This is a genomic window from Streptococcus oralis SK304, from assembly GCF_000287715.1.
GTDB lineage: Bacteria > Bacillota > Bacilli > Lactobacillales > Streptococcaceae > Streptococcus > Streptococcus oralis_Y.
The window spans coordinates 1-57,671 of record NZ_ALJN01000021.1; the positions used below are offsets into that span (position 1 = coordinate 1).

Consider the following 57,671-nt stretch of genomic DNA (forward strand, 5'->3'; position numbering starts at 1 on the left):
ATACTTCGCTTCTGTACCATTTGGAAGAGGAGTGTCAGAGTTCCCACTTGTAAGCTCTTGCTTATCTTCCAAAGTGGTATTAGTTGTATCATCAATAACTGTATAAGTCACTTTTTGCTTATCTGCCTTGAATTTAACCGTAACCTTGATGTCAGCCTGATCAGCAGTTACGTTTTCTGCGTCAACTTTAGCCTTATCTGGTGTGTAGCCATCAACAGTTGGAGAAACTACCTCTGGGAAGGTGCCAGTAGATGGTGTCCAAGCCCCCGGTGTAACATCCTTCGTCACTTCATCTGTTTTCACTTCTCTAGTGAAAGTCAAACTAGCTTTCTTCTCTGGAGCTGCAGGTGTATTATCATCCTCGTAGACGTAGTTAATCGTTTGCGTTACAGTCTTGGTTTCTGTAGAAGTTGACACTTTGTGTTTCAAGCGAATCACCACGTTTTGGTCCACGCTGCTGTCAGTGTCAAATTGGGCTGGCAATTCATCCTTAGAAGCCACTTCGTAACCTTGTGTTAAGTAGCCTGCGACTACGGTGTCGTATTTCGTTTGTGCTGCAGCTGGAAGAGCAGCACCAGACTCGCCTGTTGTCAATTCAACTTGATTTTCCAGAGTCTGACCTGTTGTCTCATCTACAACTGTATAAGTAACTTTTTGCGTTTGGATTGTGTAATATACATCCTTAACAATATTCTCTTGAGTAACTGCTTCAGACGGCACCGTCTCGACATCCACGCTATAACCAGGAATCATTGGAGACGGAACAGCATCATAGTTTACTTTGTCGCTTGTCCAAGGTGTTGTTGAAACCTCTGTGCCTGTGATCTTATCTTTTGTTACGGTACGAGTCCAAATCGCTGTTTGCACCTTATCTGCTGGTGTTTGTCCGCCAGCACCATGGTAACGAACAGTCAAGTTTACAGACTTGCTTTCTTGGATATCAGTTGTACCATGCTTCAAGTGAACAACCACATTTTGATCGTGGCTACTGTCAAGGTCAAACTTAGCTGGAAGCTGGTCTTTCGAAACCAATTCATAACCTTGAGCTAGATAAGCATTCACCATTAAATCATATTTTTCTCGAGCACTGTCTGGAAGAGGAGTATCAGAGCCTCCGCTGGTAAGTACTTCCTTATCTTTCAGCGTTTTTTGGGCAGTGTCGTCAATGATGGTATAGGTTACTTTTTGCTTATCTGCTTTATAGGTAACCGTTTCTTCAATATCTGCGCTATCTCCCGTAATCTGTTCAACGGCTGCTACAGTTGCCTTATCTGGTGTATAACCATCAATCTTTGGAGAAACTACCTCTGGGAAGGTTCCGGTAGACAGGATCCAAGGACCCTTATAGACAATCTTATTAGTCACCAGATCCTTGGTGTTAATCCGATAGAACTTCAAAGTCTGAACCTTCGTATCCGCTGCCTGTGTGTTATCTTCATAAACATACTTGATGGTCTCTGTGACTGTCTTTGTTTCTAGAACTGCAGCTCCCTTATGACGTAGATGAACTTCAAAGGTTTGAAGAGTTTCATTGTAAGTCACACCGCTTGCTGGATAATTGTCTGAAACAAGTTCATAATTTTTATCGGTATATTTCTTAATAGTGGCAGCTGTTTGATAAGGGTCAGTCTGACCATAAAGTCCATTCAGATCCTTCGTTTCAAGCGTTTCACCTGTTGTGTCATCAATATAAGTTACCTTTGCACTAGCTGGATTAGCTTTGTAAACAACTGTCTTTTCGATATTGTAACTGTTAGCCGTAATATTGTCAACTGCTGGAACCTCTGCTAAGTCTGGAGTGTAACCTTTGATTGTTGGTGATGTTACGGCTGCAAAACTTGTTCCATTTTCCGCCGTCCAATCACCAGTTGTAATATTTGTAACAAGGTCAGTTGTTGCTGTTCTGGTGAATTTTAAGCTACTAGTGTGGTCTGGAGCTGCTGGTGCACCGCCCTCGTATGTATAATGGATAGTTTCCTTAACCGTCTTTTCTTCTGCTACTGAAGTCTTTTTGTGTTTCAAATGAACTTCAAAGGTTTGAAGATTTTCATTGTAAGTCACACCATTTGCTGGATAATTGTCTGAAACAAGTTCATAATTTTGATCGGTATACGTCTTAATGGTTTCAGCTGTTCGATAAGGATCAGTCTGCCCATAAAAACCATTCAAATCCTTCGTTTCAAGAACTTTTCCTCCATTAGTATCATCGTCAATATACGTAACTTTGGCACTAGATTTTTTAGCTGAATAGACATAATAAAATTCTTGGTCGTTGCTAGTGAATGGAATTTGTTTAGTAGTCTTTAACTGTGTACCATACGACGCGATTGCCGTATCAGCTGTTACAAGTGTATAGCCTGTAATTGTTTTTGGGCTAGCGTTATAATCAGGGGTTGGAGTGGCAGTTCCTCCTGCTGGATAACCATATTTATAGTCCTGAGTTTCAATTTCCTTGCCGTTTGTATCGACATAGTGTATTGTAATCTTCTTCTGACCTTCAGCACGCGCAACGGATGGGGTTGTTGTGGCAGAAATCGTTTCTTCTTTAAGCTTAGTTACATTACCATTGTCATCAACGTTATAACTATAACTTCTTGACTCATTCGTTATAGTATTCTTAATTGAGGAATCTGCAAAAGTAATTCGTGTTGAATGCCCAGTTCCTTGAATGACACTAGCATCCTTTAAAATAGCACTAACTTTTTTATTGACTTCTTCTGTTCTGTTGATTTCCTGATATTGATCGCCCATTTGAGCATAGTCGTCAGTTGGCCAAATATCATGATAGGTAGTAGCACCATTTCCTGTCATTTTTCCTAAATTAATAGCAACTGTGTAGGTCCCATCTCCATTATCAATAACAACCGAAGAGTTTTTACCCGCTTGTTTTAATGCCTTAATAATCTCTTCATCAGTTGAATTTGCTGGCAGTTCAACTAATTTGTTATCTGGGTCTGAATTGATGCTAATAGAAGTTGAAGTATCTCCTTTAACAAGATATTTTCCATCCTCACTAATTGCTAAAGTAGAAGTATATCTTTTAAGGTCTGGTTTGATACTAACAATTTTTGACCCATTACCTGGTTTTATACGATGGACAGAAATGATATCACCATTTGGAATTCCTGTTTGTCCAGGGTTGGTACCATCGCTTGACAATAAATTATTATAATAATTTGCATCTCCAGTTGAAGTGCCTATTTTTATTGAATTCGCTCTATCGCTACTTGCGCTATTATAAACAGCAAAAGGGGCCTGTGCTTTCTCAAATGTCCTTGGTTTTGGTTTAAAAGTAAATTTATTGCCATTTATTTCTAAAATAATATTTTCATAACTTGATTTTGCTGTAAATTTCCCAATAGTCGCTGCCTTTTGAGTAACCGATACCGTCTTTTCAGTATTTTGAGGCATATCTTGGAAGCTTTGGTCTAATGTAATTTCATAGGCCAAATTATTGGGATCTGAATGCACAAATTTAATTGTTCCAACACCCTCGATACGCTCTGCTGTTCCAGAACCAAGATTTGCATAGTAAGCACCGTAGGCATTATTTCCCAATTTGACTGGAATACGGAGAACATCACCTTTTTTCAGCGTCCCATCTTGTATGATTTTAAAGTCCATTTGAACCTTGTCAAAGGGAACTTCTTGAGCAGGCAAAGGTTTTGTATCACCTGAACGCATAACAGTTCCATCTTTAGTCGTAACCGTTACTGAAAAATTCGAGATTTGAGTTGGGTTTTGTTGCAAACTTCTGCGCGTACGTACCGGAGCAGTCGAACGAGGAGTAGCTGTTGTTTGCCCATCAGCAGACTTTTCAACTGGCTTAGACTCAACAGGTGCTGGATTTTCTTTTGCGACTGCCGTCGAGTTTGAAGGCGCTACGGATTTTTTGTCTGCTCCTTCCACTTCAGGGGCAGTTTTTGAAACTGACACTTTCTTTTCTGCTTGTTCAACAGTTGGTGCTGGACTAGCAGCTTTTTCTGTTTCCTTAACTTCTGTGGTTGAAGCTACTTTCTCTGGCTCCACAACTGCTGGCTGAGAATTATTTTTTTCTGATTTTACATTGGTTATCGAGCTAGTCTCTACTAGACTGCTCAGATTGTTGTTTTCATCTGCTTGTACAGTTGGTGTGCCAAGCGCTACTCCATATATCGCCAAGCTAGCGATTGCAATCGAAACAAGTCCAACATTTTTCTTTCGTAGAGAAAATTTTTCATGTCTTCCCTTGTAAATTTTAAAACTTTTCACTTTCTATATTCCTTTCTAAGTTTGACATATGACTATTTTATTAGAAATGGACTTTTACAACCTCTACGCATAGAAAACCTCTATTTTACATTATACATTTTGACTTCTGATAATTCAACTGATACAGTTAAAATCTACCACCTAATTTAATAAAATTCTTGATTCATATAGCTTTTAAGCACATGTATTGCTGAATATGTTATTCTATCAAATATCCCCCACTTCCTATATTTTATCTATTTTTAAATATTATATTTAAGCAAAAACATCTTCTTTTTATAAAGAAGATGTTTGTCAATATTCTACTCCTAAGTCGTATAAATCGTCGAAGCGGTCGCAATGGTGTGCCACTGGTTGGCTGTTGTGGCTGCAAAGTCTTTGTCTCCATAAAAATCGTTGAATGGTAGGATTTCGACTTCTAATTCTTCGATACGGTCAAGCTGACCTGCTAAATAAGCCTCGATGCGACTTTCTGCTCGCTTAATCCTTTGTAAGAGTCCGCCCATACGGATATCGACCGTATCCAAGCCAAAGACCTTATTTTCTTTCAGCCATTGGTGGCTAAAGAGTTTGTGGAAGGTTTCTATCTCACTTCTGAGTTTTGGCAATTCTTGTCTTGCAATTTCTTGTAGACTTTCCTTATCGTTTACTTGGTAGGCCTGACGGATGCGTCGTCCCACATCCACTTTACTGCTTAAAATCTGGTTCAACTGAGCCTGAGTTTCAAAGAGATAGGCGTAGAGGCCTGCTTTATCTTTGATAGAAGCAAGAGTTTCAGCCGCTTGAGCAAAGTGAGGTTTGTCCTGTTCAGGTGTCATGTGTCGGTCAAGAATAGGGCAGAGAACATCCTGATAAAAGACGTAGCGGTTGGGATTGATACCACTGAGATTGCCTGGTAGATCTGGCAAGAGATTGGCTAGGTCAATCTGCATAAAGTCTTCAACCGAAAGACCTGTATTGGTCTTGAAGTGAGCAGACAGACGGTCTAGGTCATTACGGTAGCTGAGTTCTGCCCAGATTTGCAAACTTGGCAGGATAGAAAACTGGGCAGTTTCCCCACCATTGTCCCCCCAACCAGTTACGATGACTTCTTTGATCTGATTAGCACGACAGGCTTTATTGGCCTCGATAGCCACTAGACGGCTGAAATGGTTGTGTGGGGTAAAACCAATCCACTTCCAAGCACCACCTGCAAAGGCGATATCTTGGCTAATCTTGTGGTGATTGCGGAAATTACGGTTGTACTTTTCTTCGCTATCCTGGTAATAATCCCAGTAAACCAAGGTTACACGGTCTTTTAGACGATCTAGGTAGACACGAGTTTCCTCAGGAATTTCCACATCGCGGTCGTACTGGCCATCTGCTGACATGAGTTTGAAGAACATATCGCTCCACATTTGGCAGTGGAAACCATACTTATCAGCAATATCCAGCACGCGCTCCAAGTGTTGGCACATAAGGAGACTACGGTCCACAACACCGTTCAAGATGAGGTAGCGTCCCAAGCCAACCAAGTGGGCTTCGTCCATCCCGATATTGACCTTGCGAGTCTGCAGTTTAGACAGAGTGGCAAACATCCCATCAATCAAATCATAAACCTTTTCTTCGCCGATAAGGAGAATATCCTCCACGTCACGAAGTTCCTGCACTTCTTTAACACCCCATTTGACAAAGGCCGACAAGTGGGCCAAGGTCTGGATACAAGGCACAAAGGTCATATCAAACTGCTGGGCATGGGCTTCGATTTCCTGCAACTCCTCTGCTGAATAGGCTCCACGGAAGTAACCAAAGTATGGTTGCCCCTCAATCTGATAAGTATCTTCCATGTAAAGCTCAAAGGTTGAGTAGCCCATGAGAGCCAAGACCTCAATCATCTGCTTGGCAGAAGCGACATTTAGCACTGCATTTCGCGAACAGTCTGCCATGTAAGCCAAATCTTCATAAGCAGCTTGTTCTTCAAGGTCTACCTTATCACCTTCTGCTAGATCTGTTGCTAACAAAGACAAGGCGCGGTAAAGTTGGTGAGGTTTGCGATAAGTCAGTAGATAGTGGCCTCCCTCACCCTTGATAGAGATAGAGGCTTGGTCAGACTGAGCGACTGCTACCTCTACATCTGCTAGCGAAATATGCTTTTTAAGCAACTCTAATGCTTGCTCTTGTTTGGGACTAAGTCCTGTAAATCTTACCACTGATTTTCCTCCTGTAGCCAGTTGACAAGGGCACCATAGAGATTGGCATCTGCATGATAGGTGCAAGCTTGGATAACTGGTGCGACCGTGTATTCTTCGTAGGTTTCGACAAATGCATCAACAGCTTTTTTGACGCCTTGGATGAAGTCTTGGTTTTGGCTGATAGAGCCTCCCAGGCTAATGACGTCTGGGTCGATGAGATACTGAATATTGAGCAAACCTTGCGACAGATTACGGTTCATACGCTCAATGGCTTCTTGGCAAAGGGCATTGCCAGCTCCAGCTTCTTGGTAAACCTTGCGGCCGTCCCAGTCAGTCTGACCAGATTTTTCAATTACGTATCGAACCATGTTCCCTGTAGATGCTAGTTGCGACCAGTTGTTGAGCTTTTCAGCTGGTTCAATGGTTGTCATATAGCCAAACTCACCACCTAAGCCGTGGCGACCACGGTGAAGTTTGCCATTGATAATCATAGCTCCGCCGATTCCAGTCCCAATCACGACACAGGCTGCATTTTCAAGCTCTGGATGTGCTAGCAGTTCACTAAGTCCAACACAGTTGGCATCATTTTCTAGATGGATAGGCAGCTGATGATGAGCAAGAGCCTCATACCAAGAAAAGTCATGGATGTAGGGTACCGCACTGATTCCCTCAATCACACCTGTTTCTTGATTGACCGCGCCTGGAACGCTCATGGCAATGCCGTTATAATCTCTCTCTGCCAAGCATTTATCTATCCAAGTCAGTAAATCTTCCAAGCTTTCTGGTGTTGGGATACTTGTCTTATCTAGTATTTTTCCATCAGGAGTCAGACTGGCAAACTTAATCCCAGTCCCTCCGATATCAATGGTTGCAATGGTCATATTTTCACCAAAAAAGGGGCGAATCAGTAGTCAATCCTTACTCTTTCGCCCCTCCTTTCTATCTCATAGCATTAGTTATAAAACACTTTAAAACTGTTAGATTTCTTCTTTTTTAATCAATTCTGTACGAATTTCTTGTGGCGCTAAGAGTCCTGAATGAACTGGATATGGTCGCTCAAGTAAGTCCAAAATGGTTTGTTGGTGTTCTGATATACGCACATTTTCTTGACTCATATTGTAGTAACGAAGTACATATCCTTCTTCATTTTCCGCCACTTTAAAGGCTGTTGGGCAAACTTGTGGTAAGTTGAGTGCCGCATGACTCAAGAGGCTACCAGTCGCTGTAACACTTCCTTCTTGTTTAGCAACCTGAAGACTAGTGAATGGCGTTTGGAAGGCTTTGGCACGACGGAAGGCTGAGAAGCGTTCTTGTGCTTGGTGGCATTCAAGAGCATATTCAACTTCAAACTCACGCAAGCACTGAGCCTCTGGTGTCGGGAAGTAACCCCAGTCACCTAGCTCACCTGAGGCACGAAGAATGGTCACAGCAATGGTATCGTCTCCAAGGATTTCATACTCGTGCAATCCTTTATTGGCCACTGTCACTCCTTTTTCATCATCATAAAGGCTGACAAAGGCTTGTTGGTGTTGTGGATTTTCAGGATTTTCCCAAGAAGCAGCTGGTTTGTTTGGTCGTGTCACCACCTCATAGATGCTTTCAGAGTCATTGCTTGGACGCGTGTTATGAGTCTTAACCAAGAGACGGATACGGTGGTCCTTGGCTGTGTTAGTAAAGCGAGTCTTGAAGCGGATTTGTGGATTGTCAACAAAGACGGTCATCTCTGTTTCCAGAGGAAGGGTTGTCAATTCTTCTGAGCGCCCAGCTTCACGCGTCATAAACTCGATGATGCCTCTTTGTTCCGCATCCAGTTTTTCATCTGCACTTACTGGAATTGTCAATTCATGCTTGAGCAAGATTTTAGCAAAACGAGCTGTATTTTCCAAGACCTCATAGCCTTTCAGCTCAGCGTAGATAGGCTCTGTTCCTTTTGGTTGGAAATAGATGTACTCATTTCCAATGTCACCACGGTCTTCAAAGCGAACAACATCTTCATAAGCTTCATGAGTTGTCTTGTCGTAGACTGTGATATTTTCATCCACACTGACCGTTACAAATGGCGTATCAATCACTCCATTTTGGTAAATACCGTCACGGTGTTCCTGTTCTCCTTCGAGCAATTGGAAGGTTGTCCAAGAAAGTGGTGCCAGATGAACAGGCACTGTCACGCGCACTTGTCGAGCGATACGAGCCTGACGGAACTTGTCTTTTGGCAAATCATACTCAAAGTTAGCTCCCAAATCTTCGATTTTCGCTTCTACAGCATGCCCCTCCAAGTCTTCGACACGGTAGCTTGGCAAGGTCAAAGCTGCCATCTTCTTATAGCCTTCTGTTGGGTGCAATTCTTTGAAATCACAAGTCGCCACATCAATCACGGTGCTGACCGTATCAACCTTGTCATGCAAACCTGTGTTAATGACAGTAAAGAGATGGTCGCTTTGCGCTTCGTGGGTTGCAATTTTACCCTTCCACTCATTGAGAAGATTGGTCTTAACGAAGTTTCCAACTTGGTTGACCTTGGCAAAACGTGTTTCCATCTCACGGTGAACCTCGTCCACACTACAGCCACAGATACTGTCATGTGGCGCATTTTGTAGAAGGACTTTCCAAGCATAGGTCAACTGGTCCTTATGGTTGTGCCCACCAGTGATGACAGTCAATGGCTCCACCACTTGTTCTAGGAGGTTGCTATTTTCTTGGAAGGCTTGTTTAAGGTAAATGCGTGATGAAGAAGTGTTGGCAAGTGTGTACCAGCCATCTGTTTCCTGACTTGTCAACTCACCTGTAACCGTTGATAACTGCTCTGGCAAAGCACTTTCTACTGCATGGACATAGTCATCAAAGGAACTATGCACAAAGGTTACATCTGGGAAGAGTTCATTGGCCACACGAATAGCTTCGCTCAGATTTCGCTGTACAGGCTGGTGATCACAGCCGTTCATCATCAACCATTGGTTGGTTGAAGCGTAGTCACGCACGTCTGACAGTTTTTGTTTCCAAAAGGCCAGGGCTTCATCCTTATCAACTGGGATTTCATTCCCATTACTATACCAGTTGGCAAAGAGGATACCGAGGACACGACTTCCGTCTGCACCCTGCCAGTACATTTCTGAAAACTGAGACGTGAACTGCTCATCTTCGAGGACTTGGTTGTCAAATCCAATCGGCTTCACACCACGTCCAAAGGCTGCCACGTGAATACCTGATTTTTGAAGGATTTGAGGCGCTTGTCCCATATTCCCAAAGGTATCTGGGAAGTAACCAATCTGGGTTGATTTGCCCCATTTTGCACATTCTGCTTGACCAATCAAGGTATTACGGACGTTGGCTTCGCTAGAAATCAAGTAATCATCCTGCAAGATGTAAAAGGGACCAATTTTGAGTTTGCCTTGGTCGATGTAACCTTGGACTTTATCGCGATTTTCAGGGCGAATTTCCAAGTAGTCATCAAGGACAATAGTTTGTCCATCCAAGTGGAAACTCTTGAACTCAGGGTCATTTTCAAAGAGATCAAAAAGATTGTCAAACAACTCCACCAACTGCATCCGGTGGCTTTCAAAAGGCAAGTACCACTCACGGTCCCAGTGACTGTGTGAGATAATATGAACTACAACATTTTCCATGAAGTAAAACCTCATTCTAACTTAAATTTTTATTTCTATCTAACTAAAGAACTGATTAGCTAATATCTAGATAATCCAAGACCAACTCACAGAACATCATATTGGCCCAGGAGAACCATTCACGAGAGTAGAGAGTTGGGTCGTCCACGTGGAAGCTTTCGTGCATAACACCTGTGCCTCCATCGCAAGCAACCAGCTGATCCAGCAAGAATTTCTTCTCTGCCTTATCATTTGTTGTCAAGCCTTGGATAGAAAGGGCAATCGGCCAGATATAGCGATAGAAGGTATGAGAACTTCCGAGACCGCTAGCGTATTCTCCTTGGTAGAAATATGGATTTTCAAGGCTCAGAATGGTACGGCGTGTGGCTTGATACACTTCGTCTTCAATATCGCAATAGCCCAGATAAGGCGCCGCCAACAAACTTGGTACATTTGGATCATCCATGATGCTAGCATTTCCTAGACCATCCACTTCAAAGGCGTAAATCTTTTCGCCCTTACTATTGGTGGTGTAGGCATAATTTTCGATGCCTTCTTGAATCTCTGCTTGGAGACGCTTAGCGTATGCAATAATACTCTCGCTATCATCTAGATTCAATTCTGCAAAGATTTCTTGCACATACCCCAAGACAACTACGGCAAACATATTGGACGGAATCAAATAGCTATACTGGGAGCAGTCATCACTCGGACGAAAAGCTGACCAGGTCATACCAGTCACTGCAAAGTCAGGTCCAAAGCCATCATTTACCAGAGTATCTTCCTTGCGGTCCGTATCACGGACAAAACGATAAGGAGAGTTCTTGTGGTCTTGTTCCACTGTCCACAGATGAAGAATTTCCTTGGTCGCTGCGACAAAAGTCTCATCAAACTGACTGGTCTCGCCAGTCTCTTTCCAAAGGAGATAAGCCAGTTGCAAAGGATAGCAAAGCGAGTCCACCTCGTACTTTCGTTCCCAAATCCAGCCATTAAGCTCTGTGTGATCAGTCTCATGGTGCCCCTTCCAGTTCTCCTCAATGTTAAAGGAATTGGCATAAGGATCCTTGAGAATCAAGGTCATCTGACGCTTAACCAAACCTGCAATAGTCTGACGCAGGAGGGCATCTCTTTTAGCCACATGCAAGTAGGGTCTGAGTTGGGCTGTCGAATCCCGAAGCCACATGGCAGGAATATCCCCAGTCAAGACAAAAGTTGAACCATCTTCTAAAATCTCGACCGTGTTGTCCAAGGTGTCTGTATAGCAACGCTCAAAGACATCCACCCACTCCGGATGGTCCTTGGCACGCTCTGCTACTTCATCCAGCCATTCTCTAACAATTTCTTTCGAATAAATCATAGTATTTTTTCCTCTTTCAAACAAGTTTCATGTTCAGTATAAAAAAAAACGCCTCCAAAAGATATACACAAACTAAAGGCGTTTTGAAACAAACTTATGAAAAAATTAAGTAGAGATTCCTATTGTTTCGTTTATTCTAAAAATCATAGTCATCATCTAGCATTGCTTCTGCATTTCCCATTAGATACCCCGCACCCACTTGAGAAAAGAAATCGTGATTAGCAGTTTCAATCGAAATACCATTCATGACAATTGGATTCACATCAGACGCTGTGATATTCGAAAAATAACTTTGAAAACCCATATTTTGTAGCGCTTTATTGGCATTGTATTTAACAAATACCTTTATTTCTTCTGCCAAACCAATAGGTGCATAGACTTCATCTGTATATGCAAACTCATTTTCTAAAAGATCATCTAAAAAACGATACATCCAAGTTGTGAACTCATATTGTTCTGCCTCTGAGAGCTCATCAAAAGTTAAGCGAAACTTATATCCCAGATAAGTCCCATGTACAGATTCGTCCCTAATTACTAATTTGATTAACTCTGCTAGATTAGCCAGTTTATTTTGTCCACGATACCAAAGCGGTATGAAAAAGTTGCTATAGTATAGGATTCCTTCTAAAAACACACTCGCAACCATCACCTGTAGAGGGGTTCCATGCTGATACATCTCATTTATCTTTTGGGCCTTATACTGCATTTTAGGATCCTGATTCATCCAATCATATATTTTCTCAATTTCCTTAAAAGTATTTAACGAAATCAATATGGTACCGTATGTCTTAGCATGAATAGATTCCATAAATGTAAAATCACTCAGAACCGCTCTCTCCTTGCGAGTTCGAACATGCTGTTTAATAGAATACAACCCCTCTTCAGATTGAAGCGTATCAAGCAAAGCCAAGCCCCCTACCGCTTTCTTGACAACCTCTTTTTCCGGATCTGATAATTGCTTCCAATCAAGCAAATCATTTGATACTGGAACACGAGTATCAATCCAAAATTGTGCCGTGGCTTTATCCCAAACATAGTCGTCTAACTCGTCCTCAACTTCTTTCCAATTCAATGTCCGATGTAACATGTAAATCCTCCTCAAAAATTATAATCATCATCACGCGATTCTTCTATCCTATGGATAGACATCTTCCCGAGAAGCTCGTGCTTTCTCAATCTGTTCAACACTCGATCAAGTGTGGAGGGAATCTCTCTATCAACTGGGTATCTCTCTTCAACCCCGATACTCTCTAACAAACGATTGGCTTCTCTTTGTACAAGGCTCCGCGCCAATTTTTGAATGTCAGCATCTACATAAAGTTCACAAATAATCTTCCCCTCTGTTTCTAAGATTCTATCAATCATTTCAATAGCCCAGGTTTGAAATGAGATTTGGTCAGCTCTATCCATTCTTGCCAAAAGAAGATTGACTTTATGTATCAGATAGTCACAATGCAATGACTCATTCAAGAGAATCATTTTCACCATTTCGCCAAGATTAGTAAAGCCCTTTTGAATCCTCAATTTCATCAAAAAAGCAAGTTGACTATAAGTCATAATTCCTTCCACACAAGTAGCCATAAAGCGCTTCTGAATCGCATTTTTACTATGATATACCGTATCGACTCTTTCTAGTCGCTCCACTACCAATTTATGCTGATCTACCCACTCAAATAAGGATGCCACCTCCTGCTCGTCCTCATTAAAGGAGTATAAAATAGTATTATAGGCCTTGGTATTTACCATTTCAGTGAACTGTAGATTGTTTACAATAGCAACCTCCTGTTGCGAGCGTTCACTATGCCGTATAAACTCCTCCGCCTCTAACGACTGATAAGTTGATAAATTTGCAAGAAAGATCAGCGAGCGATTTAATTCCTGCTTCTCCTCTGCCGACAAACGATTAAAAGCAGGTTTGTCATTTTCAATTGGAATTCGATTGTCTAGCCAAAATAACGATGTCGCTCTCTCCCACGTAGCGTTATCTAATTCATCCTCAATCTCATTCCAGTTGATTGCTTTGTAATATAGAAATTTTTTTGACATCTTCTCTCCTTAAATCATACAAGATTCACAGCTATTTACACTGTTAAATTCGTCATCCTCTGTATAGGTTCTGACATAATAAAGTGATTTTATCCCTTTTCGCCATGCGTAATTCCGAAGGCGATTCAAGTCACGTGTCGTTAGCATTGTATTTCCCTTAGTTTTCCATTCATACAGTCCTTCAGGTAATTGAGAACGCATAAAGAGAGTCAAACTCATTCCCTGATCAATATGTTTTTGTGCGACTGCATATACATCAATAATTTTACGCTGATCCATGTTATAAGCAGTCTCATAAAATGGTAAGGTATCATTGGACAGATACGGAGCAGGATAAAAGATCGATCCCACCTTCTTTTCCTGCCGATTTTCTACCAGCTGAGTAATCGGGTGAAGAGAAGCACTCGTTTCGTTGATATAAGAAATAGAACCATTAGGCGCCACTGCTAAACGATTTCGATGGTAGAGGCCATCTTTCATGACCTTCTCCCTTAGTACCTTCCAATCTTCTTTCGTTGGAATAGGAATATCCTTAAAAATGGCTGCTATCTTAGGAAATCTAAATACAAAATCCTGCTCTACATATGGTGAAAAGTAACTTCCATCGGCATAGCGTGAATCCGCAAATTCATAAAATGTCTCATGCCGCTCTCTTGCGATTCTATTGCTGGATACTAAAGAATAATAATTCAATGCCAAGAAGTAAGCTTCTGTAAATTCTAGAGATTCTTTTGAACCATACTTGATTTGGTGCAAAGCAAAAGCTGTGTGTAAACCCATCGCTCCGAGTCCTATCGTATGGTAGAGACGATTTCCCTTATTTACTGTAGGCACCTCTTCAACAGACTCTAGATCCGTAACAGTCGTTAAGGCACGAACCATTGCATCAACAGAGGCAGCGAAATCTTCAGATTTTAGTAAATTAACAATATTAGTTGATCCAAGGTTACAACTAATATCCGTTCCCACCTCATGATAGGACAAATCATCATTCAATACGGATGGAGTCTGTGGTTGCAAAATCTCCGAACAAAGATTACTCATAATGATTTTCCCCTTGACGGGATTCGCACGATTAGCGACATCGATATTTAAAATATAAGGATAGCCAGACTCTTGTTGCAAGCGGGAAATTTCCTGTTCCAATTCTCTCGCTTGAATAACTGTCTTTTCAATAGCTGGATTTGCAACCAATCGGTCGTATTCAGCCGTGATATCTACGTACGAAAAAGGTTTCCCATAGACTTTTTCAACATGATAAGGATTAAACAGATACATGGGTTGATTTGTTTTAATCAGCTCGTAATACTTATCCGGAACGACCAACCCCAGGGAGAGGGTTTTAACACGAATTTTTTCATCTGCATTTTCCTTCTTTGTCGATAAAAAGGCAAGAATATCCTGATGAAAAACGTTTAAGTAAACGACCCCTGCCCCATTTCTCTGTCCTAGTTGATTGCTATAGCTAAAAGAGTCTTCTAGTAGTTTCATTACAGGAAGCACTCCCGAAGAAGCATGTTCAATTCCTTTTATAGGAGAACCACTCGCACGTAGGTTCGATAAATTCACTCCAACCCCACCACCAAGTCTAGAAAGTTGCAAAGCAGAGTTGACCCCACGTCCGATAGATAACATAGAGTCATCGAGATCTATTAGAAAACAAGAAACCATCTCACCACGCCGTTTTTTCCCTGCATTTAAGAATGTGGGGGTCGCTGGTTGGTACCGTTGGGTGATCATTTCCTCTGCAATTTTTGTCGCTAAGTTCTGATCGCCATTTCCTAGATAGAGGGCATTAAGGAACACCCGATCCTCGAACGATTCCAAATAGGTCTTGGAATCATCAGTCTTTAGTGCATATTGATTATAAAATTTATAAGCTCCCATAAAACTCTTAAAGGCAAAACCATGTTCCTTGATCTTTTGATATAAATCCTCTAAAAAATTACTATCAATCTCACCAGACTCCCCACGATACAAGCTCACAACCTCTTCATCCACATAATTCTCTCGAATTAAATACTGGAGACGTTCTTTCAAACTTGAAAAATGCATCGTATGAGGTTCAATTTCATTCTTTAAATAGTCTGTTAAGGCCTCTCTATCATAGTAAAGAGGAATTTCACCATCAATTGGAATGTTCACCATATTGTTCAAAACAAAATAATTCTTAGTAGCTGACATCTATTTTTTCCTCCACTTTCTCAAAACTAGCTAAAATATGTTTGGAGATCCTCTCTACATCTTCATCTGTCCCACGTAATTCAAAAACATCTATAACAGGAAAGCCAAACTGCTCTGCATATTGAAAAGCCGTTAGACAGAATTGCTTATTGAAATTTCGATTACCACTTCCTATAATTCCTAAGCAATAACGAAAATTTCCTTGATACTCCAAAAATTTTCGAAGGTTTCCCGTTAGAATTTCTTGGAATCCAGTATCAATTCCATTTCCCCCCTCTAGATAAGTTGGTAAAAAACTGACAAAGGGACCATCTACCGTAATCGCTTTCCCCTTTAAATCTTTTATATTCAAAGACTCAACTTCTCTATGATGCGTCGTCTTTATATATTGACTGACCCGTTGTACAAAAGAACTTGTATTCCCACTTAAACTAATATAATAAAATCTAATTTTTTGCATGACTCCTCCTTTTTTGGTACAATATATTGTGTTTTTTAAATACACGTACGCTATATATTGTGTTTTTTATTTTACTGCATCTAAATGATAAAAAAATTGATATTCGTCAAGTTTCTATAAATTTATTCAAAATTAGGAGTTCCTATGTCCCAACCATGCTTTTATACAGTCCCTCTTTTTAGCACACTATCATATGATGAACTTCAGGGCATTCATAGTCTGTTTCACCATAAGAAATTTAAAAAGGGCGAGTTGATTTTCTCACCCTTTGACGAAGAAACTTTAATCATTGTTAATAGAGGACAATTTAAGGTCTATCGTCTGACTAATGATGGAATCGAACAATGTATCCGTATCGTTGGAAAAGGAAATTACGAAGGAGAAAACTATCTCTTTGGAGAGAATAATCAGGATCTCTACGGGGAAGCCTTGGTCTCTACAGAAATCTGTGTCATTCATAAAAAGGATTTTCAATACCTTCTCCAGAGCTTTCCACATTTTAGTTGGCAACTTCTACGTCTTAATGCCAGAAAAGCAATCCAGACGGAAGAACAAGTCACCTTATTGGCCCTTGAAAAAATAGAACAACGCCTAGCTTGCTATCTTATTCATCTTACCGAAAAAAGTAACAATCCTAAACTCACCTTCACTTTGCCAATTTCAGAAAAGGAACTTGCTAGTTACCTTGGAACGAGGCCCGAAACTATTTCGCGAAAATTTAAGATTTTTGAAGAACATCACTATATTCGAAAAGTTCGTCGTACCATTCATATCATAGATGATCAAGCTTTAAGAAATTTATATTGATCTGAAGCTTTTTTGTTCATTTCATGTTATACTATATAAAACGTTTACAAAGAGATAGCCATGAAACTACTACTTGAGACCATCGATACCCGCTTTGGCACTGCTAGTAAGCATGCCTTCTCTCGGGGAAATACCTTGCCCTACACGGGCGTGCCTTTTGGGATGAATTACTTTGTGCCTCAGACCAGTGACCAGGAGGGGGCTTGGTTTTTCGATCCGCATCTGCCCATCTTTCAGGGGATTCGCTTAACCCACCAGCCCAGCCCTTGGATCGGGGACTACTCTTGGCTCCTTCTGACACCTGTCACAGGCCAGCTAGTTGGAGACAGCCTCTTTCACCGTCAATCCTCCTATGATATGGATAAGGCCTCTTTCCAACCTCATTATCTGAAGATTTTCTCCCTTCGCTATCAGATTGCAAGCCAACTGACACCGACTTGCTACGGCGCTTCTATTCGTTTGGATCAAAAGCAAGGCAAAGCCCTCTCCCTCTATCTTCACGCAGCAGATGAACTGACAGTCAAGCAAGTAGATAAGCGAACTCTTTCCCTACGACAAGAAGGCAAAACTGAGACTACCAAAAATCCTCTGATACTGTTTACTGCTCTACAAATGAATACGGATATTCTTGCTGTCAGCCAAGAAAGTGGAGACTGGCGAATTGACTTAGCAAGCAGTCATGCTGAGATCCAACTAGCAACTTCTTTCATATCGCCTTCTCAAGCTCTGCTTAATCTACCTCAAGAAGATTTTGACAGCTGTAAAGCTAGTGCCCAAGCAGACTGGGAAAATCTTCTCCACCGTTTTGACGTTATCGAGACAGGAGAGGCTGACCGAACCTTCTTTGACCACTGCCTTTACAGACTCTTCCTCTTCCCGCAGACTTTTTATGAGGTTGATAAATCAGGGCAAGCCATCCACATGGATCTGGCTACTGGTACTGTCAAGCCCGGTGTCCTCTTTAGCAACAATGGTTTCTGGGATACCTTCCGCACCACCTTCCCCCTCTTTGCGCTTGTCATACCGGAACATTATCGTCGCTTTTTAGAAGGCTTTCTCAATAGCTACCGCGATACTGGTTTCCTTCCAAAATGGCTAGCTCCAGATGAACGGGGCATGATGCCTGGTACCCTTTTAGATGGTATTATCGCAGATAGCGCCTGCAAGAATATGGCTCCCGACTTGGAAGAAGAACTCCTCCAAGCCATGCTGGAGACAGCCACTAAGTCCGACCCTCTCGGCATCAATGGTCGTCACGGACTAGCCCAATACCAAGAATTAGGTTATCTCTCTACCGACCACCACGAAAGTGTCAGTCACACCCTTGACTACGCCTATAGCGATTTTTGTATCGCCAGCTGTGCCGAAAAGCTTGGTCAGAATGACATCGCGGAAACTTATAGAACTTCGTCACAAAATTACCGCAATCTATTTGACACTGCGATGGGCTACATGCGTGCGCGAGATAGTCAAGGAAACTTCCGCCCTGACTTCTCTCTGTATAGTTGGGGACGAGACTACGCTGAATGCTCTGCCATTCAAGCGACTTTAGGCGTTCTCCACGACATCCCAGGCTTAATCCAGCTTATGGGCGGAAAAGAAGCCTTCAGCCACTATCTTTTGAAAGCCTGTCAGGGTGCTCCCCTCTTTGAAACCACCGGCTATGGTTACGAGATTCACGAGATGAGCGAGATGGCTACCGCTCCTTTTGGGCAAATCGCCATTTCCAACCAACCGAGCTTCCACATCCCTTATCTCTTCCGCTACAGTGACTACCCTGACTACACTGCTCTACTCATCAAGACCTTGCGTCAAAAAGCCTTTCACCCAAGCTGGGAAGCTTATCCTGGCGATGAGGACAATGGTAGTCTCTCTGCTTGGTACATCTGGTCAGCTCTTGGATTCTACCCGACCTGTCCGGGCAAATCAAGTTACGATCTCGGAATTCCTCTCTTTAACCATCTCCGTATCTACCTGGCTAAGGAAAATGAATGGCTGGATATCCATGCTGAGCAAAACCACAGCCATTTCAACTTTGTCAAAGAATGCCGATTGGACCAGACCCCAGTATCTAGCATCCAACACCAAGACCTCTTGAAAGCTGAGCAACTGACCTTCACCCTCAGCTGGCTACCAAATCACTCCTAACCAAAAGAACCTTTGCATCGCGCAAAGGTTCTTCTTTTATGAAACTTGGACCTGAAGCTGGTCAACCAGCTGCCCCTCTACCGTCAGATTCAGATAAAAGTCCAAGGTTTTATCTCCTGCAAAATACAAGGTTGGTAGCGTTAGCTTTTTTTCAGTCTCGCCAACTTGAAAAGCAAGGACTTGAATCTCGTCCCGATAAGCGACACCATGCACACCCGTCCCTGGTTGAATCGAAATCTTAGCTTCTAAAGGACTGCTAGATTCTCTTCGCTTCACTGTAAAGCGGACATTTTCTCCCTTGGTCACAGCTAGACTTTTTTCTGAGAACTCTAGTTGCTGAACAGCTTCTTTTTTCGACAAGGTGGGTGTTTTATAGAGTGAAATCTTGGTTAACAAAGGCAAAGCCTGTGCCTCTGTAATGGTCACACGTATCTTCTGCGCCTCAACGACTGATCCTCGTAAGAGACGTTTGTAGCCAACAGTATAACCAGATCCAAACTCCTGCCAGACACCATTCAACTCTACCTGAACATGAAAAGCAGCGATGCGTTGCCCCAACTTCAAATCTTCTCTTAACTCAATCACATCAAAAGTTTTAGGTGATCCTAAATCGAGCTCTAATTGGATTGGCAACTCTGCATCACTTGCCCAAGAACTAGCCTCCAGTCCATCTGTCAGATGATGACAAGCAAAGTCTGGTGATAGAGCAGGGCCAGATACCTTGGCTCCCAGAGCTAAATCTTCCCTATAGAGTGTGTCACGGTAGGCAGCAAATTCATACAGTCGCCGGATATCCTTTTCGTCAAAGAGTCCTTCTTGGTTTGGCGGAATATTGAGCAAGAGAGGGGTTCCCCGCCCCACTGAGTGAAAGTAGATTTCGACCAATTCCTCAAGAGACTTGGGATCCTGATCCTCATGGTAAAACCAACCCGGCCGAAGGGAAACATCTGCCTCACCGATTGAAAACAACGTACCCGAGGGGTCTCCGTGCTGTAGATAATCTAATTCCGTCTCTGTTCCTAACTGGTCTGGTTTGACTTTTTGCCACAAGGGATCCCCTGCATAACCTCGTTCATTTCCAATCCAGCGAATACTAGTTCCCTCAGTTGAGAAAATCAAACAATCGCCCTGCAAGTCACGAATGATTTCAAACCAGGTCTTAAACTCATAGTTGACTTTCTGGGCCCCTTCGCCTCGAGCACCATCCATCCACACCTCAGAGAACTTACCGGCATTCCCATAGGCAGGGTTTGACAAAATTTCCTTCAATTGAGCCAGATAATAGGCATTGTAGTCCGCTTCTCGGTCTACGTGATAGAGGGGACTGTGAGCATCCCAAGGAGACAAATACACTCCCATGTCCATGTCAAACTCAGTCGCAGCTTGGGAAACCTCAAGGAGCAAGTCCCCCTTTCCATCCCTCCAAGGGCTAGCCTTGACCGAATAATCTGTGTAAGCTGACGGATAGAGGACAAAACCATCGTGGTGCTTCACCACCAAAATCAGCTTTTTAAAACCTGTTTCTTTGAGTACCCGAACCCATTCACACGCATCTAACTTGGTCGGGTTAAAACACTTGGGATCCTCTTGCCCACTTCCCCATTCTTGGTCATAAAAGGTATTGGGGCCAAAATGGATAAAGGCAGCTAGTTCATCCTCTAAATAAGCTAGCTGGGCCTGACTTGGTAATGGTCCATGCGGTTTTATTTTCGTCATCATCTCACATCTCTTTCTCTTGTTCACAAAGTTATCCACAGATTGTGGATAAGAAAATATTCCTAAAAACTAGTTTCTCCAGAATCCAGCTCTTAGACTTGGAAGCTTTCACCCTAAACAGACCTTTGTCAAATAGCTCTGTACTAGGGTTCTGATAGCTCTCTAGCAAGTCACTAATATACGGAACTATTCTTAGGATGCTTCATCGCCCTGGATTATATATCATTTCCCCCTAGACTTATCCACAGACTGTGAATAAACTATTGTTCCAGACTGCTCTCTCCTTGACTATAACAAAAAGCGATAGCAACGTCAAGATGACTAAGATCCCTTCCTAAATCCCCTGAAAAGATTCTATAATTTGTACAATCGTAGCTTTTACATTCTTCAGCTAGTGAGAATCAGCCAATAGATAATGACTTCTTTATCACATTGTGAACAGTACATCTGTGATACTATAACGCCCATAGCCTACTCAGATAATCGTTTCTAGCAAAAAATCCCGCAGATTTGCGGGATTCTCTCTTGCATCAATGCGCCAACATTTCTTGGGCGATTTCTTGACCAGATAGGTTATCTGGGTAGTAGGTTGGCCAGTTATCCATCTCTTCAAAGAGGGCTTCTTGGCTGGTACCTCCAAAGAAGATATGGAAATGTTCTGCTTTAACTGGGGCGATATTGTGGTCACTAAACTGAACATACTTGAACTGTCCAGCATCCGCATCTGTCGCTTCAAAGAGGAAGCGCACGCCACGATTGCCTTTCTTATAAGTCAAGATTTTCTTGCCGACATACTTATAGGTGAATTTCTTGCTTTGGCCACCTTGAACAAATTCCATAGTGTTATCCGTGATGTTGATTTTGGTCACATCTGTCTGATAGCCTTTTCTATAGTAGGACTTATACTCCTCCTTGGTCATCTTACCAGTCAACTTAGCCTTGTAGTCAAAGACTTGATCAAAGGTTCCATCCTCAAGGAAAGGATAAACTGACTGCCAGTTGCCTACATAGTCACTCAAGGTACGGTCTTTGACATCTGCATCCTCAAAGTAACCATTGTGAACTGTCTTGGTATTTTCTTCCTTCTCTGGCTCGATTTCTGGTCCTTCTTGGTCCGTTGTCTGTTTCAAAGCCTTGAGGTTTTTCTCCATCACGGAGATATAGTCCTCACCAGCCTTGGTTGCTTCTTCTGTCAGACTTTCTAGCGGATTGAGCACGTCTAGTTTGACACCTGTTTCTTTTGAGAGTGTATTAGCTAGGGCTTGTGAGGCATTTTCTTCAAAGTAGATATAAGAAATCTTGTTTTTCTTGATATACTCTGTCAATTCTGCCAAACGTGCTGCTGATGGCTCTGCATCTGGTGAGAGACCTGAGATGGATACTTGCTTGAGACCGTAGTCCAAGGCAAGGTAGTTAAAGGCAGCGTGCTGGGTCACAAAGCTCTTTTGTTTGGCTTGAGAGAGACCATCTGTGTAGGCCTTATCCAAGACTTGCAATTTTTCGATATAGGCAGCCGCATTCTTCTCAAAAGTCTCTTTTTTATCAGGATAATCTGCTGACAAGCTGTCACGGATATGTTCTACTAGTTTAATGGCGCGTGCTGGTGAAAGCCAAACGTGGGGATCGTAGTCGTGATGGTGACCTTCACCACCATGATCATGCCCTTCCTCTTCTTCTTCACCACCTGGCAAGAGGAGCATATCACCTGTCGCCTTGATGGTTTTCACTTTTTTCTTATCCAAAGTATCTAGCAATTTAGGAACCCAAGTTTCCATATTTTCATTTTCATAGACAAAGGTATCTGCGTCTTGGATTTTGGCAACTGCCTTGGCAGACGGTTCATACTCATGGGGTTCTGTACCAGCACCGATTAGAAGTTCTACATTAGCAGTATCTCCTGCGACTTGTTTGGTAAATTCGTAGACAGGGTAAAAGGTTGTCACGATATTTAGCTTCCCATCTGCCTGTTTTTGATTGGAACAAGCCACTAAAAACAGGGCACATAGACTAGCCAGTAGTAAGCTAATTTTTTTCATTTGATTCTCCTATTTGATAAAACGTTTCAGTAGACTGACTAACAAAAAGACAGCTACAAAGATAATGGTGATACTAGCGCTAGCAGGGGTTTCTGCATAGTAGGAAATATAAAGTCCTGCCACCATTCCCAAAAAGCCAATAGCACTGGCTAGCAACATAACAGATTTAAAGTTTTTCCCCAAACGAAGGGCAATACTAGCTGGCAAGACCATAATAGTCGACACCAAAAGAGCTCCTGCTGCTGGAATCATAAGGGCAATGGCCACCCCTGTCACCATGTTAAAGAGGATGGACATAGTACGAACGGGCAAGCCATCCACAAAGGCCGTGTCCTCATCAAAGGTCAGGATATACATTGGTCGCAAGAATAAGAAAGTCAAGAGTAAAACGACCGCAGCAATGGAAAAGAGGAAAATCACCTGCTCCTGGCTAATGGTCACAATCGAACCAAAGAGATATTGGTCCAAACTCATAGAACTAGAACTTTTACCCTTACTCATGACGATAAGAGACACTGCAAGTCCTGTTGACATGAGGATGGCAGTTCCAATTTCCATAAAGTTCTTATAGACTGTCCGGAGATATTCTAGAAAGACTGCAGCGATTAAGACAATAGCAATGGTTGAAATGGTTGGAGAAATTCCCAAAACCAGACCAAAGGCTACTCCTGATAGAGAAACGTGACTGAGGGTATCACTCATCAAACTCTGACGACGTAAGATAAGGAAAGTCCCAAGAACTGGAGAAAAGAGACTCATGGCAATGACAGCCAAGAAGGCACGCTGCATAAAGTCATAGGATAACAAACTAAGCATGTTCCACCTCCTGGTCGCTTTCGTGAACGTTGAAACAACGCCATGGCGAGTCTTGGTTACGAACTAGATGAATATTGCGATCCGCATAGTCCTTGACCTCCTCAGGGTCATGGGTAATCATCAAAACAGCCTTGCCATGATGGTGAGCACTATGGTGCATGAGTTCGTAAAATTCATTTTTGCTTCCAGCATCCATCCCCGTCGTCGGCTCATCCAAGACAAAGATATCTGGGTCAGAAGCAAACATCCGGGCAATCACTGCTCGTTGCTTTTGCCCTCCCGAAAGGGAACCAATTCGTTTGTCACGGTGTTCCCACATACCAACTGAGTCTAGACTGGCCTTGATATGCTCCTCATCGTGAGCATTCAAGCGACGGAACCAGCCCTTTCGCGGATAGCGACCCGACTTGACAAATTCATAAACCGTACTTGGAAAGCCAGCATTAAAACTGGCTATCTGCTGGGGAAGATAAGCTAGCCTAAGCTTTTTCCCATGAGTATTTGTCTTTGAGATGGTTACCTTGCCAAATCTTGGCTGCAAGATGCCTAGACTCGCCTTGATAAGCGTTGTCTTAGCAGCTCCATTTTCACCAGTCAGGGTGACAAACTCCCCACTATCAACACTGTAGTTGATGTGCTCGAGGACAGGTTCCTTGTCATAATAGAAAGACAAGTCCTCTACTGTAATATACCGCATTATTTGATTTCTCCTACTAAAGCAGTTAAAAACCGCTGGATGACTTCTTGTTCATTTGGAGTAAACTGATTTGCTACTTGTTCATAGGCTGAGAGCGTGTGCTCATGGTGGTGGTGGTGTTCCGCCGCTACTGGTCGAGCCAAATCAGTCAACTGATAAAAAATCACGCGCGCATCCTTTGGATCTCTGGATGTCTCTAACATCCCCTCTTTTACCAAAGACTTGATAGCCTTGGTCACTGCCGCCTGACTGACATTGAGGCGACGGGCCAACTCCGAGTTGGTTAGGGATTCTTCTGATAAGAGCATGAGGATGTGTTCCTGAGTATTGGTCAAGGCAACGTCACTCGTGCAATGCCCGATCAGAATTTCATGCTGGTTCTCAGATCTCAAGATCACCTCGTTTAAAAAGTTATCGATTTCCTGTGCAAGCTGTCTCATGTGTTACTCCTTCCCTAGCTATCTTTTTTGTAAAAAGCATAGATAGCCACCGATTCTTTACTGGTTAATTATATCATAAACCAAAAAAGAGTCAAGGGAAAAAGGCGTAAAAACGTTTCCCTAGACTCTTCTAGATGTGAAATTTAACCTATTTTAGCTTTGGTTTTCGGCTCGATAAGATACCTGCCAAACCAGCTACCATTCCCATCAAGAGCAAGAAGATGGATTGTTCACTTCCTGTATTTGGGAGAACTTTTTCTGAGACAACTGCCTTCTTGCTAAATTGACCTGCCACCTCATAAGTAAGTGGTACATTTGTAGTCGCATCGCTAGCAGCTGCATTCGTTTGAGGCGTTTCTACTGGTAGACTAAAGTTTTTAGAATCCACAGAAATCGTCCGTGAGTTCGGATTGATCTTTTCATACTGGGTCAAATCAGCGGTTTTCAGATACTCTTCAAAGGCAGCATCCATAGAAGGACCTTCTTCTCGCGCACCACCTAACATCGTGTAGCCATCACCACCTGCAGCTAAGAAATCATTAGTTGCAAGGTAGTAAGTTTTTGCGAGGTCCAGAAGATCATAACGACCAGTCGCACGGTTTTTGACCTGGATGGCCAAGACACGTTTTCCTGATGGTAGGTTGGTATCATAGTAGACCTTCACACCCGAAACTTGCAAGAAGCCACCACTTGGTTCTAGCAATGGTTGTCCGTTCTCATCCAAGACCTTCTTGCCATCCTTATCGACCTGCAAGATAGATCCGAGTGATTTTTCAAACATATCCAATACTTGTTGCCCAGTCACTTGGATTTGTGAGATGGTATTTCCAAATGGAAGAACGGCAATGACATTTCCTTTCGTGATCGGTTTGCCTTTTGCAATAGTTTCACGCAAGCCACCACCATTTGTCACAGCGATGTCAGTAGGATGGCTAAATCCTGTTTGACCATACTGATAGAGGGAGTCCGCTACGACGTCTCCGAGGTTGGTTTCACGAACCCGAACATTTTCACGATCTCCGTTGAGTTCTACAGGGCTGTTTGAAACGACTTCAACAGCATTTTCAGCATCGTATTTTTGTTTAATGTCTTTGACTAGTTTTTCAACTGTTGGATTGGCTGGTAATTTTTTAGCATCAGCAGCCGCAATCTGAGTTGGATTTCCCAAAAGCTGACGTGATTTGTAGGTGATTTTCCCTACATTATGAAGGTAGCTTCCTGTCTGGTTATAGGTAACATTGTCTCCATAAGTCGTTGATTCTACTGTATGAGAGTGACCGTCGATTACTGTTACGCGTTTCCCTTTCAAACGAGGATTTTTAGACAAGGCTTCTGCCAAAGTTGAACCACGCCATTCTACTGGGGTTGTGGTATCCACGCCCAAGTGAGCCAGCACAACATAGTGTTTGTAGTCCTTACCTTCTGCACGAGCCTTGGCTTGGACTTCTTCTATAACCTTATTCACCTCGGAGATTGGATCTGTAAAGGTTACCCCTTTGACATTTTTAGGGTGAGTTTTGGTAGCTGTTTCAGGTGTTGTCACGCCGATTACAACAAACTCATCACCTTCCACAGTCTTATCTTTATCAACGATTGTAGAAGCTTCAAAGAGACGAGCACCATTGACGTAGGTATTTGAACTAAGTAATGGGAATTTCAGAATTTCCTTGTATTTTTTAACTTCATCAAGGCCAAAGTCAAACTCATGGTTTCCTACTGCCATGGCATCATACTGCATCTGATTGAGAATTTCAGCACGCGCTTCACCCTTCGTAGAGTTGGAAATCGGCAAACCTTGGAAGGCGTCTCCCGCATCTACGACGAGAGTCGTTTGATTTGATTTCGCACGTTCCTGCTCGATGACAGTCGCTAACTTGGCATCTCCAATTACTCCTTTTTCCTCTACGATACGACCATGGACATCATTGGTGTGTAAGATAACGGTGTCCTTTTCTTCGCTTTTAGTAGATTCAGCAGGAGCTGACGGAGCTTCTGCAGGTGCAACCGCTTCTGAAGTTGCTGAAGTTTCCGGTACCGCAGGGCTCTCAACAGGAGCTGGAGTCGCCGACGTGGCGGGAGTTGCTACAACAGCCGAACTTTCTGCAGGAGTTGTTGCTTCCTCAGCGTAGACTTGTCCAGCTAAAAAGGCTGGGGCTAATAGAGCTGTCGACAAGACAGGTAACAAAGAACGTCTATTCATTTTGAAATCCTTTTCTTTTCTTTTTTCCTTTATATTATACGATATTTCTAGAAAATTTGAAACCTTTGACTTATTTTCATCTAAAACATTCGCCATTTAAACAAAAAAGTTTGGGTTCAAATCCCAAACTTTTAGCTCATTTTATTGGAAATCTTTGATCTTCCCATCATAGGTCGCCCAGTCCTTGCTAAAGAAGCGGTCATTCATCTTGTAGTCTGGAGCTGGTTTCGGATCCGTCAAGAAAGGATTGACAACCTTATCAAAAGCCAGCCAACCCAACCATCCTAGATGAATGGTATCCTTAACAAAATATGGATCCCCTCCATTTTTTGAAAAATCTGCAATATTAGTAAAACCCTGACTTTCTAATTGGTAACGAATTTTCTCCACTGCATGCTGGTACATCTCTTCGCTGAGCCCTGTGTACTCCATCCACTTCTTATTAACCGGCTGAATGACAAAGAGCACATTGACATTCGACTTAGCAAATTGATTGAGGACCAGCTGCAAATCATTGTATTCAGAGGACTTGAGGAAGTTGTAATTTTTTTGATACCCTTCCCATTTTTTTAAATCCTTTTTAACCTCTCTCGTATAGAAATGATTTTCCATCCCCATATCGTTATTGGTCGTATTTGCCTCTGCGTCCTTACGAACAATTTTTTCTAACTCATCATAAGAAAATTGATCTGGAAGATCTTTTAAATAGTTCTCCACGTGTTCCTTGTACTTGAGTTTTCCTCGAATGGAGAATTGTCCAAAGAGAGCGGATTGCTTTTCATTGAATCGCGCAAAAATATCAATAGCAACTTGATCAACCTCTGATAATTCTTCACCCTTTGACAGTTTTTGAACAATGCCTTTTAATGCAACATTAGGATTCTGCTTTAACAATCGAATAGCCGCATGCTTTGCAGCAATGTCACCAGATTGATTTCCCAAAAAAGCTGTCAATTGGTCACTGTTAAAAAATCTCTGAAACGCTGCGGGTTCATAATCTGTCTCCGTAAACCACTGAGGCGAAATCACAAATACCGCCTGCTTATTCTCTATTTCTGGCAAAATTTGCTGTAGACCAAAATATTGATTTAGAGAGGCTGCTCCTGCTTGACCTAAAAAGTAAGGACGATAGGGACGATGGTATTTTTCTGCTAAAACAGCTGGATGGACACTATCAAATCGAATCCATTCACTGGACCCTAGAAAAGGAATAAAACGCATATTTGGATCCGTAAGAGCCCTCACTTTTTGACTTCTCTCCTTAAAGCTCTCTGTACTAATAGAAGCCGCGGAGTATTTCTCCTCCGTCAGATTATGGCTTGTTGTACTTGGATAAAAAAAGATGAGTAGAAGAACCAAAAATCCAGCAATGAAGATAGGCCCAAAGATCAGCCACAAGCGTTTAAGCATTCTGCAACTCCGTAATACCTTCTACGATTTTATTAGCCGTATTCCAGTCATCACGACCGAACTCCGTCACTGGAACACGAATGTCAAAACGGTTTTCAATCTCAACAATCAATTCAACCGTTCCCATGCTATCCAAGACACCGGCATCAAAAAGATCTTCATCCATCATGTCAGAAACATCTTCCATAAACAACTCATCAATAATTTCAATAACTTCTGATTTGATATCCATTTTTTATATCCTTTTATTTTTTAAACCATAAATCATTCAAAAATCCAGAAAAGATTAAGAATGAAACCATCACGACATGGAAGGTGACAACCATGCCAAGCAACTGAATCCAGCGATTCTCAGGTAAGGAACCCTTTCCAGCTTTTTTCCGTTCTTTATTGAGCGCTTTTTTCTTACGAACCCATGCATCATTGATGACTAGCCCAATCCCATGGAAAAGTCCATAGGCGATGTAGTACCAGGTCACACCATGCCAAAATCCCATAATCAGCATATTGAGAATGTAGGCTACACTTGAAGTGACATTGCGATTTTTAAAGACCTTCTTTCTAGTCAACACCATGACCATCCGCATAAAGACAAAGTCACGGAACCAGAAAGACAGACTCATGTGCCAACGATTCCAAAACTCCTTTAAATCCCTTGACAAAAAAGGCTTGTTAAAGTTGATGGGACTATGAATCCCCATCAAATTGGAGATGGCTAAGGCAAACATAGAGTAGCCCGCAAAGTCAAAGAACAAGTCTAGACCAAAAGTATACATCACCGCCAGAGCATAATGATTAAAGAAACCGCCTGTCTGTAAGGCCAAATTTTTCAGCGGAGGCAGTAATATCTCTCCCAAAACATGGGCCAAGATAAACTTGTAAAGGAAGCCAAGCATGATATACTTGACAGCCTCTTCTAGCATGTCCATCAACTCATCCCGTTCAGGAATGGTCTCATAATTTTCATTGAAGCGTTTAAAACGATCAATGGGACCACTCGAGAAAGTCGGCATAAAGAGAAGAAAACGTAAGAATTGCCAAATCGTTAAATCCTTAATGACACCGTCTCTTAACTCAACGATAACCCCAACAGCACGAAAGGTTAAGTAAGAAATCCCTAAAAATCCAAACAAAGATTGAGGTCCATGAATAGCAGGAGATACTTTCACAAAGACGATAGGCAATAGGGATAGAAAACTAACTAGGTAAAATATCCATTTACTATCCCATTGTTTCCTGTACCTTTTGTAGAAAGATACAAGAAGTACTTGCCAGATAACATAAAGGATAAGTGCGCTTATTTGATTCGTCTTTCCACCTACCAACATGGTGACGATAAAGAAGAGACTAACGAGCACCTCGTACAAGGCAAAACGTTTCTTGAAAAAAAGACCAATAAAGATAGGTAAAGTCGCAGCAATTACGTATAAAAAGTACTGAAGATCACCATAAGGTTCCAAATGAGGTAGCTGTTTATAAAGCTCCATCATCTACTGTTTACCTCGTTAATCAAGCCCTTGATATCAATTTTACCATTAGGCGTTAGCGGCAAACTATCTCGATAGAGAAACTTAGACGGCATCATATAAGACATCATGATATCTGCTAGGTCTTCTTTGATAGCCTTGGTAATATCGATATCACGTTCAAACTGTTCACGAACGCCGTCCTTTAGGATGACATAGGCCAGTAGATTTTGTACCTTGTGGTCCTTGTTATAACGTGGGACAGCAACAGCCGACTCGATATAGCGAGACTTGTTGAGGTTTTGAGAGACATCTTCAAGTTCAATGCGATAACCATTAAACTTAATCTGGAAATCCATGCGTCCACCATAGAGAAGCAAGCCCTCATCTGTCATGGTTCCTACATCCCCTGTGTGGTAGGCTGGAAGACCTTCGAATTCAAAGAAAGCTTCTGCCGTTTTTTCAGGATTATTCATATAACCTTTTGAAACAGCTGGCCCAGAAACGATGATTTCTCCCTGTTCACCATTTGGCAGTTTCTTCCCTTCCTCATCAATGATAAAGGTTGGAGAATCAGCCTTGGTATAGCCGATTGGCAGGCGTTTGAGAGTCGCCAACATCTCATTAGTGACGGCAACTGCTGACAAAGCTACTGTCGCTTCTGTTGGACCGTAGGCATTGATAATACGAGCATCAGGGAATCGCTCGCGCAGTTTTTGAGCTGTTTTGACCGTCAATTCTTCACCATCAAAGTAGAAATGCGTGATTCCTGGCATTTTCTCACTGTTAAAGTCTTCTGATAACATGGCCATATCTGCAAAGGACGGTGTTGAGGTCCAGATAGCGATTGGCAAGGAAAAGATCGTCGCAAAGAGTTTTTTGAAGTCCTGAGTAATGGCTGAAGGAAGAGCGAAAAGCGTGCCACCAAGTGCCAAGGTCGGTGCCCAGTACATGACAGATAGGTCAAAAGAATAAGGGGGCTGAGCCAGCATTTGTGGACGACTTGGCGTCGCAAATTCCTTATCTGTAATCATCCAGTTGGTAAAGCTGAGGAGATTGTCATGGGAAATCTGCACCCCCTTAGGCTTACCGGTCGTACCAGAAGTAAAGATGATGTAGTAATTATCATCTCCTTTGACTGGATGTGTAATCTCATAGCTAGCCCCTTGAGCAAAGGCTTCATGAACCTGAGCTAAAGTCATCATTGGCGTAGAGACTTGCTCCAATGGAAAATCTGAGATGGCAATAATCAAACTTGGCTCTGCAACTTCTACGATAGCAGAAACTCGTTCCAAAGCTGAATGGCTGTCAATTGGAATGTAGGCATGACCCGACTTAGTCAGCGCTACAAAGGTAGCCAACATCTCATATTCCTGACCACCAAAAACGACGACTGGAGATTTCTCAGGCAAGTCAAGTCGATCGATAGCTGCAGCTAAACTATCTGAATCAGCCTTCAGATCGCCATAAGTATGCTCTTGACCTAAAACATTGTAGACAGGATATGTTGGCTGTGTTTGAGCAAAGTGCTCAATCGTTTCAATCATATCTTTTATCGGTTTATTAGACACAGTTCTTTTTCTCCTTTAAACTAGAACTCATTATAAATAAAGCCACCTTGTCCCTGCCCAAGGTAACTAAAAAAATAAAGCAAGCCAAGTAAGATTACAAAATATAGGGCCGTCCGGCCTAAAAATACATGTAGGTTTCGTTGTTTTTTCATAAGCTATCCATTAATATATCATTTCTATCGACTACAAATACGCACTATTAGTAACTTATCTTCCTAACATTTTACCACTTTATCAACCTTTTTTTCAACTGTTTACCATAACTTAAAAGTTCGTTTTAGGTTATTTTAAGATAAATTAAAATGTTAACAGCAGATGCAGGCAAAGATTTCCATTTCTATAAATCTCCTATACCAGTCATCAGAAATTAAACAGTTTAAAGAATAACAACAAACACACGGCTCCACCTTTGGGCATTTTTATGCTAAAATAGTAGCTATGGATAAAATTATTAAAACAATATCAGAAAGCGGAGCTTTTCGTGCTTTTGTCCTTGATAGCACGGAAACCGTCCGCACTGCTCAAGAAAAACATCAAACTCAAGCCAGTTCAACTGTCGCACTTGGTCGTACCCTTATCGCTAGCCAAATTCTCGCAGCCAATGAAAAAGGAAATACCAAGCTAACTGTTAAAGTTCTTGGGACCAGCTCACTAGGCGCGATTATCACTGTCGCAGATACCAAGGGCAACGTCAAAGGCTATGTGCAAAATCCAGGTGTTGACATCAAAAAGACTGCAACTGGTGAAGTCCTTGTTGGACCTTTTGTCGGAAATGGTCAATTTCTCGTTATCACAGACTATGGTACTGGAAATCCCTACAACTCCATGACTCCTCTCATCTCTGGGGAGATCGGTGAAGACTTGGCCTATTACCTGACAGAAAGCCAACAAACTCCTTCAGCCGTCGGCCTCAATGTTCTTTTAGACAAAGACGACAAGGTCAAGGTTGCCGGTGGTTTTCTTCTCCAAGTCTTGCCAGGAGCCAAGGAAGAAGAGATTGCCCGTTTTGAAAAACGCATCCAAGAAATGCCAGCTATTTCGACACTTCTGGAAAGCGACGACCATATCGAATCACTCCTCAAAGCTATCTACGGCGACGAATCCTACAAACGCCTATCTGAAGAAGAAATCCGTTTTCAATGCGACTGCAGCAAAGATCGCTTTATGAACGCTCTTGCCAGCCTTCCGAACTCAGACTTACAGGAAATGAAAGAGGAAGACCATGGGGCAGAGATCACTTGTCAATTCTGCCAAACAACTTATAACTTTGATGAAAACGACCTGGAGGAACTCATTCGTGACAAATCTTAATACATCCTTTATGATTGGCAATGTTGAGATTCCCAATCGTACCGTTTTAGCACCCATGGCTGGTGTCACCAACTCAGCCTTTCGTACCATCGCAAAAGAGCTCGGAGCTGGACTCGTTGTCATGGAAATGGTCTCTGACAAGGGAATCCAATACAACAATGAAAAAACCCTGCACATGCTTCATATCGATGAAGGCGAAAACCCTGTTTCTATCCAACTTTTTGGTAGCGATGAAGACAGCCTCGCACGCGCAGCAGAATTCATCCAAGAAAACACCAAGACCGATATCGTCGATATCAACATGGGCTGCCCAGTTAACAAAATCGTGAAGAACGAAGCTGGTGCTATGTGGCTCAAGGATCCAGACAAGATCTACTCTATCATCAACAAGGTTCAATCTGTCCTTGATATCCCCCTCACCGTCAAAATGCGTACAGGCTGGTCTGATCCATCCCTAGCCGTGGAGAATGCCCTCGCAGCTGAGGCTGCTGGTGTCTCTGCCCTCGCTATGCATGGTCGTACCCGAGAACAAATGTATACTGGTCATGCGGACCTTGAGACCTTGCACGATGTAGCCCAAGCCCTGACAAAGATTCCATTTATCGCCAACGGTGACATCCGTACAGTCCAAGAAGCCAAACAGCGTATCGAAGAAGTCGGGGCTGACGCTGTTATGATTGGTCGCGCAGCTATGGGAAATCCCTACCTCTTCAACCAGATCAATCACTATTTTGAAACTGGAGAAATCCTCCCTGATTTGACCTTCGAAGACAAGATGAAAATTGCTTACGAACACTTGAAACGCTTGATTAACCTCAAAGGGGAAAACATTGCAGTTCGTGAATTCCGTGGACTCGCTCCTCACTACCTTCGGGGAACATCTGGTGCAGCCAAACTTCGTGGAGCCATTTCACAAGCTAGCACTCTGGCAGAAATTGAAGCCCTCTTGCAATTAGACAAAGCATAGTCTCACATCTACAACTTACAAAAACGGCAAGACTCATTTTTGAGTTTTGCCGTTTTTTATATGTTTTCATCTTGTAAATCTAATTGCTTCACTCTAGCTATATAGTAGGACATAATCAAAAACAAATTGAGGCTGATAATCCAAACAGACCATTCATGAAGAAAATGCATCAATACAGCCAAGCTGATTGCCCCCACTATGAAACTTCCCACAACAATCCCATAATTTAAGGCTTGACGACGGTATTCTTGGATATTTCCTTCTCTTCTAGCAATGCGATACAAAGCGGTCAACATCTTTCGGTAATTTCCAGATGTCATAAAAATGACATAGGGATGATCTTCAATCAAACTACCCGTAAATGTTAGCATCATCATTCCTGTTCCAAAAGCAATGAAAGGAACTTCTAATAGAGGAAATCGTGAAAAGAAAGGCAAGATAAGGGTCCCGATAAATAAGGGGAGCAACATCTTAACCCGCCAGTAGGCCGTTTTGCGGTATTCTTTCATGTGCAATGCAAACAGAAATCCTAGAGAAAAGAAAATAATGGAGCAGAATCGCAACATCGTATTGATAACATTTGAGTAGCGCCAATCAGATATAAGTAGGAGAATATTCCCTGTCTGTGTCGCTACCAAACTATGGTATTGAATATGGCAAAACACATCCAAAGAACCACCTACAAACCCAAGAAATACTCCCATCAATCGTGTGTTTTGAGGTAAGATTAATTTATCCGCCATGTATTATCACTCGTTTTCCTTTGATTTTTTTATTATACCACTTTCTCTTGGAGAAACTAAGTGAAAAACAGTTGATTCACTCTTTTACAGAACGATTTCTAGTAAGAGTTAAAACACAAAATTTTATTATTGAATCAAGGCAACGCTTGAAACTTTACCATCCGCACCTGTTGTAATTTGGATGATTTTTCCTCCTCCGATTTTAGCATTATACTTGCCATCATCAAGGGTGTAAGAGTAGCCTCTAATAGAGTAGTTTTCTTTCTTTCCTTCTGCAGTTTCTACTGTAAATTGGCCCCCTGATGAAACCGTAATAGTTTCGCCATTCGCTCCCTTCCAGTTGCCTGCAGCTGCTGAGAAATCACCATCGACCATGGTTAAAACACCCTTGTAGCGTTTGTTGTGTTCTGCTTGCTTGTCTTGAAGTTTGCGGTCAGTTGTTGGATCATAGCCTGACTGGTTAGACTGGGCTTGAGAACCTTGCTGAGTTGATGGAGCCTGAGCTGGAGCTTGTTGACTAGGAGCTGCTTGTTCTTGTCTTGATTCAGGCGCTGGTTTCGCTTGTGACTGATCTGCTGTTGTAGAAGACTGACCAGAAGATGCCTGAGCCTTTTCAGATGAAGCTGAGCTTGAAGATTTTTGAGTCTTGCTTTCTTTGCTAGAAGAAGCTGCTTTGGAACTTGATGATTGACTTGTCTTGGCAGAGCTACTGGTTTGAGCGGTTTCGTTTTTATTTCCACAAGCTCCCAGTAGCAAGGTAGAAGCCAATACAGTCGCTGCCATCAATTTGATATAGGTTTTCTTTTTCATTTTTCTACTCCTTTGTAACATTTTTGAAATATTAAGAAATCTTTTTGTAATATAATTGTAACATTAGACCTTGAATCTGTCAATTATTTAGATAAACTATTTTAAAAATTGTTCCCTCCACTATTTCAATTCGTAATCGAAACGAAAAAATAGAAAATTTTTTATATTAGAGTCCTATTTTTTGCATCGCTCTTGTGTAATTCTAAGAAAGATAGCCATTCATAAAAAATGATAATAAATAAAGAGGGCGGGAACTTTGTCCCGACCTCACTTTTATTTCAATCGATAGGTTTTTCTTGGTTTCTTTTTAGGCACTCGTTTGAGCCCGACTTCTTCTACATATTCGCCGTATTTTACGAGAAAGTTATTGCTGACGATGGGCCGACCTGGGTTGATGAGATTGACCAGTTCGGTTCCTTCATAGACAGTAAACTCTTCCTCCAGCAGATAAAGGAAGGTCGGATTCCAGTCGAGACGGCCTTGAATTCGTTTGATGGATTCTTGGATAATGGCATAATGGTCAAAGGCGAAGGCTTGCTCGTCCAGCTCCACTCCCTCTAGGAAACATTTGCCTGTCTGAAAATCGACATCTACGAAAACGACATCCTTGGCATCGTCACCTGCCTGAACGAGGTCTAGGGCACGACTAGGTAGGTACACCAAGTGGGCAATGGTCACCGTCCAGCCCCGTGGATCACGACCGGGGGTCGATACGGTTATCAATTGCTCGATTTTTTCCAAAGGTAGATCGAGATTGACTTCTTCTCTCACTTCGCGCTGACAGGCATGTGCAGCATCTTCTCCCTTGTCCATAAAGCCTCCAACCAGAGCCAAACAGTTTTGATAAGGGTGGGCCTTGCGACGGATCAGTAAGAGCTTGATCTTTCCTTCGACAAAGCAGTAAGCCACCATATCTACTGTCACACTTGGTTTTTCATATTGAGGGAGTTCCTGCCTGTAGTACCAGTCTAAAAACTCCTCCTGACTGGCATGAATTTCATAATATTCTTTTTCCGTCATTCCTTCTGGAATCTTCGTGTCTACCATTTTAAGCCTCCTTTCGAACTGCCTTGGTCCATTGGTACCAACCCACTAGACTATTGAGTGTGTAAACCCAGTACATCCCTTGGATGTGGATATTTTCACCCCACCAAAGATAAATACTAAAGAGATTGGTTGCAATCCAGAAAATCCATTGCTCACGGTAGAGACGTGTCATCAAGAGCTGACCAACACCATTGGTCGCATCGGTAACACTATCACGGAAAGGGCGAGCACTATGGATACTTTGGTAAGCCAAGCCCATACCAATCCAGATAATGGCAGTCAAGGCCAAGTACTTGAGCCAGTCAAGAACAGATAATTTCTTAGCTTCAAAGTGGGATTCTTCTGGTTTTCCTTGGTCATTGATACGATTGGACAACCAAGCATAGAGACCAATCGGCTGCATGACAAAGAAGTAAACAGTCGTCAAGACTTCGCCATAAAAAGTCGCATTCATAGCCAAAATCAAGTAGATAGCAGAGTTAATGACCCCAAAGAGATAATTGCTTGCACGACCTTCTGCTACTAAGATAACACAGACAATCCCAGTCCAAGATGCAAACAAGCTCAGCCAGTCATGACTTTCTATATTTTGCGTGAATTCCAAGATCAAGGGAACACTTGACAAGGCGATGAGATACAACCACTGGAAAAGGCTACGGCCGACAAAGAGATCTTTCCAGAGCAGGCGCATGATCCCTGCAAAACCAATCTTGCGGGCTTCGGCATGGACATTTTTAAAGTTTTCGATAAATTGTGTGATTTTTTCAGTTAGTTTTTTCATAATTTTCTCCTAATCTGCTTGGTAAATGGCATCAATAGCCACTTTTGCTGCTTCATAATTTCCTAGATAATCCTCCGCTAGATAAACTAAAGGAATGGTGGTTAAATATCGCTCTCTCATCTGGTCCAAATGGTGGGAAAAACTGTAGCGAATGTGGTCTTCTGCCATGGTCATATCTCTAAATCCGTCATTGACATAAGAACCAACAGGCTGCACAAAGAGAATCAAGTCCCATTTTTCCTTAGCCAAAATCGAAACAAAGAGATTGTCAAAGGTTTCCCCTGATAAGTCCCCTTGGTCCTCAGTCTCCATGTAATAATCATAGTAGCCCTTGGTTACTAAGGAGTTGGTGTCAGCTATTACTAGGCCTCGATTGGCATTGCTATCGATTAACTTGGAGGTCTGGTCATACTGCCCCAACAGAAGATAGTAATAATCCTTTGGAGTCAATTCATCGTCGCGAACGTTATTTTTAATCTGGTACTCACGCGCGTATTCCAGACTAACAGGCGCATCGTAATACCTTGCCAAATCCTTGGCCAGAGTGGTCTTCCCATTGCTGGCACTCCCCATAATCAACACTTTCTTTGTAAACTGACGACGGAAGGGCTGAGCGATGTATTTCCAATATTTGCTTGGATTTTCTCGAATCATAGTCGATGAGATACCAAACTTTCTTTCTTGCAAGACAGTGCCAAATCCACGTTTAGATAGCTCTTGCTGGTAGTCTGCTTCTCCTACAAAGAAGATCAGCTCTTGCTGGTTTTCATCGTAGGAAATCTCCGCTAACATCTGGTCCAACCACTCCTGCCAGCCCATAGGGTAACGGGGAAGGTTGGTCTCATCCAGCTTACAGACAGAGGTCAACTCATCGTCACGAAAAGCTTCTCGGATATAGCGAAATCGTTTTTGAAGAGTTAAGCCTATCTGCTCCCCTCGGTCTCCCTCATAGCCTGAAACGACTACCCAGACCTGATCACACTGGCGCTTCGCTCTCTGGATAAGGTCGATATGCCCTTGATGGAGAGGGGCAAAGGTTCCAAATATCACTGCTGTTTTCTTTTTCATAAACGTTTTACCTTTTTATAATTTTTAATATTTTTATTTTCTGTGTTTTTATTATATACTATATTTTTATTTTGTCAATATATTTTTATTATTTTTTATAAAAAGGTGGCAAAAAAGAGAAGGCCATCTTTATACTGCCCCTCAAAAGTTGAACATAAAAACTCTAACTTTTGTGGTTCACTAGCCTTCTCTTTTTATATCTTAGATTCATCTCTATATGAAATGACTTATCATTATTAGATACCAATTATAAGTAAAATCTTTGGGATCTTCAATGGTTAACCAATCAAATGCTAAATATCGAAAGTGGATATTTTTAAAAAACTGAATCATTATTTTCTTCTTTTCATCGCGATGAATGAAGTTCCAATCAAACCAAGGAGACCAATGATCTCAAGAACTAGATTAGACGCCACTCCTGTAGATGGCAATTTCTTCTCAGTTGCTGATGTAGGATTCCCTTTTGCCACTGTTTCATTTCCAGTAGCCAGTGGTTTATGATTAACTTCTTTATTCTGGAATTTTCCAGTTTGGCTCTCTCCTATCTGTGTTTGACTATCTTGGATAGACGGTTTAGTCTGCTTAGGTGTGGTGACATTTTGATTCTTAGAAAGTGTCTTAATCGCAAACAAACTGAAGTGGTTCGTTTTAAAAACAACTTGCCCATTTTCAACTTTAGAAGGAATACGCTCAAGGTCGCCATTTTCCTTTACGTGATAGACCTGAACATCCGAACCAGTCTGCCCAAGCGCGAGCCGAACAGTTCGTTCTCCATTGACATGAGTTTCCTTGCCTCCTTTAGAAAGAGATAAGTCAAACACACGAACTGTTCCTCCTCCTGTTTTACGAGCAATTTTATCAGCCAATTCTTTCGTCGTTACTTCCTTGAGATGTAACTTATCAGCATCTGTAGGTTTATCAAATATTACTGAAACTTTCGTCTTGCCATCTGCTGCTGTAAAGATTTTATGTGTCTTTGGTAGTGCCGGTGTGTGTGGTTTCTTACCCTCTGGTTGAGGGCTTGGTTGCATACCCGGTTTTGGAGCAGATGGCTTCTGATTTTCAGTACTGGGTTGTGGCGGCGTGTGTGGTTTCTTGCCTTCTGGTTGAGGACTTGGTTGCATACCTGGTTTTGGAGTAGATGGCTTCTGATTTTCAGCACCGGGTTGTGCCGGCGTGTGTGGTTTCTTGCCTTCTGGTTGAGGACTTGGTTGCAAATCTGGTTTTGGAGCAGATGGCTTTTTATCCTCAGTACTGGGTTGTGCCGGCGTGTGTGGTTTCTTGCCTTCTGGTTGAGGACTTGGTTGCATATCTGGTTTTGGAATTTCTTTCTTATCTTCTTTCTTTGGCACTAAGTTGGCCTTCGCCACCTTCAATTCAGATAAGCTCTTCTGAAGCTCTCCTATCTGAGTATCTAGCTGCTTTTCTGTAATATTTACTTGTTCTAGAAGCTCTTTCCCTTGTTTAATGATTTCGCTTGCGCGATTTCTGACCTTTTCATAAGCAGAACCAGCTTCTCCTGTTAACTTAGCTCCATCTGGAACTGTCTTCATTTCTTCTTCAAGCTGACTGATAGCCTTCTGAAGTTCCACAATCTGCTGAATCTTATTAAAGGATGGAAGAAATTCACTCTTAAAGTAATCCGCTAGATATTTCCCTTCTAAGGTAGCATAATTCTTATTCCACGTTTGCTTAATGCCTGATTCAAATTCTTTTTCTAGACTAGGAATTTTTGCGTATTTTTCTCGATACAGAGCGACTTGTCTTGTCATCTTTTCGATTTGTGCATGGATTTGATAATAGATAAAGTCATCTATAAACGTTTGGAGAGTTTTGGCAGTGTATGAACCTTTTTCTAACTGCTCTCTAAATGCTTTTATTTTATCAGGAGCAATCTTTTTAGAATCCTCCCAAATATCTTTTTTCTGCACCTTATAATCACTGTTATTTTCTGGTAACTCTGGATAGTTATTCACTTCAGCCAAAGCTTGCTCTAGTTTTTTTAGCTCTTCCTTAGCCTTATTCTTCAAAGATTCTATCTCTTTCGTTTCTTCAGTCGGTGTCTGAGATTTCCCATCTTTAGTTGGAGGAATATGACCTTCCATATCAGGCTTTCTTTGAGGCTCAGTTGGTTTCGTTAACCCTTTTTTGAATTCCTCCACAGTAGCATTTAGCTCTGACTTCGCTGTTTCTAGAATCCGATTTAGTTCCTCTTTTGTTTGAGCTTTAGAAAGCTCTGATCTATATTTATTTACAATTCCTAAGGCATTTTTAATTAATTCATCAAATTTAGACTCATACTCAGATTTCAGATCTTTTTTAGTTCTATCCAACAGCTCACTCATGTGATTAGAAAGCGATAGATTAGCTTCTGAAATTTGTTTAGCTAAATCTTGCTGATCAGTCTCCTTAGCACTTCGTTTGTCTCTCGGTTTCGTTGTCTCTTTATTGCCATTAGATGACTTGAGTTTTGCAATCTCATCAAGAAGACTGTGTTTAGCCTTCAGCACCTCTTCATTTTTCGCGGCCTGATCGAGTTGCTGAAGCGCCTTTTTTTCCAACTCGCGTAACTGTTTGATTGTGGCATCCTCGTTTGCTTCTTCTTTGTTTAGTTTTTTCTCCTTTATGTTTTCGTCCACTTGTTGATTGACGTAGTTTTGAATTTCTTTTTCAACGTAAGCTTTGTAAGATTTGAATAACTTACCTAGATCAGCAATAACTTCTTGTTTAATCGTTTGGAGTGATTTATCCGACTCGTTCTTAAAATCATTTACAATTCGCTCTTTGATTTTATTGATTTCGCCTACTAAAGAACTTTTATCTTCTTCGGTGATACCTTTTGTAGTTGCCATATCGCTAATCAATTTCTTTTGATGGTCGAGTTCTTCATTGATTTTTTTGAAAGTATCTTCCAGCTCTCTATAACTATTCTCCAAAGTTTCTAGGTTATCACGGTCATCTTCTCCCTCAATCTCTTTTATCAAGGAATCTTTCCGCTCAGTTGGTAGGGTACCTTTTCTGATTTCTTCTTTTAAACGTTTTTGAATTTCAGCGGCTGCACCTGTGTTCTCTTTTGTAGAAGTATCGTGAGACTGTTCCGAGCTCTCCTTAGTCGGAGGAACTACCTTGTTTTCATCTTTCGATTGATTTTCTTTTTCCTTCCTTTCTTGTTCCATATGCTGCTTCTCATGGTGTTTTAGTAAGTCTAGGTGAAAATCATTATCTATCGAAAGCAAGCTTTCTGTATCATTCGCCTGTTCGATTTTCTGCTGATATGCTGCTTTTTTATCTGTAGGAAGGTCACTTTCCGCTAGCTCTTTTATTAATTTTTCTTTTGCATCTTTCAAAGTTTCTCTAGCTGGTTCTATTTTTTTATTATTTTCAGAAGAAGTTTCTTTGTTTTCTCCTGTCTTATCCTTAGATGAAGTTTGCTCAGTGACCTTGGCACTATTTGTAGGTGTACTAGAGCTCATCTCACCAGCATGAGCAACACTCCCCATAAAGAAGCTAGCTACTAGTACACTAGCTACTCCTACACTAAATTTACGAATGGAATAGCGCATTCTTCGTTCATGATTTGATTTAAACATATCTGTATCCTCCATAATTTTAATTAACTACAGTATATCCTGCTAATATGAATTGTATGTGAAATTTGCTATATTATTTTTGCTATCCTTTCATTCTTCCGTTAGGAATGATAACTTCTTGCAGTAATTTCTCTTCTTCTGCTATTCTTTGATAAAGAATAACCGCATAGACAGGAAAAATAAAGATAAAAGTTACGTAAGCATGACTCACCAAAGCTAAACCAACTAGCTCAGGAAGAATATTTAAAAAGTAATTGGGATGTTTCACAATTCGAAAGAGAGGATGATCTACAAATTTGTGATTATTAACAAGCATTAGCTTTACTGTCCAAATATCTCCCAACAAGTGAATCACCAACATCAACATCAGCATAGAAAAAATAAGCAAGACTAAACCAACCATGCTTATGCCATCAAAATTTGTCTTGTGCACCATTGCTTCAACGAAGCAGGAGAGATAAAAAACAATATGAGCCATCGTTAATCGTTTTGTATTCTCAACTCCAAATTCTTTCCCGCCCTTGCTAAGGATTCGTTTTTCATTATCCATCGAACGTTTTAAAAAAATCAATCGAACGAGGAAGGTTACTAAAATAATCGCAAATACCATACCAGTATCCTTTCTTTTTTATATATTTAAAATAATATTCTCATGTTAAACCTATGTGAACTTTAACAAAAAAGAACGGAGAGATTTCCGTTCTTTTGCTTTATACAACTAATCTGCTTGCAAGCAAATTTTAAATTCCATTCCTTGTTCATAAGGGAGAAAACTATAGGACATTTGATAACTTTCTAGGATGTTATTCACGATATAGAGTCCTAAACCAGACCCTTCAGACTTGTCTGTGACAACTTGAGAGTGGTAAAAAATATCAAACAAATGATTCAACTCTTCTTGATTAAGAGGTTGGCAGGTATTTTTGATAGAAAGATAGCCATCTTGCTCGGATATGATTACGCGCCCATTTTTATCTGAATATTTAATTGCATTACTAATCAGGTTTGTCAAAACCTTATCCAATGCCTTGAGACTCATGACGACCCTGGTAGCATCTGTCAATTGATTTTCAATTTCTATTCCTCTTGAGCGTGCTAATTCCTGATAGCGAGATAAAACATCCGTCAAAATAGTCTGGACTATCAAGGTCTTGCTACACTCTGTCCACTCTTGGAACTTAGAGGACTCCAAAACTTCTTCGAGCAAGTGGCTCATTTGATCAATTTGATCAATACTCTTTGCTATATACTTAGGGTGGTCTTTATAATCCCCAATATTGTACTGCATATTCTCTAGAATAATTCGAAGACTGGCTAAAGGGGTTTTCAACTCATGTGACGCTCCACGAACAAAAGAAACTTTCTGCTTTTGCAACCTGATAATCCGTTCATTTCTTCTCTCAGATTCATCAATGACTGTCAGCAAGTTTTCATACACATCATTGATTTGCTTTCCAACTTCCCCAACTTCATCCTTTCGCGTTTCATCAAAGCGAATATCATGATCCAACTCCTGCATCTTACCTGTAACTTTTGAGATATAAAAGAGAGGCTCCAATAAACGTTTCGTATAGAAGTAGGAAAAGAGAAAAGCAAATACAAGCGTTGCTAGAAAGGTATAAGGGAGATAGAGAAGCATAATCCGTGTTGCCTCTTTATAAATATCCACACCTTGAATAAATTGAATGGTTACCTTTTTACCATCAGCTGTCGCAATCTGACGGTCAATCGTTACGATATAGTTAGTGGGACTGCCTTCCTTTATTTCCAAGTCGTGCACAAGGGAAATTCTCTTATCCAGTACGTCATCTTTCAAATGGGCAGAGATGCGAAGAGATTTCGAATAGGACTCCAGCAAACTAGGCAGTTCATGAAAATTTTTGCCTTCTAAGTACTTGCTCATAATAGTCGCACTCTCATTAAACTTCTCACCCTCTTGCTGAATGTAATAAAAAGGAAAGGTCAGATAGATGGCAATGTGGATGACCAAAGCGATTGCACCTAAAAGCGAAAAACTTCTTAAAAATGATTTGGTTAATAATTTAGGGTTTTTTATCATAAACTAATTTTATATCCGGCATTTTTCACTGTTACAATACAATCCAGATCCAACTTCTTACGAAGATTTCGAATGTAAACATCAACTACTCTATCAAGAGGCAAATCTGCAAAATCATTTGAGATAGACTCGAGTATCTGCTCTCTACTCAAGACCTGGTTCTTATGTTGGATTAAACATTTTAAAACCAACAATTCTTTCGGCTTAATTGCAACCTCCTCGTTCTTGACTCGAGCTTGGTAGGATGTAAAATCCACTGTCACATCTTGATAATGCCAAATATCCTCCACAACATAGTAACGCCTAAGCAGGGCTTGAATCCGTTTGACCAATAGCGCCAGTGAAAATGGTTTCGTCACATGATCATCAGCATAAAGGTCAAATACCTGCATCTGAGTTTCCTCATCTCCGAGCGCACTTAAGACGATTACAGGAATATCATGATTTCCATTAATTTCTTTTAACACCTCAAATCCACTCCGCTTCGGTAACATCAGATCCAAGACCATCAGATGAATAGGGAACTCATGAAATTTCTCCAAAGCTTCCTGTCCATCCTTTGCTAGAATAACATGATAGCCTTCTTCTCTCAAAAAAGCAGCTACTCCCTCTCTAATCATATCCTCATCATCTACAACCAAAATGTTCATCTATTTCCCTTCTTAACCTATCTAAAATTCACTCTTTGGCTAGGTTTACGTTATTTTCATTTCATACGCAAAAAAAGAAGCAGGGCTCTATTGAAATGGTGGAAATTTCAGGAAACTCTGCTCTTTTTCATTCTATACAAATCTTAATATCTATCTATTCTTATTATAACCAATATTTACATATTGTCAACTTATTTCCTTTGGTTTTATAAAAATAAATACAAAAAGAATCAGGACAACTCCTGATTCTCCATTTTTAAGCAATATCAAATTTTAATTGACCAGCTTTTACACCGATTTTGAGGGTCTTGCCTGCTACCAGTTCTCCCTTGAGGAGGAGCTCAGCTAGCTTGTCTTCCACCTCTGTTTGCAGTGTTCTGCGAAGTGGGCGAGCTCCCATTTCTGGATTATATCCTTGACTTGCTAGTAACTTCAACGCTGAAGCTTGCAGTTTCAAGTCGATGCCTTTCTCTGCTAGGCTAGCAATCAATGGTTTCACCATGATCTTAACGATTTCCTGCATGTGTTCGCTATCCAAGCTATGGAAGACCACCTTTTCATCAATACGGTTGATAAACTCTGGTCGATAAGCTTTTTTCAACTCTTCAAAGATTCGTTTTTCCATATTTTCCTGATCAAAACGAATGTCCTTGGCCCCAAAGCCAACTGTCTTGTCGTCACGAAGAGCTGTCGCACCAAGGTTTGACGTCATGATAATAATGGTATTTGAAAAATCAACCTTGCGCCCCTTGCTATCTGTCAAGACACCGTCGTCCAGAACCTGTAAGAGGACATTAAAGATGTCTGGGTGGGCCTTTTCTACCTCGTCAAAGAGGAGAACGGAGTATGGTTTGTTGCGAACCTTCTCGGTCAACTCCCCACCTTCTTCGTAGCCCACATAGCCCGGAGGAGCTCCGTTGAGACGGCTGGCTGCGAATTTCTCCATATACTCACTCATATCAAAACGGATAAGGGCTGATTCGTCGTCAAAGAGAACTTCTGCCAAAGCCTTTGCCAATTCGGTCTTCCCGACACCCGTCGGCCCTAGGAACATAAAGGAACCAATCGGACGCTTGTGACTGCGAATACCTGACTGGTTGCGGCGAATGGCACGGCTAATACTTGAAACAGCTTGATCTTGACCGATGACGCGTTTATGTAGTTCTGCTTCGAGGTTAAGGTATTTCTTAGCATCTGTTTGCGTCAGCTTTTGGACTGGGATACCTGACAAGCGGCTCAAGGTGGTCAAAATATCAGATTCTGTCACCAAGTCTTTATAGACAGGGACTTCCTGCTCTTTTGCGATTAGCTGGCCTGCTTGTTTCCACTTACCATCCATCAAGGCCTTGTCAGCTGGACTCAAGTCGGATTCGTCCATTCTCACATGCTTGGATTTGTTTTGCACAGTTGCTGCCGCTTCATCCAAGAGGTCGATAGCAGAGTCTGGCAAGTGACGACTAGTCAAGTAACGATGGGCCATCTTAACAGCCGTTTCGACAGCTTCATCTGTGATTTGCACACGGTGGTGTTTCTCATAGGTAGCCTTCAAACCTTGCAAAATGGTCATACTGTCAGCTAAACTTGGCTCTTCAATGGTCACTTTGGCAAAACGACGAGAAAGGGCAGCATCCTTTTCGATGTGTTTTTGGTATTCTTCCTGAGTGGTTGCACCAACCGTTCTCAACGTTCCACGTGCCAAGGCTGGCTTCAAGATATTGGCCGCATCTAGAGTCGAGTCAATACCGCTACCAGAACCCATGATGGTGTGGAGTTCATCGATAAAGAGGATCACTTTGCCATCTTCCTCGATATCCTTGATGATATTGTTCATGCGCTCTTCAAAATCTCCACGGAAACGTGTTCCCGCAACAACATTCATCAAATCAAGCTCTAGAACACGCATCTTTGCCATTTCCGCAGGTACATCCCCACTAGCAATACGCTGGGCAAGTCCAAGTGCCAGAGCTGTTTTCCCGACACCCGCATCACCAACCAAGACCGGATTGTTCTTGGTTTTACGGCTCAAGATTTGAATCATACGTGCGATTTCCTTGTCACGACCAATAACTGGTTCTAACTTGCCAGAACGCGCTTGCTCCGTCAGGTCATGCGTGTAGTCCTCTAGACCACCACTTTGAGCTTGAGGCATGCCCATCATATTGGCCATAGAATTTTGCTTGTCAGTTACTGTGCGATGGCGTTGACGCAAAGCCTTAAGGTCTTCTCTTGTCCAACCTGCACGTTCCTCTAAATTGCGACGAAGAGCAGCAATTCTGACCTGATCTTTCTGGTCTTCATAAGAAAATCCTGCTCTCTCCAAAATGCGAGTTGCCAAGGCATTGCCATCATGCAAAATCGCATAGAGGACATGCTCTGTCCCTAGCACCTTAGCATGGACCACTGAGGCCACATACTCTGCTTCTGCAAAAAGAACCTCCAAACGATGGGAAAAGGGCAATTCCGCAAAGGTTTCGTCTTGGCTATAGTCCGTTTCAGTCAGTTCCAAAGCGACCTCTTCTAAACGATCCATTTCATAAGGATAATCATTTAGAGTCGCACCTGCCACACTGTAACTGTGATTAGACATGGCAATCAATAAATGCCAAGACTCTAGATATCGAGCTCCAAAATGGCCCGCAACCATGTAGGCACTTTCGATACATTCATTCAATGCTTTTGAATAGTTCATCTTACTTCTCTTTTCTATCTACCTCTTGTAATAGCTGTCGGAGCATATTGGCACGGACAACTGAGGATTCTTCCCCTAGGACACGATCCGTTGCTACAGAAGTCAGCAAGGTCATCTCCTGCTTGGTCATCAAGTCCTGCTCAACCAAAAGCTGGAGAATATCCTCATAAATCTCCTGACTAACTCGCTCACCAATCGAGTAAAGCAAATCGCGGAGCATCTCATGATGACTGGAAAATTCAATCCGTCCTATACGAATATAGCCTCCGCCACCACGCTTGCTCTCAACCAAGTAACCTCTACTTTCCGTAAAGCGGGTCTTGATTACATAGTTGATCTGACTCGGCACAACCTGAAAGGTATCCGCCAACTGACTCCGCTGCAATTCCACGATACCAGTTTGGTCTAAAATCGCCTTGATATAGGCTTCGATATGATCTGATGTATTTTTAAATCTCATAGTAAATCAAACTCCTTCTTTGAACCTTGACTATCTTTGACTATACTATCATTTAACACTCTATAAGTCAAATTTTTAGAGCTCAACCCTTGGAAATACTGACTTTCTTCAAAAACAATTAGGCATTAAATCGCCTTAGTTTTTCTTGAAAGTTCCTAAAAAAGTGCACAAAAAAGAGCCCTAAAATGGGCGTAATATTGACGAGTTCAGCAGGCAAGAAACTAGCACGGTCAAACGTGCTTTTTTAATACCTAGTAATATTATAGCATACCTGGAAAACTCTCTCAATCATTAGCAATAGAACCAATATTGAAGTATAATGATACTATGACTCTTGCAGAAACTAAGAAATCCTATCTCAGGAACGTTTAGAAAGATAAGAGAGATTAATTTAAAAGTATTTAGTTCTAGCCAATTAATATTTCTGGTTTCACTATTTTAAAACGATAATTAGGAGAAAATAATTATGAATAAGATTGGTAAAGAAAACTTAGTAATGATTAATGACGAAGAGTATGTACATTGTCCGGTTTGCGGGACATTGACCGCTGTTTATGACATTTGTGATCATTGTAATTGGCAAAATACGGGGGAAACCAATATTGATGGAGGTCCCAACAAGATGACACTAGCAAAAGCTAAGGAAGCTTACGTTAAGGGAATTCCAATAATATAACAAACTACAGTACTACAAAATCAGGAAGATAAAAATGGAACTTAGAAAGTTTAACAATAAAATTGTAACGATGACAGATGTTGATAACCAGACCTTTGAGGGAATTTGTCTTTTTGAAGATAAGGATGCTTTTGATGAAGAGTATGATGCTTTATCTGTTAAAACAGGTTTACGATGGATGAGATTATTTGAAAATGAAATTTTAAAAGTTGAAATTGCTGATAAAATCGACCGGTCAAAAAGCCCTTAGATTTGTTTCTAAGGGCTGATTTATTTGCAAGGATAGACAGGACTGTCGAGGCTCCTGCATTTCTCGACCCACTAGCTAAATGGCGCGTTGGTGACAGATTCTCAACCTCTATCCTTCGTATCTTAATTATATCACAGTATCCATCAAAAATGAATTATGAGGGAGGTGACTGAACATCAAAAATAGTCTAGTTGTATCTAAGCATGTTTACTATTGTGTATAATCTTTTTCAGTCATATCATTCAATTCTTACGAATAAATGTATAGTTTGTGACATTCTATCCGAAAAAAAATCTCTCCAAAATGGATTTTCGATATCAAAAATTTTAACTTCTTCTTCCGTCATATTGTGAGGATAATCAAGAAAAAGATTATAAATTTTTTGCTGATCAAAACTGAACAATAGCTCTCCTCTAACATCTATCTTATCAATCCACCAAACTTTTGACTCTTCACTTTCTTTGTAAAAATCACTGTACCCTTCAAGATTGGACTCCGAAATAATGAGTTCATCTATTTCATCGGATGAGTCTGGTTTATCGTAGTCATGTAATTCATTATTTAACATCATTCAAGCTCTTTCTATTATCTCTTGAAATAATGTGACCATATTTTTATTTTAAAATACTTGTGGTAAAACTTCATCCCAAATATCCACTAAACTTTTACTATCAAAAACCTTAGCTTCCATAGCTTCATCAATCGTATTAAACTGCTGACCTTCATAATCATATCCAACTACACAAATGCTGGATAAGAAACAAGCACCTCGGCCATTAACATTAAATTCAAGATCTGTATCTAAATATGTTTTAATTTCTTCTTTTTTCATCACATCACCATACGTCAATTATATCACTTTTTATCTATAAGAATTTCCATTTATAGACAAAAAGGGCGCTGGTAAAGGATAATCTTCACCAACTCCCTATTTTTCTACTTATCTAAACCTAATTCTGCCAAGATTTGACGTTTGTAGGCAATCTTTTGGACTTCCTTGTCCTCATCTTCAGACCAATCTAGTTTAATTTCTGAAACAATCTGCCCAGGGCGATTTTTCAAGATATAGATGCGGTCGCTGAGACTGAGGGCCTCCTCGATACTATGCGTGATGATCAAGGTCGTTAGCTGCAACTGCTTATGAATCTCCAGATACCAAGCGTGAAGCTCCATCTTGGTCATCTCATCCAAGGCGCTAAAGGCTTCGTCTAAAAGAAAGAGTTTGTGCCCAAAAAGGTAGGTACGAAGCAAGGCCACACGCTGGCGCATTCCACCACTAAGTTCGTGAGGATATTTGTTCCGTACAGCTGTCAACTGGAAGGTCGCAAGGATGTCATCCGCTCGAGCAATGGCTTCTGCCTTATCAATCTTTTGGATCAAAAGGGGCAGGATGATATTGCCAAGCACCGTCTTGTGCTCCAAGAGGAGATCCTTTTGCAACATATAACTCACGCGCCCCTTAGGATTTTCCTCGCCATCAAGGACAATTCGCCCAGACTGGACTTCTAAAATCCCAGCGATTAGGTTAAAGAGAGTGGTCTTTCCTACACCACTGGGACCTAGAATAGAAACCACTTCACCCGAAGTCACCTGCAGGTTGATGTCCTCTAAAATCTTTTCATCGCCATAGGCATAACTTACATGTTCGAGTCTAATTTCTGTCATTATTTTACAAATTCGTTAGTGAAGCCTTTGTCTGTCAAGTCTTCTTTAAGGATACCATTTTCTTTGTCCCATTTGTAGAAGGCATTCCAGCGTTCTGCGTCAAATTGTCCCCATTTTTCCTTGTCACTTGCATATTCTTTTGACAAGTATTTTTGAGATTCGATGACAAAGTCACGTTTTTCCTTGAGTTCAGGTGCATTCTTGATGAGAATATCCGCAGCTTCTTCTGGATGTTCCATAGCATATTGGTAGCCTTTTTTGATGGCTTGGATGACTTTACGAGCTTCTTCCTTGTTGTCTTTGAGATAGTCGTTGTTTGCGATAATAACTGGTGAGTAGTAGTCAAATTCCTTGACATAGTCTTTCAAGTACATGAAGTTGGCGTCTACACCTTGAGATTTGGCAAGGATACCGTCCCACCCATAGTAGATCCAAGCAGTGTCAAAGACGCCATTGGCAATTGGTGTGATGGAGTTTGAGTCGTTGTTTGGTACTTTTTCGACCTTTTCGAAGTCTCCACCTTGAGATTCCACCAAGGTTTTCAACATAGCAAGTTCAGTCGGGTCATTCCAAGTTCCGTATTTCTTCCCAACCAAGTCCTTTGGACTGCTGACATTGTCCGATTTACGTGAGATGATTCCTGATGTATTGTGCTCAACGATAGCGGCAACGGCAGTAATGCCTGCACCTTTTTCCAATTTCTTAGCCATGTAGTCTTGGAAATAGATAGCAAATGGTGCCTTGCCATTGATCACCAAGTCAGATGAGCTTTCTTCTGGTGGCAATTTCAAGTCAACATCCACTCCAGCTTCTTTGAAATAACCTTTTTCCTTGGCAACATACAGCCCTGTGTGGTTGGTGTTTGGTGTCCAGTCTAGGATAAAGTCAATCTTCTTAACTTCTGCTTCTTTGTTGTCCTTAGAAGAAGTTCCTTGGCCACAAGCCACAAGCAAGACAGCTACAAGAGCTGTCACAAGCGTCAAAAACACTTTCCATGTTTTCTTCATTTTCATTTCCTCTTTTCTTTTTACAAAACGCTTCTTTTAAGTACGTTTCCATTTAATCACATATTTTTCGCTAATATCAACCAATTTCATACCTAGAAGGCTGATAATCGACACCAAAATAATAATGGCAAACATGGTATCATACTGAAACAGTTTTTTGGACTGAATCATATAGACACCAAGTCCTTCAAAGCCTCCCAACCACTCAGATACAACTGTTGTGATGAAAGCATAGGAGACACTGACCCTCAGACCTGCATAAAAGTAAGGCAGACTGACAGGGATTTTAAAATGCCACAGGATTTGCCAAGGATTTGCACGCATCAGACTAAACAAGGTCAGCATATCCTTGTCACAGTGCCTAAATCCATCCAAAATACTGACGATGATAGGGAAGGTTGTCGTCAGGATAATCAAGACAATCTTGGGCAAAATCCCATAGCCTAGCCACAAAACCAAGATAGGCGCTATGGCAATGGTCGGAATGGTCTGAACAACCACCATCATAGGGTAAATCAAGTCATTAAGCCAAGTCATACTATCCATAAGCACCGCCATGAGACAGGCAATCAAGACACCTAAAACTAGACCTAGCAAAGCCACTCTCAAGGTCGCCCAGCTATGGTGCCAGAGAAATTCTCTGTCACGAACAAAGGCCTGGAGAATTTCAAAAGGGGTTGGCAGGATAAACTTGGGTAAAAGTTTGAATATTCCTGCTAACTGCCAGATTGACAAGACTCCTAGAAAGCCCAATAGACTAATGTGTCGTCTCAGTATACTTTTCAAGTTTCTCATCAATACTTAGAATCTCTCCTATATTTATTTTGACATTAGCAAAGACATTATCTGCCTCCTGCCCTGCCACTTCTAGCGCTTCTTTAAGAATACGCATGAGCTCATCCAACTCCCCTTCCAAGACCGTTTCAAAGGGTGTCACCACCATGGTCACGGACTGAGCTTGCAGATAAGCAATCACTTGATCGATAATAGCAATTCGATCAATCCCCTGTGATAGGGGCAAGACTTGCAAGGCAATGCTTGCTTTCATAAAAACCTCCTTTTCTCAGGTTTCCTTTTGACAAAAAGAAAACCCCTTCCATATATGGAAAAGGTGCAGAATTCGGCTAAGTATCGTTCCCTACGCTGGCATTACCCAGATCAGGTGCGGTCGAAGTTTAACACTTCCTCTCAGACTGTACACAGACTCCCATATCTTATATGGAAATATAGTAACGCAAATACAAGGAAAAGTCAAGGAAACTGCTTACAGAAAACCATGAAAAAGAGTTTGAAGGCAAATGCTTCAAACTCTCTTTCATAACTTTCTTATTTAGCCTCGTACCAGGTTGCCCCTTCATTTTCATCTGCGATAAGGGGAACACTAAGCTGGATGGCTTCTTCCATGGTTTGTTTCACTAGTACTTTGACGGCTGCTAGTTCTGATTTCGGAACTTCAAGGACGATTTCATCATGCACTTGCAAGAGCATCTTGGTCTGATAACCACCCTCAACTAAAGCCTTATCTAGTTGAATCATAGCAATTTTGAGAATATCCGCCGCCGATCCCTGGATAGGAGAGTTAATAGCTGTCCGCTCTGCAAAACCACGAATGTTAAAGTTGCGCGAATTGATATCTGGCAACTCGCGACGACGCTTGAAGAGGGTCTCTACATAGCCTTTATCACGCGCCTCACGTACCACTTCTTCCATATAGTTTTTGATTCCCGGAAAACGTTCAAAATAGGTATCAATGTAGACTTTGGCCTTCTTACGACTAATACCAAGATTGTTTGCCAAGCCAAAATCTGAAATCCCGTAAACCACTCCGAAGTTAACCGCCTTGGCATTGCGACGGTCGTTTGGAGTCACATCCTCAGGACGTTCAATTCCAAAGACACGCATGGCTGTTGAAGTATGGATATCTGCCCCCTCTTGAAAGGCTTTGATTAAGTGCTCATCCTTAGAAATATGCGCCAAAACTCGCAACTCAATCTGTGAATAGTCCGAGCTGAGTAGTACACTATCCTCCCACTCAGGTACGAAAGCCTTACGAATGAGGCGGCCTTGTTCCAAACGAACAGGGATATTTTGCAAGTTTGGATCCACACTAGACAGACGTCCGGTCTGGGTCAAATCCTGCACATAGCGCGTGTGGATCTTGCCATCATCCAAAATCCAGTCCTGCAAGCCAATTACATAGGTAGATTGAATCTTAGCAATCTGACGGTAGTCTAGGATTTTCTTAACAATCGGCGCAATAGGAGCCAGACGCTCTAGCACATCCACGGCTGTCGAGTAACCTGTCTTGGTTTTCTTGGTGTATTCTAGAGGAAGACCGAGCTTTTCAAAGAGAAGCACGCCCAACTGCTTAGGTGAGTTGATATTAAACTCCTCACCAGCTAGCTCATAAATCTCCTGAGTTAGCTTTTCAATGACAAGCTCATTTTCAGCCTGCATCTCAAGCAGGGTTTCTTTTTTGACCTTGATCCCAGCAATTTCCATCTTGGCAAGGACAAAAGCCAGAGGTTGCTCCATGTCATAGAGAAGGTCTAATTGCCCATGTTCACTGAGTTTTTCAAGCAAAACAGGTGCAGTCTCAACCAATACAGCAACCTTGCGAGCCAAATGCTCCAAGAATTTCTCTCTCTCAGGGATAGCTTTCTTGACCCCCTTACCGTAGAAAATCTCATCATCAGCCAAATAAGTTTGGCCATAGAGATTCGCAATGGTTGAAATTTCATTGTTCTCGACAGTAGAGAGGAGGTATTTGGCCAAACGGCTGTCAAAAGCAGGGGCCTGCAAATTCAAGCCCAAACGATTTAAAAGAACCTTCGCTTTCTTAAAATCATACACTTTCAGAGGTGTTTTTTCTAGAAAATCCTTGAGAATCGGCTCCTGCAAGAGCTCAAGTTTGTCTGTAGCGTAAAGCTTATCTCCACAGAACCAGGCAAAACCAACCAAGGCATCTGTATGGTAATTCTCACCAAAAAGTTCAAAGTGGAAGATGGAGTCTGCGCTCAGCATATCCTCCTTCACTTGGTCAACGATAGTGAAGTCTAAACTCTCAGGCGCATCCGTCGACGAAACATTTAAAGCTTGTTTAAGCTGTTTGAAGCCCATCTCATCGTAGAATTTTCCGAGATTTTCCACATCTGGGCCATTATAGACCAAATCATCTAGTCCAATCTCAATTGGTGCCTGAGTCTCAATGGTCGCCAAGGTTTTAGACAAAAAGGCTTGTTCCTTGTCATTGATGAGATTTTCCTTCATCTTAGAAGCCTTCATCCCATCAATATTTTCATAAATACCCTCTAACGAACCGTGTTCTAGCAAGAGCTTGATACCCGTCTTTTCACCGATTTTCGTGACACCAGGGATATTATCAGACTTATCCCCCATAAGAGCCTTAAGATCAATGAACTGAGCTGGGGTAATGCCCATCTTTTCCATAAGGTAATCTGGTGTAAAGGCCTCAAACTCAGCCACACCTTTCTTGGAAATCTCAACCACTGTATGCTCATCCGTCAACTGGATCAAGTCCTTGTCTCCGCTGACAATAGTCACTTCAAAAGAATCCTTCTCAGCCAAGCGACCTAAGGTTCCGATGATATCATCTGCTTCATACTGGGCCAACTCATAGTGGCGAATCCCAAGATGATCTAGCAACTCACGAATGAAGGGAAATTGCTCACGAAACTCATCTGGAGTTTTAGCACGCCCCCCCTTGTAGTCTGCATACATCTCTGTTCGGAAAGTCGTCTTACCTACATCAAAAGCTACCAAAACATGGCTGGGTTCAACTCGCTCCAAGACATGATTCAACATAAGTTGAAAGCCATAGATTGCATTGGTATGAAGACCATTAGCATTTTTAAATCGATCCAGCTGTTGATAGAGCGCAAAAAAAGCTCGAAAGGCAACAGAAGATCCATCAATTAATAATAATTTTTTCTTGTCCATACACCCATTATAAAGGAAAGCAAGGAAAAATACCATCGGAAAGAATAGGCAAATGGTAGTGAAGCCCTCTTTTTTATATTCTTTCTAGATTCTAGCTCCATTACTATCCACTCGATAGCCATCTACAGTAGTATTCACTGCTAAAGCCCCCGAAGCATTGACGTAATAAGACTTTCCTCCTACCTGGAACCACTGGCTAGACTTCATAGCCCCTGAACTCTCCAAATAATACCATGTTCCATTTTCCTTGAGCCATCCCGTCTGCATCTCCCCTGATGCCTTTAGATAGTACCAATGCGAACTATCCTTCACCCAACCTGTTGACATGGTTCCATTGTCTTTAAAGTGATACCAACTGCCATTTATTTTCTTCCAACCAGTTGCGAGTTTCCCATTCTCTCGGTAATACCAACTCCCTCCTTCTTTTTTCCAGCCCTTTTCTGTATTGCTTAGCTCTGCATACTGCACATATCTTCTAGAACCGCTATAAGACAAATAACCGAGCCACTTATAACCATCCTTTTCAAGAACTTGATCATAACTCACACTCTCACCAGCATAATAGTAGTCAATAACCTGTCCTGTACGTGACGGTTGGTCCATAATAGGCGATTTCCCCGTGAATACTATTGTCCCACTAGACGGAAGTTCTGGGCTACGAGCATTCTCACCCGCACTATGGCTGGCAGATAAATCCCTGAAATGGATAAAACCTGTCATAGAGCTAGCTTTTACGCTGCGACGATTGTATTTCTCCCTAACTCCATAGTTATACTCTTCGATCTCAATCGTATCCCCTAATACATTTGATACCCAGGCCACGTGCCCATAATAACCTTCTGTCGACCAAGCAATAGCCCCAACTTCTGGCTTAGTATCCACACGATAACCTTCACGACGAGCACGATGTCCCCATTCATTCGCATTTCCGTAGGCAGGAGGAATCTCAAAGCCATTTACACTACTCAAACGAAAGGCCGCAAAAGAGGTACACTGGCGAGAATACATCCGCCACTGATCGATTTCAACACTACCATTTTTGTAGTGAAGCGGATAGTCATCTCCACGCGCTACACTATCGGCTTGAACCGATTCTCCACCAAACAAAAAGGTACTCGTAACGAACAAAGTAGCCAGCCCTACACTCAACTGAGTACATCTACTCTTCTTAACTCCTGATTTAAAAAACGTCATTCATTCTCCTTAATAATATAAATTTCCGAGGTTCCCCTCGTTTATACTATTCGGGAGAAAAAGAAAAAAGTGAGCAAAGCTCACTTCATTTTAGGATTCTTGGTCTAGATAGCGAATCAAGTTCTTTTCTGTCAAGATATCTGAGTAGGTGAAGGATTCAACATAGACGTTGGCTTGTTTGTCTCCCTCAACATCCCCAAATTCAACGATAAATAGAGACGGATAAACTTCAATTAGCTTACCCAATCTATTTTTTTGGCGTTTACGGCCATTCTCCAAAGTCATTTCAACGACTTGTCCCTCATGCGCCTTGATCTCTTCTTTGATTTTTTTCATCTTGGCTACATCTGTAAATGCATCTGACATCTTATGCCTCCCTCTTTGAGATACTTGAAAATTTATTGTATTCTTTTTGGAAAATCAATTCCACCGTTCCACGAGCTCCACTACGGTTTTTCTCGATGATAACCTCTACCTTGTTATTTGGAATTCCTTCCTCTTCTTCACCAGCACGATCGTAGTAGTCGTCACGGTATAGAAAAGCTACGATATCCGCATCCTGCTCGATAGAACCCGATTCACGAATATCAGACAAGACTGGTCTCTTATCCTGACGCTGTTCAACTCCACGGGATAACTGACTGAGAGCAATGACTGGAACTTTTAATTCCTTGGCTAGAATTTTCAACTGACGAGAAATTTCAGAAACTTCTTGTTGGCGGTTTTCACGACCAGTCCCTGTGATAAGCTGTAGGTAGTCGATCAAAATCAAGCCTAGATTGCCTGTTTCTTGAGCCAGTTTGCGTGAGCGCGAACGAATTTCCGTAATCCGAATCCCTGGAGTATCATCGATATAGATACTCGCGTTGGCTAGGTTCCCTTGAGCAATGGTATACTTTTGCCATTCCTCATCGGTCAATTGACCCGTACGGATAGAATGGGACTCCACCAAACCTTCTGCCGCAAGCATACGATCTACTAGGCTTTCTGCACCCATTTCCAGTGAAAAGATAGCTACCGTCTTATCCAACTTGGTTCCGATATTCTGAGCAATGTTCAAAGCAAAGGCTGTTTTACCGACCGCAGGACGAGCTGCTATAATAATCAGTTCCTCCTCATGGAGACCTGTCGTCATATGGTCCAAATCACGGTAGCCTGTAGCAATACCTGTAATGTCAGTTGTTTGTTGTGACCGAACTTCTAGGTTCCCAAAGTTGATATTTAGAATATCTCGGATGTTCTTGAACCCACTACGATTGGCGTTTTCGCTAACATCAATAAGCCCCTTTTCAGCCTGAGCGATGATTTCATCTGCAGGCTTAGAAGCTTCATAGGCTTGGTTGACAGACTCTGTCAACTTGGAAAT

47 protein-coding genes and 1 riboswitch (1 of these 48 running past the window's edge) are annotated in these 57,671 nt (G+C 41.7%); of the genes, 6 read left to right on the forward strand and 41 right to left on the reverse strand.

From position 1 onward, the window contains the following. From HMPREF1125_RS10995 to nrdI, 9 genes are all read right to left on the reverse strand, one after another. The coding region (locus HMPREF1125_RS10995) for a mucin-binding protein (protein WP_000834570.1) at positions 1 to 4,251 on the reverse strand (4,251 nt) is incomplete at its 3' end. A 308-nt stretch (positions 4,252 to 4,559) separates the two neighbouring features. Further along, a complete protein-coding gene (locus tag HMPREF1125_RS11000) occupies positions 4,560 to 6,440 on the reverse strand; it encodes a beta-N-acetylhexosaminidase (protein WP_000251377.1) in 1,881 nt (626 codons plus the stop codon). Then, positions 6,434 to 7,303 carry an ROK family protein gene (locus HMPREF1125_RS11005; RefSeq protein ID WP_000150700.1) on the reverse strand — a complete coding sequence of 290 codons (870 nt, stop codon included), beginning with the start codon at positions 7,301 to 7,303 and terminating at the stop codon, positions 6,434 to 6,436. Before HMPREF1125_RS11005 ends, HMPREF1125_RS11000 begins: the two co-directional genes overlap by 7 nt. A 96-nt stretch (positions 7,304 to 7,399) precedes the next feature. After that, positions 7,400 to 10,045: an alpha-mannosidase gene (locus HMPREF1125_RS11010; RefSeq protein WP_000432723.1), complete on the reverse strand. Its 2,646-nt coding sequence runs from the start codon at positions 10,043 to 10,045 to the stop codon at positions 7,400 to 7,402. Between the two features lie 55 nt (positions 10,046 to 10,100). After that, positions 10,101 to 11,381, reverse strand: a complete 1,281-nt coding sequence (locus tag HMPREF1125_RS11015; RefSeq protein ID WP_000640501.1) for a glycoside hydrolase family 125 protein — start codon at positions 11,379 to 11,381, stop codon at positions 10,101 to 10,103. Positions 11,382 to 11,517: 136 nt separating this feature from the next. Then, positions 11,518 to 12,468, reverse strand: a complete 951-nt coding sequence (gene nrdF, locus HMPREF1125_RS11020) for a class 1b ribonucleoside-diphosphate reductase subunit beta (RefSeq protein ID WP_000903202.1) — start codon at positions 12,466 to 12,468, stop codon at positions 11,518 to 11,520. 11 nt (positions 12,469 to 12,479) lie between these two features. Next, entirely contained in the window at positions 12,480 to 13,427 is a 948-nt protein-coding gene (locus tag HMPREF1125_RS11025; RefSeq protein ID WP_000037405.1) for a ribonucleotide-diphosphate reductase subunit beta, read from the reverse strand. 9 nt (positions 13,428 to 13,436) lie between these two features. Beyond that, on the reverse strand, positions 13,437 to 15,611 hold the full coding sequence (nrdE, locus tag HMPREF1125_RS11030) for a class 1b ribonucleoside-diphosphate reductase subunit alpha (RefSeq protein ID WP_001276943.1): 2,175 nt from the start codon (positions 15,609 to 15,611) through the stop codon (positions 13,437 to 13,439). Further along, positions 15,598 to 16,071: a class Ib ribonucleoside-diphosphate reductase assembly flavoprotein NrdI gene (nrdI, locus tag HMPREF1125_RS11035; protein WP_001169622.1), complete on the reverse strand. Its 474-nt coding sequence runs from the start codon at positions 16,069 to 16,071 to the stop codon at positions 15,598 to 15,600. Before nrdI ends, nrdE begins: the two co-directional genes overlap by 14 nt. A gap of 144 nt (positions 16,072 to 16,215) precedes the next feature. Here nrdI and HMPREF1125_RS11040 point away from each other — a divergent pair, with 144 nt between their 5' ends. Further along, positions 16,216 to 16,878 (forward strand): Crp/Fnr family transcriptional regulator, encoded by a 663-nt coding sequence (locus HMPREF1125_RS11040; protein ID WP_000081829.1) that lies wholly within the window; start codon positions 16,216 to 16,218, stop codon positions 16,876 to 16,878. A gap of 60 nt (positions 16,879 to 16,938) precedes the next feature. Beyond that, positions 16,939 to 19,026, forward strand: coding sequence for a GH92 family glycosyl hydrolase (locus HMPREF1125_RS11045; RefSeq protein WP_000771460.1), 2,088 nt, complete (start codon positions 16,939 to 16,941; stop codon positions 19,024 to 19,026). 36 nt (positions 19,027 to 19,062) lie between these two features. Here the strand turns inward: HMPREF1125_RS11045 and HMPREF1125_RS11050 are convergent, their stop codons facing one another. The 11 genes from HMPREF1125_RS11050 to HMPREF1125_RS0102525 form a co-directional block, all read right to left on the reverse strand. Continuing rightward, positions 19,063 to 20,742 carry an alpha-L-fucosidase gene (locus HMPREF1125_RS11050; protein ID WP_025172367.1) on the reverse strand — a complete coding sequence of 560 codons (1,680 nt, stop codon included), beginning with the start codon at positions 20,740 to 20,742 and terminating at the stop codon, positions 19,063 to 19,065. Positions 20,743 to 21,272: 530 nt separating this feature from the next. Next, positions 21,273 to 22,778: a zinc ABC transporter substrate-binding lipoprotein AdcA gene (gene adcA / locus HMPREF1125_RS11055; protein WP_000724047.1), complete on the reverse strand. Its 1,506-nt coding sequence runs from the start codon at positions 22,776 to 22,778 to the stop codon at positions 21,273 to 21,275. 9 nt (positions 22,779 to 22,787) lie between these two features. Then, positions 22,788 to 23,594, reverse strand: a complete 807-nt coding sequence (locus HMPREF1125_RS11060; RefSeq protein WP_000950025.1) for a metal ABC transporter permease — start codon at positions 23,592 to 23,594, stop codon at positions 22,788 to 22,790. Next, complete coding sequence (locus HMPREF1125_RS11065) at positions 23,587 to 24,291, reverse strand: metal ABC transporter ATP-binding protein (RefSeq protein ID WP_001269486.1); 705 nt, start codon at positions 24,289 to 24,291, stop codon at positions 23,587 to 23,589. The genes HMPREF1125_RS11060 and HMPREF1125_RS11065 overlap by 8 nt, the downstream gene beginning before the upstream one ends. Next, positions 24,291 to 24,731: a zinc-dependent transcriptional regulator AdcR gene (gene adcR / locus HMPREF1125_RS11070; protein WP_001249322.1), complete on the reverse strand. Its 441-nt coding sequence runs from the start codon at positions 24,729 to 24,731 to the stop codon at positions 24,291 to 24,293. The genes HMPREF1125_RS11065 and adcR overlap by 1 nt, the downstream gene beginning before the upstream one ends. A 148-nt stretch (positions 24,732 to 24,879) precedes the next feature. After that, positions 24,880 to 26,931: a cell surface ecto-5'-nucleotidase Nt5e gene (gene nt5e, locus HMPREF1125_RS11075; protein WP_001082012.1), complete on the reverse strand. Its 2,052-nt coding sequence runs from the start codon at positions 26,929 to 26,931 to the stop codon at positions 24,880 to 24,882. Between the two features lie 141 nt (positions 26,932 to 27,072). Then, positions 27,073 to 28,341: a D-alanyl-lipoteichoic acid biosynthesis protein DltD gene (dltD, locus tag HMPREF1125_RS11080; RefSeq protein ID WP_000919840.1), complete on the reverse strand. Its 1,269-nt coding sequence runs from the start codon at positions 28,339 to 28,341 to the stop codon at positions 27,073 to 27,075. Then, entirely contained in the window at positions 28,334 to 28,573 is a 240-nt protein-coding gene (gene dltC, locus HMPREF1125_RS11085) for a D-alanine--poly(phosphoribitol) ligase subunit DltC (protein ID WP_000351973.1), read from the reverse strand. The genes dltD and dltC overlap by 8 nt, the downstream gene beginning before the upstream one ends. Positions 28,574 to 28,586: 13 nt before the next feature. Further along, on the reverse strand, positions 28,587 to 29,831 hold the full coding sequence (dltB, locus tag HMPREF1125_RS11090) for a D-alanyl-lipoteichoic acid biosynthesis protein DltB (RefSeq protein ID WP_000970390.1): 1,245 nt from the start codon (positions 29,829 to 29,831) through the stop codon (positions 28,587 to 28,589). Beyond that, positions 29,828 to 31,378 carry a D-alanine--poly(phosphoribitol) ligase subunit DltA gene (dltA, locus tag HMPREF1125_RS11095; RefSeq protein WP_002883370.1) on the reverse strand — a complete coding sequence of 517 codons (1,551 nt, stop codon included), beginning with the start codon at positions 31,376 to 31,378 and terminating at the stop codon, positions 29,828 to 29,830. Before dltA ends, dltB begins: the two co-directional genes overlap by 4 nt. A gap of 20 nt (positions 31,379 to 31,398) precedes the next feature. Beyond that, positions 31,399 to 31,530 carry a teichoic acid D-Ala incorporation-associated protein DltX gene (locus HMPREF1125_RS0102525; protein WP_007518064.1) on the reverse strand — a complete coding sequence of 44 codons (132 nt, stop codon included), beginning with the start codon at positions 31,528 to 31,530 and terminating at the stop codon, positions 31,399 to 31,401. A 286-nt stretch (positions 31,531 to 31,816) separates the two neighbouring features. Here HMPREF1125_RS0102525 and hslO point away from each other — a divergent pair, with 286 nt between their 5' ends. Both hslO and dusB read left to right on the forward strand, forming a co-directional pair. Continuing rightward, entirely contained in the window at positions 31,817 to 32,689 is an 873-nt protein-coding gene (gene hslO / locus HMPREF1125_RS11100; protein WP_000357864.1) for an Hsp33 family molecular chaperone HslO, read from the forward strand. Further along, positions 32,676 to 33,656: a tRNA dihydrouridine synthase DusB gene (gene dusB / locus HMPREF1125_RS11105; protein WP_002883362.1), complete on the forward strand. Its 981-nt coding sequence runs from the start codon at positions 32,676 to 32,678 to the stop codon at positions 33,654 to 33,656. Before hslO ends, dusB begins: the two co-directional genes overlap by 14 nt. Before the next feature lie 56 nt (positions 33,657 to 33,712). Here dusB and HMPREF1125_RS11110 read toward each other — a convergent pair whose 3' ends face one another. The 11 genes from HMPREF1125_RS11110 to HMPREF1125_RS11160 form a co-directional block, all read right to left on the reverse strand. Then, positions 33,713 to 34,399, reverse strand: a complete 687-nt coding sequence (locus HMPREF1125_RS11110; protein ID WP_000764013.1) for a DUF1275 family protein — start codon at positions 34,397 to 34,399, stop codon at positions 33,713 to 33,715. A gap of 126 nt (positions 34,400 to 34,525) precedes the next feature. Beyond that, positions 34,526 to 35,209, reverse strand: coding sequence for a hypothetical protein (locus HMPREF1125_RS11115; protein ID WP_000730898.1), 684 nt, complete (start codon positions 35,207 to 35,209; stop codon positions 34,526 to 34,528). Between the two features lie 273 nt (positions 35,210 to 35,482). Beyond that, positions 35,483 to 36,256: an NUDIX domain-containing protein gene (locus tag HMPREF1125_RS11120; RefSeq protein WP_000228622.1), complete on the reverse strand. Its 774-nt coding sequence runs from the start codon at positions 36,254 to 36,256 to the stop codon at positions 35,483 to 35,485. Between the two features lies 1 nt (position 36,257). Further along, positions 36,258 to 37,037 carry a nicotinamide riboside transporter PnuC gene (gene pnuC, locus HMPREF1125_RS11125; protein WP_000736876.1) on the reverse strand — a complete coding sequence of 260 codons (780 nt, stop codon included), beginning with the start codon at positions 37,035 to 37,037 and terminating at the stop codon, positions 36,258 to 36,260. A 9-nt stretch (positions 37,038 to 37,046) separates the two neighbouring features. Next, the gene (locus tag HMPREF1125_RS11130) at positions 37,047 to 38,105 is read right to left on the reverse strand and encodes an AAA family ATPase (RefSeq protein WP_000730555.1); all 1,059 of its coding nucleotides are present in this window, start codon (positions 38,103 to 38,105) and stop codon (positions 37,047 to 37,049) included. 332 nt (positions 38,106 to 38,437) lie between these two features. After that, positions 38,438 to 41,695, reverse strand: coding sequence for a YSIRK signal domain/LPXTG anchor domain surface protein (locus HMPREF1125_RS11135; protein ID WP_000477125.1), 3,258 nt, complete (start codon positions 41,693 to 41,695; stop codon positions 38,438 to 38,440). Positions 41,696 to 41,777: 82 nt separating this feature from the next. Then, complete coding sequence (locus tag HMPREF1125_RS11140) at positions 41,778 to 42,305, reverse strand: isoprenylcysteine carboxyl methyltransferase family protein (protein WP_000230686.1); 528 nt, start codon at positions 42,303 to 42,305, stop codon at positions 41,778 to 41,780. Between the two features lie 108 nt (positions 42,306 to 42,413). Further along, positions 42,414 to 43,754, reverse strand: a complete 1,341-nt coding sequence (gene bgrS, locus HMPREF1125_RS11145) for a sensor histidine kinase BgrS (protein ID WP_002883364.1) — start codon at positions 43,752 to 43,754, stop codon at positions 42,414 to 42,416. Continuing rightward, positions 43,751 to 44,404, reverse strand: a complete 654-nt coding sequence (bgrR, locus tag HMPREF1125_RS11150) for a response regulator transcription factor BgrR (protein ID WP_001024191.1) — start codon at positions 44,402 to 44,404, stop codon at positions 43,751 to 43,753. Before bgrR ends, bgrS begins: the two co-directional genes overlap by 4 nt. Positions 44,405 to 44,660: 256 nt before the next feature. Then, positions 44,661 to 47,093 (reverse strand): ATP-dependent Clp protease ATP-binding subunit, encoded by a 2,433-nt coding sequence (locus HMPREF1125_RS11155; protein ID WP_001109657.1) that lies wholly within the window; start codon positions 47,091 to 47,093, stop codon positions 44,661 to 44,663. Between the two features lies 1 nt (position 47,094). Beyond that, positions 47,095 to 47,553 carry a CtsR family transcriptional regulator gene (locus HMPREF1125_RS11160; RefSeq protein ID WP_001211285.1) on the reverse strand — a complete coding sequence of 153 codons (459 nt, stop codon included), beginning with the start codon at positions 47,551 to 47,553 and terminating at the stop codon, positions 47,095 to 47,097. 466 nt (positions 47,554 to 48,019) lie between these two features. Here HMPREF1125_RS11160 and HMPREF1125_RS0102535 point away from each other — a divergent pair, with 466 nt between their 5' ends. Further along, positions 48,020 to 48,229, forward strand: coding sequence for a CPCC family cysteine-rich protein (locus HMPREF1125_RS0102535; RefSeq protein ID WP_001033379.1), 210 nt, complete (start codon positions 48,020 to 48,022; stop codon positions 48,227 to 48,229). A 34-nt stretch (positions 48,230 to 48,263) separates the two neighbouring features. Continuing rightward, on the forward strand, positions 48,264 to 48,479 hold the full coding sequence (locus tag HMPREF1125_RS11165) for a hypothetical protein (RefSeq protein WP_000423296.1): 216 nt from the start codon (positions 48,264 to 48,266) through the stop codon (positions 48,477 to 48,479). A gap of 238 nt (positions 48,480 to 48,717) precedes the next feature. On the opposite strand, the gene HMPREF1125_RS11170 is transcribed toward HMPREF1125_RS11165, so the two are convergent. From HMPREF1125_RS11170 to dnaB, 10 genes are all read right to left on the reverse strand, one after another. Continuing rightward, positions 48,718 to 49,050, reverse strand: a complete 333-nt coding sequence (locus tag HMPREF1125_RS11170; RefSeq protein ID WP_000979448.1) for a DUF7675 family protein — start codon at positions 49,048 to 49,050, stop codon at positions 48,718 to 48,720. Between the two features lie 48 nt (positions 49,051 to 49,098). Beyond that, positions 49,099 to 49,311, reverse strand: coding sequence for a hypothetical protein (locus HMPREF1125_RS11175; RefSeq protein ID WP_000711258.1), 213 nt, complete (start codon positions 49,309 to 49,311; stop codon positions 49,099 to 49,101). A 104-nt stretch (positions 49,312 to 49,415) separates the two neighbouring features. Continuing rightward, a complete protein-coding gene (locus HMPREF1125_RS11180) occupies positions 49,416 to 50,144 on the reverse strand; it encodes an ABC transporter ATP-binding protein (protein WP_000136202.1) in 729 nt (242 codons plus the stop codon). Beyond that, positions 50,144 to 51,151, reverse strand: a complete 1,008-nt coding sequence (locus HMPREF1125_RS11185) for an ABC transporter substrate-binding protein (RefSeq protein WP_000754535.1) — start codon at positions 51,149 to 51,151, stop codon at positions 50,144 to 50,146. Before HMPREF1125_RS11185 ends, HMPREF1125_RS11180 begins: the two co-directional genes overlap by 1 nt. 36 nt (positions 51,152 to 51,187) lie before the next feature. Beyond that, positions 51,188 to 51,946, reverse strand: coding sequence for an ABC transporter permease (locus tag HMPREF1125_RS11190; RefSeq protein WP_196218628.1), 759 nt, complete (start codon positions 51,944 to 51,946; stop codon positions 51,188 to 51,190). Continuing rightward, on the reverse strand, positions 51,909 to 52,199 hold the full coding sequence (locus tag HMPREF1125_RS11195; protein WP_000647678.1) for a thiamine-binding protein: 291 nt from the start codon (positions 52,197 to 52,199) through the stop codon (positions 51,909 to 51,911). Before HMPREF1125_RS11195 ends, HMPREF1125_RS11190 begins: the two co-directional genes overlap by 38 nt. Positions 52,200 to 52,269: 70 nt before the next feature. Beyond that, a riboswitch (TPP riboswitch) is annotated at positions 52,270 to 52,372 on the reverse strand. Positions 52,373 to 52,477: 105 nt separating this feature from the next. After that, on the reverse strand, positions 52,478 to 55,111 hold the full coding sequence (gene polA / locus HMPREF1125_RS11200) for a DNA polymerase I (protein ID WP_025172368.1): 2,634 nt from the start codon (positions 55,109 to 55,111) through the stop codon (positions 52,478 to 52,480). Between the two features lie 84 nt (positions 55,112 to 55,195). Then, the gene (locus HMPREF1125_RS11205; protein ID WP_000142557.1) at positions 55,196 to 56,305 is read right to left on the reverse strand and encodes an SH3 domain-containing protein; all 1,110 of its coding nucleotides are present in this window, start codon (positions 56,303 to 56,305) and stop codon (positions 55,196 to 55,198) included. A gap of 90 nt (positions 56,306 to 56,395) precedes the next feature. Further along, positions 56,396 to 56,671 (reverse strand): Veg family protein, encoded by a 276-nt coding sequence (locus tag HMPREF1125_RS11210; RefSeq protein WP_001278166.1) that lies wholly within the window; start codon positions 56,669 to 56,671, stop codon positions 56,396 to 56,398. Between the two features lies 1 nt (position 56,672). After that, positions 56,673 to 57,671, reverse strand: the 3' portion of a protein-coding gene (gene dnaB / locus HMPREF1125_RS11215) for a replicative DNA helicase (protein ID WP_000852474.1). Its footprint extends 354 nt past the window's final position; 999 of the gene's 1,353 nt are visible here — the last part of the coding sequence; the start codon falls outside the window, past its right edge; the stop codon is at positions 56,673 to 56,675.

Coding starts and splice junctions, on each gene's coding strand:
- HMPREF1125_RS11005 (WP_000150700.1), bottom strand. CDS start 7,303: ATGACCATTGCAACCATTGATATCGGAGGGACTGGGATTAAGTTTGCC.
- HMPREF1125_RS11010 (WP_000432723.1), bottom strand. CDS start 10,045: ATGGAAAATGTTGTAGTTCATATTATCTCACACAGTCACTGGGACCGT.
- HMPREF1125_RS11015 (WP_000640501.1), bottom strand. CDS start 11,381: ATGATTTATTCGAAAGAAATTGTTAGAGAATGGCTGGATGAAGTAGCA.
- nrdF (WP_000903202.1), bottom strand. CDS start 12,468: ATGTTACATCGGACATTGAATTGGAAAGAAGTTGAGGACGAGTTAGAC.
- HMPREF1125_RS11025 (WP_000037405.1), bottom strand. CDS start 13,427: ATGTCAAAAAAATTTCTATATTACAAAGCAATCAACTGGAATGAGATT.
- nrdE (WP_001276943.1), bottom strand. CDS start 15,611: ATGTCAGCTACTAAGAATTATTTTGTTTTGAACAATATGGTGAACATT.
- nrdI (WP_001169622.1), bottom strand. CDS start 16,071: ATGCAAAAAATTAGATTTTATTATATTAGTTTAAGTGGGAATACAAGT.
- HMPREF1125_RS11040 (WP_000081829.1), top strand. CDS start 16,216: ATGTCCCAACCATGCTTTTATACAGTCCCTCTTTTTAGCACACTATCA.
- HMPREF1125_RS11045 (WP_000771460.1), top strand. CDS start 16,939: ATGAAACTACTACTTGAGACCATCGATACCCGCTTTGGCACTGCTAGT.
- HMPREF1125_RS11050 (WP_025172367.1), bottom strand. CDS start 20,742: ATGACGAAAATAAAACCGCATGGACCATTACCAAGTCAGGCCCAGCTA.
- adcA (WP_000724047.1), bottom strand. CDS start 22,778: ATGAAAAAAATTAGCTTACTACTGGCTAGTCTATGTGCCCTGTTTTTA.
- HMPREF1125_RS11060 (WP_000950025.1), bottom strand. CDS start 23,594: ATGCTTAGTTTGTTATCCTATGACTTTATGCAGCGTGCCTTCTTGGCT.
- HMPREF1125_RS11065 (WP_001269486.1), bottom strand. CDS start 24,291: ATGCGGTATATTACAGTAGAGGACTTGTCTTTCTATTATGACAAGGAA.
- adcR (WP_001249322.1), bottom strand. CDS start 24,731: ATGAGACAGCTTGCACAGGAAATCGATAACTTTTTAAACGAGGTGATC.
- nt5e (WP_001082012.1), bottom strand. CDS start 26,931: ATGAATAGACGTTCTTTGTTACCTGTCTTGTCGACAGCTCTATTAGCC.
- dltD (WP_000919840.1), bottom strand. CDS start 28,341: ATGCTTAAACGCTTGTGGCTGATCTTTGGGCCTATCTTCATTGCTGGA.
- dltC (WP_000351973.1), bottom strand. CDS start 28,573: ATGGATATCAAATCAGAAGTTATTGAAATTATTGATGAGTTGTTTATG.
- dltB (WP_000970390.1), bottom strand. CDS start 29,831: ATGATGGAGCTTTATAAACAGCTACCTCATTTGGAACCTTATGGTGAT.
- HMPREF1125_RS0102525 (WP_007518064.1), bottom strand. CDS start 31,530: ATGAAAAAACAACGAAACCTACATGTATTTTTAGGCCGGACGGCCCTA.
- hslO (WP_000357864.1), top strand. CDS start 31,817: ATGGATAAAATTATTAAAACAATATCAGAAAGCGGAGCTTTTCGTGCT.
- HMPREF1125_RS11110 (WP_000764013.1), bottom strand. CDS start 34,399: ATGGCGGATAAATTAATCTTACCTCAAAACACACGATTGATGGGAGTA.
- HMPREF1125_RS11115 (WP_000730898.1), bottom strand. CDS start 35,209: ATGAAAAAGAAAACCTATATCAAATTGATGGCAGCGACTGTATTGGCT.
- HMPREF1125_RS11120 (WP_000228622.1), bottom strand. CDS start 36,256: ATGGTAGACACGAAGATTCCAGAAGGAATGACGGAAAAAGAATATTAT.
- pnuC (WP_000736876.1), bottom strand. CDS start 37,037: ATGAAAAAACTAACTGAAAAAATCACACAATTTATCGAAAACTTTAAA.
- HMPREF1125_RS11130 (WP_000730555.1), bottom strand. CDS start 38,105: ATGAAAAAGAAAACAGCAGTGATATTTGGAACCTTTGCCCCTCTCCAT.
- HMPREF1125_RS11135 (WP_000477125.1), bottom strand. CDS start 41,695: ATGTTTAAATCAAATCATGAACGAAGAATGCGCTATTCCATTCGTAAA.
- HMPREF1125_RS11140 (WP_000230686.1), bottom strand. CDS start 42,305: ATGGTATTTGCGATTATTTTAGTAACCTTCCTCGTTCGATTGATTTTT.
- bgrS (WP_002883364.1), bottom strand. CDS start 43,754: ATGATAAAAAACCCTAAATTATTAACCAAATCATTTTTAAGAAGTTTT.
- bgrR (WP_001024191.1), bottom strand. CDS start 44,404: ATGAACATTTTGGTTGTAGATGATGAGGATATGATTAGAGAGGGAGTA.
- HMPREF1125_RS11155 (WP_001109657.1), bottom strand. CDS start 47,093: ATGAACTATTCAAAAGCATTGAATGAATGTATCGAAAGTGCCTACATG.
- HMPREF1125_RS11160 (WP_001211285.1), bottom strand. CDS start 47,553: ATGAGATTTAAAAATACATCAGATCATATCGAAGCCTATATCAAGGCG.
- HMPREF1125_RS0102535 (WP_001033379.1), top strand. CDS start 48,020: ATGAATAAGATTGGTAAAGAAAACTTAGTAATGATTAATGACGAAGAG.
- HMPREF1125_RS11165 (WP_000423296.1), top strand. CDS start 48,264: ATGGAACTTAGAAAGTTTAACAATAAAATTGTAACGATGACAGATGTT.
- HMPREF1125_RS11170 (WP_000979448.1), bottom strand. CDS start 49,050: ATGATGTTAAATAATGAATTACATGACTACGATAAACCAGACTCATCC.
- HMPREF1125_RS11175 (WP_000711258.1), bottom strand. CDS start 49,311: ATGAAAAAAGAAGAAATTAAAACATATTTAGATACAGATCTTGAATTT.
- HMPREF1125_RS11180 (WP_000136202.1), bottom strand. CDS start 50,144: ATGACAGAAATTAGACTCGAACATGTAAGTTATGCCTATGGCGATGAA.
- HMPREF1125_RS11185 (WP_000754535.1), bottom strand. CDS start 51,151: ATGAAGAAAACATGGAAAGTGTTTTTGACGCTTGTGACAGCTCTTGTA.
- HMPREF1125_RS11190 (WP_196218628.1), bottom strand. CDS start 51,946: ATGAGAAACTTGAAAAGTATACTGAGACGACACATTAGTCTATTGGGC.
- HMPREF1125_RS11195 (WP_000647678.1), bottom strand. CDS start 52,199: ATGAAAGCAAGCATTGCCTTGCAAGTCTTGCCCCTATCACAGGGGATT.
- polA (WP_025172368.1), bottom strand. CDS start 55,111: ATGGACAAGAAAAAATTATTATTAATTGATGGATCTTCTGTTGCCTTT.
- HMPREF1125_RS11205 (WP_000142557.1), bottom strand. CDS start 56,305: ATGACGTTTTTTAAATCAGGAGTTAAGAAGAGTAGATGTACTCAGTTG.
- HMPREF1125_RS11210 (WP_001278166.1), bottom strand. CDS start 56,671: ATGTCAGATGCATTTACAGATGTAGCCAAGATGAAAAAAATCAAAGAA.